Source organism: Hymenobacter montanus (genome assembly GCF_014699115.1).
Lineage (GTDB): Bacteria > Bacteroidota > Bacteroidia > Cytophagales > Hymenobacteraceae > Hymenobacter > Hymenobacter montanus.
Map to the genome: position 1 here is coordinate 228,488 of NZ_JACXAD010000003.1, position 56,705 is coordinate 285,192.

Genomic DNA, 56,705 nt, shown 5'->3' on the forward strand with positions numbered 1-56,705 from the left:
CCATGAGTCGAAAAAAAGGTATGCTAAACTATTGAATAAGAAGCCCGAGCTGGTTAAGGTTCGGAAAAAACGGACACAAAGGTACTGATAATCCGAGAGAATGCCAAACGTGAGTAGGTAGTTTTTCCACTGATAACCGGAGTTGCGGCACTTATCCAAGCCCAACCAGGTGCGTAAGGTGAGCACAAGCGTACTTTTGAGGCATATTGTTCGCTATGAATTCATCAGTTGCCCTTCCATACTCGGCTGCTTCCACTCGTCGGGCCCTTCTGTTATTAGCCATCCTACTGTTGCTATCAGTTGTGGTAGCGTTCATCACGACTAATACTTACGATTCGGGCGATAGCATCAAGCACTACCTGTTTGCGCGGTACGCATTCCAGTACCCCATGAATTACCTGGATTCGTGGGCTAAGCCGTTGTTCACCCTCGTGGCCTCGGTGCCGGCGCAGGCGGGGTTTATGGGCATGAAGCTTTTTCAGTGTGGGGTAGTGGCCGTGTCAGCCTGGTGCGCCTACGTGGTGGCTCGCAGCCTGCGGCTGCCGGTGCCGGAGCTGGCTATTCTGTTTGCCTACGCGACGCCGGACTATTTCATCATCCAGTTTTCGGGCCTTACGGAGCCGCTGTTCGGGTTGGTGCTGGTGAGCGCCGTCATGCTGGCAGTCACTAACCGCCCGGGGTGGTCGGCGGCGCTCATTTCCTGGCTGCCCTTTGTGCGGTCCGAAGGGTTTATTCTGCTTGGGCTATGGGTGGTGTACTTCGCCTGGCGCCGGCAGTGGCGCTATCTGCCACTGCTGGTGGTGGGCTACGTGGTATTCAGCGCCGTGGGAGCCATTGTAATGCATGAGCCCGGCTGGGTTTTTGGCCATAATCCGTACGCTACGATATCGGTATACGGGCACGGTGCATGGGGCCATTTCGTGTTCAACCTGCCCGGGTTGTTGGGGTGGGTGCTGCTACTACTGGCGGTAGTTGGGGGTGGGCGAATGGTACTCGACCTGCTGCACCCGGAGCATCGCCAGCGGCCCCTATTCAGCGCGGAGCTGCTACTGATTTATGGCAGCATTTGCGTTTTTATTGCGGCGCATACCATCTTTTGGGCATTGGGCTTGTTCAATTCGTTTGGCATGACCAGAGTGCTCACGGTGACGGCACCATTGTTTGCCATAGTAGCGCTCAGAGGCCTGACCTGGCTGGCGCAACTGGGCCGGACGCCGGAAGCCCAACGGCGCATTCGGATTGCGGCGGTAGTAGCGGTAGTAGCCTTCTTGTTTCTCGGAACGCGGCAGGGCTTTCGCTGGGAACGCGACTTCACTCGCCCGGCCGACCAGGAAGTGCTGGAAAATGCTGCCGCCTGGATTCGTAAGACGTACGGGCAAGGTACGCGGCCTTTGGCGTATGAGGCTGTTTATATAGCAATAGCTACGAAAAACAATTTTTTCGATCCAACCGAGCACCCGCCCATTGCGGTGAGCCAGGACGGCCGGGTGGAGTCGCTGCCAGTGGGTACGCTGCTGGTGTGGGACGACTGGTTCGCCCCTACCGAAGGCCATGTGCAATTGTCCAAGCTGCGTTCGGATGCGCGTTTCCGCGAGCTATACCAGGACGCGAAACCGCGCAACCGTCGGCATCCGGAACGTGATACCACTCGCGTAATCGTGTTTGAGCGCGTACAATAATCCGCTTTACTGATTTTGCCGCAGCGTGTCCACCAGTACCCGGAAATCCTTCGGATAGGGCGCTTCGACAGCTATTTCCTCATCGTTCAGCCCCGAAAACCGCAGCTGTACGGCGTGCAGGGCAAACCGCTTGATGAACGGCTGCTCTTCTTCACCCTCCTTCAGGTTAAATTTCTTTTTAAGGGTAGAAAGGTAGAAATCCTCCCCGCCATAGTCCTTGTCGCCAATAATGGGTGCTTGCAAGTACATGAGGTGCAGCCGGATCTGGTGCATGCGGCCGGTGATGGGCTCACACAGGACCAGAGAGTGCCGGGCGAAGTTTTCGAGCGTGGTAAAATAGGTTTCGGCGGGCTTGCCTTTGTAAGCGAGGCGTGCCCGGCCGCGGGTAGTGGTTTCGATATTGCGCTCGACCAACTGGTGGTCGAAGTGGGGCGTGCCCCACACCGCGGCGTGGTACTGCTTCTTTACCTCGCGGTTCTCAAACTGCATGGCGAGGTGGCGGTAGGCGGCCGGGTTTTTGGCGAAGGCCAGCGCGCCGCTGGTTTCCCGGTCGAGGCGGTGGGCGGCCTGAATATCGTCGTAGTGCTGGCGGGCGAGGCGCAGCATATTGGGCGCACCACCTACCCGCTCGTCGAGCGTAGCCAGAAACGGGGGCTTATTCACAACGAGGTAGTCGTCGTTTTCAAAAATAACGAGGTCAGAAAAAGTAGGAAGCTTCATACGCAGCCGCAAAGGTACGGCTAACACCCGGCGGAGCCGAAGCCGAAACGAGGGCTCGGTTCGACTACTTTCTTTCTTCGGTTCCTCCGTTTTTGGGTTTGCTTAGTTTGAATTCCAGCGTCGTGCCTTCGCCGATGGTGCTTTTAACCCGGATAGTGGATTTATGGGCTTCGACGATGTGCTTGCTGATGGCCAGGCCCAGGCCCGAACCCCCCGATTCGCGGGAGCGGCTCTTGTCAATTCGGTAGAACCGCTCGAAGATGCGGCCTTGGTGCTCGGGGGCAATGCCGGTGCCGTCGTCGCGCACGGCAACCCGCACGGAGCGGCCCGTTTCGACCAGTGATACCAGCACCCGGCCCTGGTCGCGGCCGTACTTGATGGCGTTGTCGATCAGGTTAACCAATACCTGGCGGATGCGGTTGCGGTCGGCTACCACGGCGATGCCGGTGGCGGGCAGCGAGGGCGGAAACAGTTCGAGGCTGGTGCCGCGCCGTGCCGCCTGCTGCTCCAGCAGCTCAAAGATTTCGCGGACCAGCGTTATTAAGTCGAAGCGCTGGCGCCGCATGCGCACCACGCCCTTTTCGAGCTGAGCAATGGTAACCAGGTCTTGCACCAGCGCGTTTAGCGTGTCTAGGCTGGTGGCGGCTTTGCTTAAAAATTTGCGGCGGGTAGCTAGGTCGATTTCGTCTTCTTCATCATCGAGGATGGTGTGTACGAAGCCTTGAGCGGCGAAGAGCGGGGTTTTCAACTCGTGCGACACATCGGCCAGGAACTCCCGGCGCAGAGCCTGCAAACGCACGAGTTCATCCAACTCTTGCTGGCGGCGCTCGGCCATAAGCAGGATTTCGTCGCGTACGCGCTTCACTGGCTCGGGCCGAAACAGGAACTTGTTGCTCAGCCGCTTGAATTCCTTGCGCTTGATGTGTTCCAAGCCCGCGTAGATGCCGTTGATCTCGCGAAAAATCAGCGCTTCAAAGGACAGATAAACCAACAAAAAGCACGCGGCCACGGTAACGCCAGCGGCCAAAAAGGCCTCCCGAAACGGCAGCGTGGGCCCGAAATGGGCGTAAGTCGTGAGCACGCCCGCTACCAGCAGCGAAATGAGGATGGCAATGGTGCGAGAGGAGAGATTCATGAACCGTCGTAATCGAAAATGTAATAAAGAAAAGAGCGCATCCGAGAGCTCAGCCCTATAGATTTCATTATCAAATAAAAAAAGTCCGTTAAAGTCGTGCTATTACATAAAGTTGTCTAACTTTGTGCAGGAAAACTATTTCCGGATTTAATATAATGCTTTGATGAAAAGACTACTCCTCACTTTAGGCATCATCAGCAGCGGTACCTTGATGGCTAATGCGCAAAGCAATGCGTTAAAATTAAACCTGTTTAGCTTACCCGTTAAAACCGCGTCGGTGTTCTTTGAGCACGCGGTGGGTGAACAGAGCTCGGTGCAGTTGGGCTTTGCCTACACCGGTTTCTCTGTGAGCGATACCAAATTTTCAGGCTTTAGCATTACGCCTGAATACCACTTCTTCTTAACTGGCGAGGCAATGAAGGGTTTCTACATTGGGCCATATGCCCGTTACCAGAACTACACTTTGTCGAGCGAAGAGTCTTTCGCTGGCAGCACTCAAAAAAATGAAGCTACGCTATCTACCTTTGGCGGGGGTATTAACCTGGGTTACCAGTGGGTATTCAAGCAGCGCGTCGTGTTGGAGCCTTTCCTGCGCACAGGCTATAGCTCGGGCTCACTGAAGGTAAAATCCGGGGACGATAACTTCAGCTTGGGTGTGTTTAATGGCTTTGGCATACTGCCGGGCCTGAATCTAGGTGTTGCCTTCTAAGCGTAGATAGCTGAGCCTATAAAAAGGGCTGACCTGCACCTCGCAGGTCAGCCCTTTTTATAAGCTCAGTTACTTAATCGGCGTTGAACTTGTAGCCCACACCCTTGATAGTCTGGATGTGGTGGTCGCCAACTTTTTCGCGCACCTTGCGCACGTGTACGTCGACGGTGCGGGCCAGCACGAATACGTCGTTGCCCCAGATATTCTGGAGTAGCTCTTCGCGGTTGAATACCTTGTGGGGGGAGGCGGCGAGGAAGGCCAGCAGCTCAAACTCCTTCTTGGGCAGGGTGATTTTGCGGCCCTCCTGGTACACGGCAAAGCCCGTGCGGTCGATGCGCAGGCCGTTGATGTCGATGGCGTCGATGGTGCCGTGGGGGTCTTGGTCGCGGCGTTTCACGGCCGCTAAGCGGCCGAGCAGGGCGCGGGGCTTAATGGGCTTGGCAATGAAGTCGTCGGCGCCGGCCTCAAAGGCGGCCACTTCGGAGAACTCCTCGGCGCGAGCCGTCAGAAACAGAATGTAGGTGTCTTTGAACTTGGCCTGCTCGCGCAGGAGGCGGCAGGTAGCGATACCATCGAGGTTGGGCATCATCACATCGAGCAGGATGATGTCGGGGCTGAACTCGGCGGCGAGGTCCAGCGCTTTGCGGCCGTCGCTGGCGGAGGCAGTCTGGTAGCCTTCTTTCCGCAAATTAAATTCGAGCAGCTCAACGATGTCCGGGTCGTCGTCAACCACAAGAATCTTGTACACGGGCGATTTAGAAGCAGTCACGTCGTTAGGGCTTAAGTGAAGCAGAGTGTTGCTCCCACAAAAGTACCGCCAACTACGTTGCGGCCGATGTTACGATTGTGTGATGCGCAGGGTAGCGCTTAGTCCTGCTGGGAAGGCAGGCTCTGGGGGTCGGTTTTGGGCCGGCGCGGCGATAATCGATAGGTTAGCGCAAGCACCAGGCTGTTTTTCGCGGAGGTAGCCGGCGGCGTGAATATGCCCTGCTGGAAAGCGGCCGTGCTGAAGTTGGCTTGCTTGACCCAGCCGGCTTGCCCAATCCAGTGCGCGTTGAGCTGATAGCCAACCCCCGCGTAAATCCGGTTGCGCTCGAACGTAGGACCTACTGGGTTCAGAAAGATCTCGTCGTAAACCGATAAGAAAACGGTGTGAGCGGCAATGCTTTTTTGATTGAGCGGCACGAAGGCATTCAGCCGGTAGCGAATCCGCTGGCGAAAAACGTCGGCCCCGTCGCGTTGGCTGAACCACCGCTGCTCGACGCGATAGCGGTGCTCTAGCTTGAGCCGGGTCAGGAACTGGCTGAGGACGAGTTGTTCCCACAGGCGTTTCTCTATGCTCAGGGGGCCATCGCCCAGCGCCGACGGCTGGTAGGTAGCGTAGCGTCCACCCCCGACCAGGACCGTAAAATTGGGGTCCAAATCGTAGCTGACGCCGCCCTTCAGCTCGTTGTAAAAATATTCTTGGAATAAGCTGTTGGTACGGGCCTGCACTTCGACAAAGCCACCCCACTTTCGGGTGCCACCGGGTAGCACCACCGTGCCGACAAACCAATTGCCCCAGGGCGTTCCGGCCGCGGCCGAGGTTTGCGCCCAGGCACCTTCATTCAGCCAGAGTAGGCCAAAAAGGGCGAAGAATACAGGTCTGGAAAGAAGCAAAAGCCCGGTGAGGTTGGAGGCCAGTAATTACGTTTTGTGGAGGTTGCTTAATTCACTTTATTCAGCGGAGCTTTCAGTCCCTGGTAACGCACCATATCTACCTTCACACTGCCCACAAACATCTCGGCCTTGAACAATACCGGAATCTTGTTGCGGTCGTCGGAGAGGTACACCGAGATGGCATTTTCGCCGCGAAACAGCTTGTTGCTCGGCATTTTAGGCACTAGCTTGAAGGTGCGGATGTCGCCAGCTTTGGTTTCCACAATCTCGCGGCCTTTGTAAGTCACTTCCAGCATAAAGTTGTCGCCGTCGAAGTAGCCGGGCATTTTAATAACTTCCCCCACCTTCATGCGGTCGAAGTTAAGGGTACGGAGGTAATAGAAGCCGCTCACCAGTTCCAGGGTGTTGTTGGCTATCTTCACGGTAGTGCGTTTGGGGTTCTCCTTATCGTGATCCTGTACTTCCGCGATGTCGTGCAGGTGGTCGAAGTCGACGGTTTCCTTTTTGCGGTAGTTCTTCTCGGCAATGTCGCGCTGGGCGCGGATCGGCAGGATGCTAGTGGTATCGATATAGGCGCGCCATTGGTCGCGGATGCGCAGAAAAAAATCGAACGACCCCGTGGTACGGCCACTCACAGTGGCTTTGTAGCAGGGGCGGTCGTTCACGCGCTCCAAGCTGCCGCCCGTTTCCACGGTGGCCTCGCCGCCGTTGATCAGGCCGTAGTGCACGGTATACTTAATAACCTCACCTCGGCCAAAACTCGACTGGGGTATGTTGCGCACGGCGTCGCCGGGGCCTAGCCCAGGCTGCGCGGCAGCTAATAACACCAGGATGAAGGGAGCCAAATAAAGTCGGCAGCGGTTCATAGCAATTAGGAGAAAAGGAACGGGTTGGGCGTAGACAAACGCAGTGCCAGCCTCCGCAACCGTAAAGATACAGACGTAAAAAAGCCCGATGCGTGTTACATCGGGCTTTTTAAGCGGTTAGCAGCCGAGAGAAGAAGACTACAGCTTTTACCGTTGAGCTTTATTTACAGCGTATCGTCGCCGTCTTCGGGGCCACTCATGTCCACGGGAATAACGTCTTCGTCGCCCTTGGCCATGGTGCGGATTTTACCTTCGATTTCAGCGGCGAGCTCGGGGTTGTCGAGCAGCAGCGTTTTCACGGCTTCGCGGCCCTGGCCAATTTTAGTATCGCCATAGTTAAACCACGAGCCCGACTTGCCGATGATGCCCATGTCGACACCCAAGTCAACGATTTCGCCCACTTTCGAAATGCCCTGACCGTAGATGATGTCGAACTCAACCACTTTGAAGGGGGGCGCAACTTTGTTCTTCACCACTTTCACCTTGGTGCGGTTGCCGGTTACGTTGTCCTTGTCTTCCTTGATTTGGCCGATGCGACGGATGTCGAGGCGAACCGACGCGTAGAACTTCAAGGCGTTACCGCCGGTGGTGGTTTCGGGCGAGCCGAACATAACGCCGATTTTCTCGCGCAGCTGGTTGATGAACACGCAGCAGCAGCCCGTTTTATTGATGGTGCCGGTGAGCTTGCGCAGGGCCTGGCTCATGAGGCGGGCGTGAAGGCCGACTTTCGAGTCGCCCATGTCGCCTTCGAGTTCACCTTTAGGCACGAGGGCGGCCACGGAGTCGATAATGATAATGTCGATGGCCCCGGACGAAATCAGCTGGTCGGCGATTTCGAGGGCCTGCTCGCCGTTGTCGGGCTGGGCGATGAGCAGGTTAGTGGTGTCGATGCCGAGTTTCTCGGCGTAAGATTTGTCGAAGGCATGCTCGGCATCGATGAAGGCAGCCATGCCGCCTTTCTTCTGCGCTTCGGCAATCATGTGCATGGTTAGGGTCGTCTTACCCGACGATTCCGGGCCATAGATTTCAACCACGCGACCGCGGGGCACGCCGCCAATGCCCAAGGCAATATCCAGGCTGAGCGAACCAGTACTGATGCTCGGAATGTCACCAACCTTGTCGTCACTGAGCTTCATCACGGTGCCTTTGCCGTAGGCTTTGTCCAGCTTATCGAGCGTGAGCTGGAGGGCTTTCATTTTTTCGGCTGCGACGTTGGTCTCAGCCTTGTCGGCTTTTGAGGCCTTTTCAGTAGCTACTGCCATGGGAGTTGGGAAAAAGAATTAGGTTTGGTAAAGTTAAGGGTTTTGCCGCCTTTGCAATCAAATAAATCTATTTCCTAAGTAAAACTTAGCATAGACCCTTTTACAGCGGCTTTTTCTAACATACCGTTCAGCAGTTTCGTGCCGTAGGAAGGGGAAATATATGAGGAATTATCTAAAAATTTTAGTTGGCCTTGGGGCTGTGCTAATTAGAGTGGGAGAGGCGCGCGCCCAGCTGGACAATCGGGCGTTTACTTCCCCCGAGCCCGGCAACGTCCGCTTCGGCATTGCGGGGCCGGACTTCGTTAGAACCCGCGAAAATGCTGACTCCTTAGCTGCCAGCAGAGCGAGCAGCCAAGGTCCACGCGCTATTGAGAAGGAGGGCGACTTGCGGCTGGCACTCAATTCCTTCGGCTTCTTCAAAGACAACGAGTACTTCAACCAGATAGTGGACGGCTACACCTTGTTTGGCTGGCAGCTAAACCCGCAGCTCGTCTATTATCCTACCAAAGACCTGCGCTTAGAAGGCGGCGTCTTTCTCTGGAAAGATTTTGGCAACCCGGTGCTGCAACAGGCGCGGCCTACCTACCGCGCTACCTGGACGACTGGCCGCCACCAATTCGTGTTGGGCAACACTCGCCCCAACCTCAACCACGGCTACATCGAGCCCCTTTTCAACTTCGAGCGGGTCATGCTAAATCCGCTGGAAGAAGGATTGCAGTACCGCTACCTCAGCCCCCGGCTGTGGATGGATGTGTGGGTAGACTGGCAGCGGCAGCAGTACCGCTACAGTACCTATCAGGAGGAAATAGCTGGTGGCCTGAGCAGCAGCTACCGCCTCAGTGGCGACGATAATGACTGGCAAGTGTCGGTCCCCTTCCAGTTTACGGCTACGCACAAAGGTGGACAGATTGATACGCTGGATAAGCCCTTGCAAACCCTCCTCAACGAAGCTGTTGGCCTGAGTTTGCGCCACTCGCTAAGCGGCTCGAACATACAAGGCATACGGTTCAATGGCTACGTGCTGGGCTTCCAGGATTATTCCTTCGCCTTCCAGACCCCATTTAAATACGGCCGGGCCCTGTACCTGAATACTACCCTCGAAACCCGCTACGCCAACGTGATGCTGAGCTACTGGCAGGGTTCACGGTTTATCGCGCCGTTGGGGGGCGACTTATACCAGAGCCTGTCGCGCACGGTCTCGAATCCGGATTTTATCGACCGCAACCGGCACATTTTACTGGTCCGACTGCTGCGCGACTTCCATATTTCCGACGCGGCTGCGCTCACCGTGCGCGTGGAGCCAGTTTATGACTTCAACGCCCAACTGCTGGACTTTTCGTTTGGCATATACCTGAACTTTCGGCAGGAATGGCTGCTGGGCAACATCGGCGAGCGGGTGCGGGCCGGGCAGTAAAGGGTGAGGCGTGAGTTGTCCGCCCGGTCGGCGAGTTTGGTGGGCTGCCTCATAAGAAGCCGGAAGCCCTCCTGCTTATGCTTATGACGCTTTCCCGTCCCGCGCAAGCCAGAAGTAGCGGATGTTACCCGTCGTAGCCGAGCTGCGGAGCCAGAATGGGGCCCGGGGTGGTGACTCGGGGCGGAAGCCGACGGCGTGCGCCACGGCCTGGCCCCGGTCGTTATCGGCAAAGCAGCGGATGAGTAGGCGCTGCCGGCCCACGGCCTCAAACCCGAACGCGGCCACCGCGGCCAGGGCCTCACGGGCGTAGCCGTGCCCTTCGGCGGGGGCGGCCAGGTAATAACCAATCTCGGCCTGGCCTTTGGCCTGGGGCATGAGGCAGATGTCGCCGAGGTAGGCCTTAGTGCTACGGTGCCAGATGCCGAATACGTAGAAGCGGCCCGATTGCCAGTCCTGCGCGAAAGCTTGCAGGGCCCTGGTAGCATCGGCCAGGGTGCGCACGGACTGAAGGCGGTCGGGGAATGAGGGTTGAAACCGAGCCCGGTCGGCGTCGAGCAAGGCGAAGAAAGGTTCAGCGTCGGTCAGCTCGTAGGGCCGCAAACAGAGGCGGGTGGTAAGCAGGGGGGCGCGAGGCAGCATAAGGCGATGATACGGGAAAGGCCCGGACCTTAGTAACCAGCCACTGGCTTTCGCGTGGGAAATCGCGCAATTAGCAAAAAGCATTTTTCTTGACTTTTATCATGCTCCTGGAGGGGCAATGGGCAGGCTTCTTGTCAACGGAAGCGAAACCATCACCTCATTTAACAAATTTCTATGAAATCACTCTCATTCGTCCGCCTCATTAATACCCTGTTGGTCGTGACCAGCTTGGCTTTCGGGCTCAGCAGCTGCCAAAAGGAAGACTCGGATAACGTAAACCAAGACCGTATTTACGCCGACTATTCGCTCGTGTACGACAAGGGCGAAAACAAAACCTTCGCTCGGGCCGCCTTTCGCTTTGGTAATGTCACGGGTACAGCACTGGAATTGAAGGCGCCTTCGGAGGTCCGCTTTGGGTCGGATGCGCCCACATTTGTTCCGGGCGTTAATTACTATGAAAGGTCATATCCCGGCTTGCAAAATCAAATCACGTTCACTTTCAAAGACATAAATGGTAAAACCTTCACCAACAGCATTAGCGCCCTGGAACCCATAGAGTTTCCGGCCAGCTTTACTACCCTCACCAAAGGTACTGCCTATCCCCTGAGCTGGGACGGGCCCGTAGTGCGCCCGGGCGAATTTGTAGACGTAACTCTCGACGGAGCCGGTCCGACCGATCCCATTCAATCGTTTCTGCAGTTACAAGCGGGGGCTACCAGCCTGACTCTGGATGCGGACCGCATTGGCAGGGTGGACAACGGCGCTGGCCGAGTCGCTATCAGCCGCACCCGCAACGGCGCCTTACAGCAAGGAACGAGTGCCGGCGGTACGCTCACTTCCCGCTACCAGGGCCAATCCAAAACTATCATCGTTCAGTAAGGCTGCCTGGCCCTTTGGTCCGGCTCCCTCTTCACCCCTGCCTGCTACATGTCTGACCCGACTCTCGATGCCATTCCCGACCCGCGCAGTTGCCGTTTGCATCCGCTCCGGCTGGCCCAGCTGAAGCACTACGTGGAGCAACTGGTACGGCCCAGCCCAGCCGACTATGACCTGCTGCTGGGGCGCGTGCAAGAGCAACACTACAGCCGCGGCACCTACATGTTCGAGGCGGGTGAGCTGTGCCGGCACGTGTTTTTTATTACCCGCGGCATCGCCCGGCATTTTTACCGCGACGGCACTACCGAAGGCACTACCTGGTTTTCGTTGCCGGGCGACGTGATGACTGAGCCCGTTACTTTCCTGGGGCTTGCTCCTACCCCGAGTGTGTGTAGCCTGATTGCCGCCACCGACGTGCACGCCTTTCAGATAAGCCGCCAGCACCTGACCGAACTTTACGAATACAGCCCCACATGGGAACGGTTTGGGCGGTTGGTAGGCGAGCAGTATCTGCTGGAGCTATCGAAACGGGCCCTGTCTTTTCAGTTCAAGTCGGCCCGCCAACGCTACGACGAGCTACTGCTGACCCAGCCCACGTTGTTTAAGCACGTGCCGTTGGTGCAGATTGCCTCGTACCTGGGCATGGCGCCCGAAACCCTGAGCCGGCTGCGGGCCGAACGGTAAGAGGTCAACTATCAGTAAGTATAATAAGAAGGTCCTGCTCAGCTGGCATCCACGCCAGCCAGAGCAGGATCTTCTACTTTAAGTAGCTATCTCAAGTTGCGGAGTAGCCGCGTGGCGGCGAGAGGTTGGTAGAGCATGGTACCCCAGGTCAAACGAGAGCTGCGTCGCGGTGGCAGGGTTAGCAGCCGAAGGTGTCACCGCTACGCGGCTCTAAAACACCTGACCGACCTCTTTAAGTACTATCAACCTCCCGCCGCTACGCAGCTACTAGCAGAAGCAAGCGTACAGTTCTGCTGATGCTGTGTCTCCTGTTGACCGACTACTTATAAAAACAAGTGCCACCAACTGAGCAGCAGGCACTCGGATGAGGTACCAAGCAGAATAAGCCGGAGATCGGGCTATTTGCTCATGCTCTCGTATTGGCTGGGGCTGCCCAGAGCTTGTTGGGTGCGCATGATGTTCACCTGCCGGGCCGCCTCGTTGAAAAACTCTAACCGGCGGATGAGCATTTCCTTGGTTAGGACGCGACCCTCGGGCGTGCGCATAGTGGCCCGCCGGTCGTTTAGGATGTGCCGCATGGCCGCCAGGGTTGGGCCCTCGTGCTGCATAAACTGCTGCTGAAACTCCGCCAGCCGGGCCACGCCGGAAGTCGTGAGGCGGAAGTCTTCGCCCGCGCCCTGGTTGAGCACCTCGCACAGCACGTACACCTCAATGGGCAAGCTGGTTTCGAGGGCCGTAGTACGCAGGTCGAGGCCCGCCGCCAAGGCATCAAGGATGATGCGCACGTTGCGCTCAAATTGCTGGTAATAGGCTTGTGCTTCCATTTTTTGGTGCTTGGTGGTGCTTGGTGCTTGATGCCTGGTGCTTGGAATTAAAGAAAACCATGCACCAAGCACTAAGCATCAGGCACCAATAACTATAAAAGTTCTTTCACGATTTGCTCTACGCTTACGCCTTCGGCTTCGGCTTTGAAGTTGCGCACGAGGCGGTGACGCAGGATGGGCACGGCCACGGCCCGGACGTCTTCGATGTCGGGCGAGTACTTACCGTTGAGCAAGGCGTTGCACTTGGCGCCCACGACGAGGTGCTGCGAGGCCCGGGGGCCGGCGCCCCATTCCAGTAGCTGGTTGGTGCGCGGGGCGGCCCGCTCGGTATTGGGGCGGGTTTTGTGCACGAGGCTCACGGCGTACTCTATCACATTGTCGGCCACCGGTACGCGGCGGACCAACTCCTGGAAGGCCTGGATGTCGGCCGCATGGAGCACTTTACTAACCAGCTGCTTGCGGTCGGAGGTGGTGTTCTTGACGATATTCAGCTCTTCGGCGTAGCTGGGATAACCCAGCTCGATGTTGAACATAAACCGGTCGAGCTGCGCTTCGGGCAGGGGGTAAGTGCCTTCCTGCTCGATGGGGTTTTGGGTGGCCAGCACGAAGAACGGACGCGCCAGGGCGTAGCGCTGGCCCGCCACCGTGACGGCATACTCCTGCATCGACTCGAGCAGGGCCGCCTGCGTTTTGGGCGGTGTGCGGTTGATTTCGTCGGCCAGGATGATGTTGGCGAAAATGGGGCCTTTGACGAAATGGAAATCGCGCTGCTGATTCATCGTTTCCGAGCCCACGATGTCGGAGGGCATCAAATCGGGCGTGAACTGGATGCGGTTGAACGACAGGTCGAGCGAGTCGGCAATGGTTTGAATCAGCAGGGTTTTGGCCAGGCCGGGCACGCCCACCAGCAGGCTGTGCCCTTGCGAAAACACGGCGGTAAGCACCAGCCGCACCACATCGTCCTGCCCCACGATGACTTTACCAATTTCCTGGCGCAGCTTCTGGTAGGAGGCGGCCAGGGCATCGGCGGCTTCTTTGTCGGAGGGGAATGAGACCATTCGGAAGGTTAAGCGAAAAAAAGTCGTCCTGACCCAGCCCCGGGCCTTGCCAGCGTGGAACGGCGAGTGTTCCACCTTGGCAAGGGCCCCGGGCCTACTCAGGATGACACGGGAACAGGCATGAAGTTTATCTTCCCTCGGCTACATCCAGCACCTTGCACTGGGCATACTCGGGGGCGATTTCCAGGTATACGGTACCGCGGTTCTTGAGAAACCACTCGTCGAGCGCCTTGTTTCTTTTTTCGTTGAGGGCCGCGGCGGCAATTTTCTGGTAATCCTGCTCAAGGTTAGCCTGGTGGGGCGGGGTGTTCGACTTCAGCCACAGGATGCGCATGGCCTCTTTGCCATCGTCGGTACGGTAGGGCATGGGGGGGGTAATGTGGCCCACCTTCATGGTGTCGATGGTGAAGAAGATGGCCGGGTCGAGCTTGTCCAGAGGCAGGCGGGTGCCGCCGTCGGCGCGATTCTGCAGCAGGCCACCGTTGACACTGCTGGTTTTATCGGTCGAATGGTCCTTAGCTGCTTTGGCGAAGGTGATGCTGTCGGACAGAATCTGGCGGCGCAGCTTGGTCAGGAGTTTCGCGGCCTCGCTGGCGTCGGCTTTGCCCGCTTCGGGCTTGAGCAGGATGTGGCGCGTGGAATACGTGTTGCCCTTACGCTCGATAAACTGGATGAGGTGGAAGCCGAACTGCGACTGCACCACTGGCGAGAGCTGGCCCGGCTCCAGCTTCATGGAAGCGGCTTCGTACTCCGGCACTAGCTCGCCCCGTTTGAAAAACCCGAGGTAGCCGCCCTCTTTGGCCGAGCCCGGATCCTGGGAGTACTGCTTGGCCAGCGTGGCGAAGTCGGCCCCGGCCAGCACCTGCCCCCGGATGTCGTTCAGCTTGGCAATAGCGGCCTGCTTGACCTGTTCGTTTACCTGAGCCGGGATGATAATCTGGCCCACCTCAACTTCGGTGCTGAAGTAGGGCAGGCTGTCCTTGGGCACTTTGCTAAAGTAGTGTGCCACTTCGCGCGGCGTCACCGCCACCTTGCCGGTGATGGTCTCCTGCATTTTCTGCTGAATGAGCTGGTCTTTGATCTGGGGCCGCAGGTCTTCTTTCAGCGACTTGATGGGCTTGTTGTACTGCTCTTCCAGCCGTTTCTCCGAGCCAATCTGCTGGATGAAGTAGGCCATGCGCCGGTCGACTTCGTTATTCACCTGGGCATCGGTCACGGTTACCGAGTCGACTTCGGCGCGGGCCAGCATCAGCTTGTTGAGCACCAGGCTCTGCAGAATTTTGCACTTCAAATTCGGGGGCAGGGCCTTGCCCTCGGCCCGGGCGGCTTCCTGGGCGTAGATGAGTTCCACGTCGGACTGCAGTACGATCTGGTTGTCTACTTTCACCACGATGCCGTCCAGCAGTTGCTGCCCTTTGGGCCGGCTAATGCCCAATTGGGCCCGGGAAGCCGGGGCAAATCCCAGCAGTAACAGCAGCGTAAGCAAGGCTGACGCCGCGGCACAATTCACTTTGAAAAGCATAGAGTAGGTATGTAAAGCCGGCCGGCAGCTGCCGGGGCTCGGGTCGTGGTTGCCTAACACGCAAACCAACCCACAAATTTCACGATAAATCCGTTGGCAGCCAAAAGCAAGGAGCAGGAGCGGCCCCGGAAGGTTGCAGGGAGCGGATAAAGAAAGAATGAGCCGGCAAACACGAAGAATTTCTCAACGGATAATCCTTCCTGTTTGCCGGCTCGTTACTTCTCGGCTAGCCTGGGTTTACTTGGTGACGAGCTTGTTGAGCTCGGCCTCGTTGATTTTTATTGGCCGCTGGGCCCGCATCTGGGAAATCCATTCTTTTTCCAGGTAGGTCTGGTAGTCAGAAGTGGCCTGACCCCGCGCCTCAGCCAGGGTCTTCGGACCAGCAGGCAGCACTTTATCGATGGTGATAGTGTAATAGCGACCATCTTTCTCCACTTTGTAGGTGCCGGGTCCCTTGCTGGTAAATTCATCAACCACCTTGTTGTCGCCTTTCTGGAACGTGCGCTGGGTGATTTGCACCGACAGTGGATTTTTAGCGTTAAAGTGCTGCTCAATAGCGGCAGGGTCGCGGGTGTAAGCGCGCAGGGAGAGGGCATCGGGCGAGCTGGCCCCGGCCGGGCGGGCGGCGGCCGTGCTGGCAACCACAACGTGGCTGGGCTTAACTCCTTTGCCGGTTAAGTACGTCCGAACGCGGGCGTTGCGCTGGTTGACCAGGGCCGCGGAGGCCCCCGCCTTTGCGCTACCGCTTAAAACAACCGTCAGGGCCGTGTCGGTCTGCATTTGGCTGGCGAGCTTGTCCAGCGCCGTGGTGCTGGCGGGAGTCAGGGTGGCCGTCCGGGGCCGGAAGCCGACGCTGGCCGGAATGCCTTTCGTTACCGGCAGCGACGCGTCCTTGCCGTAAAACTGCTGAACCTGGTCGCGCAAGGCCGCCGTGGCGGCGCTTACCACCGAACCCTGCACGCGCTGGTCCCACTGATACTTGGCCTGGTTTTCGGCGAAGTACTTCTTCAGCCCCACGGAGTCCTCAATGGCTTTGCTCCACACCTTTTCGTCCATCAACTGGAAGAGCAGGATGCCGTCGCGGTACTCTTTTACCAGCATGCGGTAGTCCTCGTACTTGTTTTCGAGGCTGTTCTTCTCGAAGTCGATTAGCGACTGCTCCACGTACTGGTCGTAGAGCTGCTGCATAATGAATAATGGCTGGGCCCCGGCCCGGGCGCGCTGGTTTTGCTGCACGAAGGCCAGAAAGTCCTTCACCAGGTACGGCTTGCTTTTGATGGTGAACAGCGCCGAATAGTCGGTGGGCGTTTTGCTGGGTTTGGCCGGGGCCGCCGGAGCAGTGTACTTAAACCGCCCGGCAACCAGGGCAGTGTCGGCCTTGCTGAGGACGTAGGCTTTCACGGTGGGTACTTCCACCAGTTGGTCTTCCTGCCAAATGCGCTTCAGGAATGCAGCCTTGTTCAGCTCCGAGCGGGAGTCTTTGGATACTTTGCTTTTCAGCGTAGCCTCCATATCGGCAAATTTGGCGAGGGGCTGGCGCTCCAGCAGCTTAATGACGTGCCAGCCGTAGGGGGTTTGCACGGGGGGGGCAATCTCGCCGGGCTTCTGCAGCTTGAAGGCGGCTTCTTCGAACGAGGGAATCATCCGGCCCGTGCCGAAGGGCGGTAGCTCGCCACCGTTGACGGCCGAGCCCGCGTCTTCCGAGAACTGGGCCACGAGCTTGTCCCAGTTCTCGCCCTTTTTCAAGCGGCTGTACAGCTCGTCGATTTTCTTCTTGGCCACGAGCGAATCGGCCTTAGCCGCTTTGGCATTCACGCGAACCATCAGGTGGGCCACCTTGATTTCACCCTGGGCCGGCCGCTTGTCGTTGACTTTGATGAGGTGGTAGCCGAATCGGGTCCGAATCGGGGCGGATACCTGCCCCACCGGGGTCTTGTACGCGGCCGACTCGAAGGGATACACCATCTGCATGGCCGTGAAATAGCCGAGCTTCCCGGCATTTTCCTTGGCGGAAGGGTCGTCGCTCTGGGTGCGGGCCAATTGCGCAAAATCAGCCCCGCTCAGTAGTTGCTGCCGGAGATCGGAAATCTTTTTATACGCGGCCAACGTGTCCTGCGGGGCGGCATCGGGGGCCACGCGAATGAGCAGGTGCGAGGCGTTGACTTCCTCGCTCATCCGGTCGTAGGCCTCACGCACCAGCTTGTCGGTCACGCTTTTCTCCGTCAGGTAGGGCTGCGAAAGCTGCTGGCGGTAGCCGTCCAGCTCGCGCCTGAAGGCCTGGGTGGTATCGAGGCCTTTTTGTTCCGCTTCGAGCACCTTGAGGCGGAAGTTGGTGTACAGGTCCAGGTAGTCGGTTACGCTTTGGCGGGTGCCATAGTCAGGGGCCGAGCTATTGTTCTTGCGGTACACGTAGGCAAACTCATTAGCTGGTACCGGGTAAGAACCCAGGGTTGCGACAGCGGGCGCGGGCGCAGTAGAAGCCGTAGCGGCTGGTTTAGAGGTCTGACAACCACCCAGCAGGGCAACGACGGCCACACCGGCGTACAGAATGCGTTTGTACATAAGTAAAACGTAGGAGACAAAAACGCTAAGCCGGAAGAAACCAGCCAAGCGGGCAGAAGATTACCGGTGCGAAATTAAGTAATTTCCGTAGGTAATTGCGCAAGTAAGTTTTTAGCACTGGCAAACAAACCCTAAGCGGCAGTTTCGGGCTTGAAATGCGCAGTACGCGGTAACAAAGCGAAGCCGGACTACCGCTGCTAAGAGGCACTATAGCCCGGTACGCCAGCCGTAGCAAATGGGCGGGCCATGAGGCTAAGAAAACCGGAAAGTGCGCGGCCGGATCTTAGGTGCCGCTAGTTGAGGTGCTTGCTCAAATGGCACACGGTGTGGTTGCCACGGGTAAAGAACACCACCCGGTCCATGAGCCGGTTTACCAGCGTCATGCCCATGCCCCCCTTCCGGCCCTGGCGGATGTAGTCGTGCAAGTTGGGGCTCTGGTGGGGTGGGGGTAAAAAAATGGTGTTGCCGTGGTCAGCAATTTCCACGTTTAAATCGTGGTTTTCGAAGGTTAGCTCAAGGTCGAGGAACTGGCTTTCATCCTCGCCGTTGGCGTGAATAATAAAGTTGGCCACCACCTCATCAACCGCCAGCACTACTTGGTTGATGGTAATTTCAGGCAGTTGCCGGCTGTTGAGGTAGGTCCGCACGAAGTCACGCACCTGCTGGAGGTGGCTGCGTGAACAAGCAATGCGAAGGGCCGACTTCATGGTGGTAACTTGCTGCTTACGTGGGGCAATGACGCGCTTTCCGGGAGCGAATATATTAAATATATTAACCGGCAGGACCAGAGCCGGGGGGCTTCCACCGGGTCTGGTGCTTCCGCGCGTCAAGTACATCAAGTAAGTAATTTCATGGCTTAAACTGCTTCGGCTTCAGTGGCACTGGGCACGATGGTCATTAAGGCATCCAGGCCCAGGATTTCGAACACGTTGAACACTTTTTCCTGCATGTTGAAGAACACCAGCTTCACGTGGGCATCCTGAAACCGCTGGAGGTGGGAGATGAAAACACCCAGGCCAGCCGAAGAAATATAGCTGAGCTTGGCGCAGTCGACCAGCACCTTGCGGTAATTCAAAATATCGGGTTTAGCCAGCTCGGTATCAAGCACGATAGCGGAGCTGGCATCTAACTCACCGTCCAGCAGGAGGGTGAGAATATCGGCGGAGGGTTGAGCAGTCACTTTCATAGTGAGGGCGATACGTCAGGCTAACGGCGGGGGTTGGGCCGATTTGAATTTAATGACCAGCAGGGTCTGGTCATCGTGGATGGGGTAGCCTTTGGTAAACGCGTTGAGGTCGTTCAGGATAAAAGATTTAATCTCATCAGCCGCAAGATAATAGCACTCTTCCAGGCGTTGCTTAAGCCGGTCCTCGCCGTATTCGGCGCCGCCGTCGCCCCGGGCTTCGACGATGCCGTCGGTATAAATCACCATCACGTCGCCGGGGCTGTAGTCGTAGAACTGGTTTTTGATGTGCTTTTCGTAGGTTTCGTTCCGAATAATGCCCAGGCCCAGGCCGGTTGATTCGAAATAAAAGACCTCCTCGCGCATGGCGTGGTAGTACAAGGTGTGGCAGTGGCCGGCGCGTGCAAACACAAAGCCTCCCTGCTCGTAGTCAATAATATAGAGTGAAGAGGTGATGAAGGAAGACTTTTCGAGGCAGTGAACCAGCGCCGCGTTGGCCTGGGCCATAAAGCGGCTGGGCACCGGAAACTTGTCGCGCTCGGTTTTGGCCAGCGGATTTTCCTGCATCAGCGAGTGGAAGATGCCTTTCATCTGGGCCATATGGAAGGCCGCCGTTACGCCCTTGCCGCTTACATCGCCGATGATTACGGCGAGGCGGCGGCCGGGCAAGTGCAGAAAGTCATAGAAGTCGCCGCCAACTTCCTTCGCCGCCAACGAGTGCGAGCTGATGTCGAACCAGTTATCGGTGGGCAGGTTCTTAGGAATGAGGCTGTTCTGGACCTGAGAGGCAATTTTCAGCTCCTCCTGGGTCCGCTGGTTTTCGAGGGAAGTCCGCACCAGCTCCAGGTTCTCGATGCTCAGCACCGCCTGGCTGGTAAAGGTTTGCAGAATGTTGAGGTCTTCGCGGTCGAAGGTATGCGGGTCAACTTTCAGCAGGTGCAGCATGCCGTAGGTGTAGTGCAGGCCGCGCAAGGGCAGCTGCAGCAAGGACCGAAACACGCGCGGCGTGCCGCCCTCCACCCCCAAGCGGATGTTGAGGCCATTGGTGATGAACTTGCCGGCGGGCAGCTCGTGGCCTTTCAGTTGCTCGCGCAGGGCATCGGCTTGGGTGGGCAGCAGGTTGTGGTAGAAGGTCGACGCCGCCGCGTCGAGCCGCGCCTGGCCCGGCTCCAGGTCGAGCCAGGCCGCCTCGGCCTGCACGGTTTGCACGGCCGACTCCAGCAGAATGTGGTAAACCTCAGCCGAGGTCTGCCCGCGCTGGATGATTTGGGTAAGGCGCTGCAAGCGCAGGATTTCGTTGCGCCGCTGCTCGATGATGTCAGCAATGGGCATGTTGAAGAAGGTTACCAACAAGCCCATCAAGGCGTAAAAAGCCGAGAAAAAAGCCGTGAGCAGCAGAAAGGCATATTGCGCCTCGGGCGCGATGAGCTGCGGGTCGTACTGGGTGAGGCGGAAGTACTGCACAAATACCAGTACGCCGAACAGCAAAACGGCCTGCAGCAGCGCGGCGCGCCACTTGTCGCGCTGGCTGAGATAGGCAACCCACTTCTGGTGGCCGCTAAGGTAAACGCCGTACAGGCCCAGGGTGACTACTATCGGAATGCCGAGGTAATTGGGCGGGTTGACGCCCACCAAGCGGAACAGCAGCGTGGCGCCCAGCAGAATCTCAAACAGCGTCCATTCGCGCTGCAGTCGGGTCGAGGAGCGAAACAGCACCAGGGCCCGCCAGGCATAGTTGGTGCGAGCCAGGAAGATGACGAACAAGCCCAGGTTAAGCGTGTAAATGCTGGTGAAAAAAAGACCGTTGCCGCTGAAAATGGGTTGGTCTTTCGCCAGTCGTTCGAACAGGTGCAGGCCTACGCACCCCAGGGCCAGCAGGCCCGGGCCCACTACCAGGCGCCGCAGCAGCCGCACAAATGCCTGGCCCTGCAAGGGCGAAGGCTGGTAGCGGTAGTGCAGGAAAATGGAGAGTACAAAAATACCTTGCGTTAGCTGGGTGGCCCATTCCGGCCAGCGGCCTAGCCACGGGTCGGCTCCGGAATGACTAAGCGCACTAAGCAATAACGCAACCCAACTAAGCAGGCTAAGCGGCAGCAGGAGAGAAAGGAAGCGTTGGGGCACAAACAAAACAAGGAAAAACACAAGTGTACCAGCCCGCCGCGTCTTTATCGACGCTCAACGGCATGCAAGATACAATCGGCCACTTATACAATGGCGCGGGCGGTGCAAGCTCACCCCCAGCCCCTCTCCTGAGGAGAGGGGCTGGGGGTGAGCTTGCACCGCCCGCGCCAAGGGCTAAACTTCCAGCTTAGCGGCTGGAGTAATTGGGGGCTTCGCGGGTGATTTGCACGTCGTGGGGGTGCGACTCGCGCAGGCCGGCGCCGGTGATGCGGACAAACTGGGCGGCTTGCAGGGCCTCCATGTTGGCTGCGCCCACGTAGCCCATTCCGGCGCGCAGGCCACCGGCTAGCTGGTAAATCACCTCCGATACATTGCCTTTGAACGGCACCCGACCCACGATGCCCTCCGGCACCAGCTTTTTCGCATCGTCTTCGGCATCCTGGAAGTACCGGTCCTTGCTGCCATCTTCCATGGCTTCCACCGAGCCCATGCCGCGGTAGGATTTATACTTGCGGCCTTCGTAGATGATTAGCTCGCCGGGGGCTTCCTCGGTGCCGGCCAGCAGCGAGCCCACCATTACGGCCGCCGCGCCACCGGCCAGAGCCTTCACGATATCCCCCGAAAACTTAATGCCGCCGTCAGCCACGAGCGACACGCCGGTGCCGGCCAGGCCGCGGGCTGCTTCGAGCACGGCAGAAAGCTGGGGCACCCCAATGCCGGCAATGATGCGGGTGGTGCAGATGGACCCGGGCCCGACGCCCACCTTCACGCAGTCGGCGCCGGCATCAGCCAGGGCCCTGGCTCCGACGGCGGTAGCCACGTTGCCCGCCATTACATCGAGGGTAGGGTAGGCGGCTTTGATGGCCCGCACGGCGTCTATCACGCCTTTGGAGTGGCCGTGGGCCGTGTCGAGGCTCACCAGGTCGACGCCAGCCTCCACCAGGGCGGCCACGCGCTGGAGCAGGTCGGGCGTAACGCCGACGGCCGCGCCCACCCGCAGCCGGCCCTGGCGGTCTTTGCTGGCGTGGGGCGCCCGGCGGCGCTTGCGAATGTCTTTGTAGGTCATGAGGCCAGCCAAGCGACCTGCGCTGTCGACCAGAGGCAGCTTGTCCACCTTGCTATCCTGGAGCAACTGCTCGGCTTCGGCCTGGTCGATGCCGGCGGGTGCCGTAACGAGGCGAGCCAACGGAACCATGACCGTGGTGACGGGCTGGCTGAGGTCTTTCTCGAAGCGCAAATCCCGGTTGGTCAGGATGCCCTCCAGGCGGCGGTCATCGGAGATGATGGGAATGCCGCCGATGCCGTGCTTGCGCATCAGCTGGCGGGCGTCGCCCAGCGTGGCCGTTGGCGGCAGGGTGAAGGGGTCCTGAATCAGCGCCGACTCGCTGCGTTTGACGCGGCGAACCTGGTCGGCCTGCGCCCGAACCGACATGTTCTTATGGATGATGCCAAGCCCCCCCTCTTGCGCCAGGGCAATGGCCATGTCAGACTCCGTAACCGTATCCATCGCGGCCGAAATGAGCGGGGTTTGCAGCCGAATGTTGGGGGTGAGGCGGGTGCCGGTGTCGCAGTCCCGGGGCAGAACCTCGGAGTACGCTGGGAGCAGCAATACGTCGTCGTAGGTCAGGGCCTCGAAGGCAATTTTGGTTGGTGCGGAATCCGCCATAGCAAAAGGGGTTGGGGGTTGGGGCCTTTTGCCAGGCAAAGGTACAGCGAGGAGTTGGTTAAGCTCCAATGCCCAGTTGAAGGAGCGAGCCGGCGGGCTGATTTTGGCGGCGCAACTCGGAGTGGCGTGGCTTCCAGGGCCCCGGGCAGCGGGTGAAAAAGCGGGTTGCTGATTTTTACAAACAATTCCGGGGTGCAAACCGTCTTAGCAGCTACCATTCGTTTCTCTGATCTACATTATGCCTGATTCCACTTTCCAAACCTGGTTCATTACCGGGGCCTCGTCCGGCTTTGGCGAAGCCCTGGCTACGCACATTCTCGAAAAAGGCGGCTGCGTGGCGGCCACGTTCCGCAAGCCCGAGCAAGCCGACGCGTTCACGGCTCAACAGCCGGGCCGCACCTTCGGCGTGGTGTGCGACGTAACCAATGAGCCGCAGGTGAAGACGGCGGTGGCCGCCGCCATTGCCCATTTTGGCCACCTCGACGTGGTGGTAAACAACGCGGGCTACGGCTCAATGGGCAGCATCGAAGAAGTACCGGCCGAGGAAGTCCAGCGGCAGTTCGACGTAAACGTATTCGGGGCGCTGCACGTGCTGCGGGCCGTGCTGCCGCACCTGCGCGAGCGGCGGGCGGGCCACATTCTCAATATCACCAGCATCGGCGGGTTGCGGGCCTTCCCCGGAGTGGGCATCTACAATGCCTCCAAGTTTGCCCTCGAAGGCATCGGCGAAAGCTTGGCGCTGCAGCTGGCACCGCTGGGCATTCACGTAACCAACGTCGAGCCGAGCGGCTTCCGCACGAAGTGGGCGGGCGAGTCGGCTACCATTGCCAACACTAAAATCGACGACTACCAATCCACGGTGGGCGAGAACATCCGCGCTATTCAGGGCTACAGCGGCCGCCAGCCCGGCGACCCCGTCCGGGCCGCCCACGCCATGTACGAGGTGGTGCAGCTGGCCAAGCCGCCCTTGCACCTGCCCCTGGGCAAAGCCGCCGTGAAGGGCGCCCGCGAGAAATTCGCCGCCCTGAGCAAAGAGCTGGAGCAGTACGCCGAGATGGGGGAAGCCGCTGATTTTCCGGCGGGCGAGTAAACCAAGCCTGGCGCCAGCGGGCGGCGCCCCCGGCCGCCCGCTGGCTGCTGGCCCGCTCTGGCTCCCAAGCTCGACCTAACCAGGGCTGCCGGCCTCGCGTATCTTCGCCCCATGCCCCTTTCTGCTAACGACTGCGAAGCCACCTCCTGGGAACACCTGCAAAAATTGCTGTTTCAAGATACGTGGGATGCCCGGATTGGCCGGTTTCGTTCCCCGTTCGTGTACCGCGGTGCCCGCTCGCGTCATTATCTGCTCGACACCAGCCTACAGCGCCTGGGGGGCGAGTACCACGAGCTAGAGCATCACTTGCTGCGTAATTTTCGGAAATACGCCCGCGATGCCACCCAGCCCGTGCAGGCCGGCAGCACCTGGGACTGGCTGGCCTTGGCTCAGCACCACGGCCTGCCCACGCGCCTGCTCGACTGGTCGTATTCGCCCTACGTAGCCCTGCACTTCGCCACCGACGACCTCGACGCCTACCACGAAGACGGAATTATTTGGGCGCTCAACTACGTGAAGGCGGCCGAGCACCTGCCCCAGCGCCTGCGCCACGCGCTGGAACAGGAGGGCTCCAACGTTTTCACCTCCGAGCTGCTGGAACCGCTGAGCAGCAGCCTGGGCGAACTCGAAGAGCTGCAGACCGACCCCTACGTGTTATTCCTGGAGCCGCCCAGCCTTGATGCCCGCATCGTGCACCAGTACGCCTTGTTTTCGCTGATGAGTACCTCCACCAGCGTGTTGCACGACTGGCTGGCGGACCGCCCCGAGCTGTATTTCCGCGTCATCATTCCGGCCGGGCTGAAGTGGGAGGTGCGCGACAAGCTCGACCAGGCCAACATCACCGAGCGCGTCCTGCTACCGGGCCTCAGCGGCCTGAGCCGCTGGCTGCATCGCCACTACTCGCCCGCCCGAGGCCGCGACGCTGGTGGGCCCGGCGGCGAATTACCGGGTTGACTTCGGTTGGGTGGGGGAGCTACAAACGGAAGCCACTTATGCGCTGATAACCCAGAGTGGTGCTCAAATCAGAGTATCGAGCCTAGCTGGTGCACCCTCCTGTGCTCGTTCCGGGGCCCTACTTGGTAGGGCTGGCCTTACTGGGTACGACTTGAATTTACTTGATGCGCGAAGCCCGCGGGGAGTCTGGCAGCGGAGACCAAAAACCGCGCTGACTCATTGGCCGAGGCGCTTCTTGGTCAGCTTGGTGGGAATGTGCTCCATGGGCTTATCGGGCCAGGGATGCTTGGGGTAGCGGCCTTTCAGCTCTTTGCGCACCTCAAAGTAGCCACGCTCCCAGAAGCTGCGCAAGTCGCGGGTGACCTGGGCCGGCCGGCCGCCGGGCGAGAGCAGATGCAACAGCAGCGGCACGCGTCCGCCGGCCACGGTTGGGGTTTCCGTCAGGCCGAACAGCTCTTGCAGCTTTACGGCTAGCACCGGGGCGGCAGGATCGCTATAGTCGAGGGTGATGTGCGAGCCGCTCGGCACTTCCAGCGTGGCCGGCGCCAGCCGGTCAAGGGTCTGGCGCTGGTTCCAGCCCCCGGGTAGGCGGGCGAGCAGTGGCTCAGTCAGGTCGAGGCGCTGCACGTCGGTCAGCGACTTTAAGCCGGTCAGGTGCGGACCAAGCCAGTCGGTTAATTCCTGGGTTAAGGTCTCGTCGTCGAACGCCGGCCAGGTCTCTATTAGGAGCTGTTCACCACCTGAACCGGTGGTCAGCTCCCGGGAGCCCGCCGGCTGCTGGTGGCGAAGGAACTCCAGCCGCTGCTGGAGCTGGCGGGCCGCGGGCGTCCAGTTCAGCTTGGCTAACCCGGCTTCCCGTAGATAAGCAAGCAGGGCCCGCGCTACCAGGGCCGAGTCGGGTTGGCCGATAACCGTTTCGGCGAGTAGCAAGGCGCCCAGGCGCCGCGCCCGGCGGCCGGTCACGCGTTGGGCCACCGGGTCGTAGCGAACTTCGTCGGTATTGGTAATCTGGTCGGCAAAGGCCAGCTCCAGCTCGTCCTGCCCCAGCGGCGCGACCAGCGTAGCGCGTGGCGCCGAGGCCGTGCCGGCCAGGTGAGCCACCGCGAAAAACTCCGCCTGCGGGTCCACCTCGGCCACATTCAAACTAACCCGCTGGCCCGTGACGAGCCGCAGGCGGTCTGAGGTTTCGCGCTGGGCCAGCCGGTCGGGGTAGGCCAGAGCGGTAAGCAGCCCCACCGGAGAATAAGCGAATGAGGAAACCGGGGAATGAGCAGGTAAGCCCAGGCGGCCGATTAGGTTGCGGGCTACGTCGCGCACGCGCTGCAGCGTGGCGTGGTGTAAGGCCAGGCCGGGCAGCGGCGGCCGGCCGCTGGCCAGGGCTTCGAGGCGTAGTCGTAAGTCGGGCGGCACCGGCCGCGTATCGGTCGGCGCAGACCAACGCAGCAGGTCGCGCTCGGCTAACAAGGCTGCTAAGCTGGTCGCGGCGGCGCCGTGGCCCAACTCCTGGCCCCGTACCACGAGGTGGCCTAACCGGGGCGGCAGTCCCAGAGCTGCCAACTGGCGGCCATGAGCAGTCGGCTTGGCAGCAGTAGAAAGTGAAAGGGGGATAGTAGAAATGGCTTGGTCCACCCCCACGTCATCCGTCAACGTCGTGGCGATTACTTGCTCATTTCTACTTACTGCTACGGCTCCTAATCGTAAGAGCAGCTCCTGAGCCTGGGCGAAGGCGGCCGTAGGCGGCAGGTCCAGCCAGCGCAGGCTGCTAGGGTCGGCGGTGCCCCACAGGGCAAGCTCTAGCACCAGGCCACTCAGGTCGGCAGTTTGAATTTCGGGTGGGCGATGGGCAGGGAGCTGGTGGTGTTCGGCCTCGGTCCAGAGGCGGTAGCAGGTGCCGGGGGCCAAGCGGCCGGCGCGTCCGCGACGCTGGTCGGCGGCGGCGCGGGCCACCGGCACCGTTTCGAGGGTCGTAAAGCCGGTACGCGGCACGAAGCGCGGCACCCGCGCGAAGCCCCCGTCAATCACCACCCGCACGCCTTCGATGGTGAGGCTGGTTTCGGCAATGCTGGTAGCGAGAATAACCTTGCGGCGCCCGGCGCGGGCGGGGCGCAGGGCGGCATCCTGCGCTTCGAGCGGCAGCTCCCCGTGGAGCAGGTGCAAGTCGACGTTGGTCGGCAGGGAGTCGGTGAGTTGGCGGGCGTTGCGCTGCAAGTCGCCCAACCCGGGCAGAAATACCAGGATGTCGCCTTCGGCCTGGGCCTGCAAGGCGGCGCGCACGTGGGTGGGTACCAGTTCAGCCAGCCGCTCGTTGGGCTTGTTGGGCAAGGCCGAGGCCCGGCGCGGGTCGAGGTAGTGCGTATCGATGGGAAATAAAAAACCGGCCGACGATACTACCGGCGCGGGCAGCCACTGGCCCAGGCGCTGGGCTTCGAGCGTGGCGCTCATAATCAGAATGCGCAGCTCGGGCCGCAACACGGCCTGGGCGTCCAGGGTCAGGGCCAGCCCCAGGTCGGCGTTCAGGCTGCGCTCGTGGAACTCGTCGAACACCACGGCCGCCACGCCTTCCAGCGCCGGGTCATCCTGAATCAGGCGGGTCAGAATGCCTTCGGTAATGACTTCGACGCGTGTCTCGCGCGAGACCTTGCTATCCAGCCGCACGCGGTAGCCGATGGTGCGGCCCACCGGCTCGCCCAGGAGCTGGGCCAAGCGGGCGGCGGCACCCCGCACGGCCAGTTGGCGCGGCTCCAGCACCAGGATTTTATCGGCTGGGCGGCGCCACGGCGCGGCCAGTAGCTCCAGGGGCACCACGGTGGTTTTACCCGCGCCGGGCGGGGCCTCCAGCACCACGCGGCTGTGCGCGGTCAGGGCTGCCCGCAGGTCGGGCAGGGCCGCGAGAATGGGCAGGTCGGGCAGGGGCGGCAGGGCGAAGGCAGGATTCACTACTCAAAATTACACCCGCCGCATGGGCCACAGCTCCACGCGCACGGGCCCCCCGGCGTGTAACACCGGGCTGCCCGCGGGCGTGGGCAGGCCCTGACTCTCGATCAGCGACGACTCGTAGTGCAGTACCTGAGCCGTGGCCAGGGGCCAGGGCTCGTGGGCCACGCGTCCCCGGTAGAGCTTGGTTTGAGCCCGGTTGCTGGTGTATAGGCAGTAGCGCTCGGTCAGGAAAAAGGCCAGCGAGTCGGGCTCGGCGGGCGGCAGGGGCGGGCCCACCTGCCAGGTGGCGCGGAAGCTGGCGGCGGGAGCCCCGGAGTGAGTGCGCCGCGCGCTGAACTGGTGCTGATGGCCAGTGGGGCTTTCCAGGTGCATGTCGGCGCGCAGGTAGGCCAGGTTGAAAATCGTGCGGCCTACCCATACCGCCAGGGCATTGGTGGCATCGAGCGAAAAAAACCATACGCCCGGTACGCCGTCGAGGTGCACGTAGGTGCGCACGTTCAACTCCAGGAATTCACTGGTACCCGGTACTGGCGGGCTAAAGCGGGTGCGCACCTTCGACATGCGAAACGGCACCACGCCCAGCCACGCTTGGCCATCATAGGTGTCGACCTGAAGCCGCGGGGGCAGATACGGTTGCAGCACGGCCGCCGGCACCGGCCAGTGCATAAACAGCAAGTCGCCCCACTCCTGGTGCAGCAGGGGCGTACCGGCCGGCCGCTCGCGTATGGCCAGGCGCTGGGCCAGGGTGGGAGCATTTAGGGCGGAGGCAGCAGAGAGAGAGTCAGGCATAAGCGAAGGAGTGCTCTTTCCTTAACAAAGTATGTCGCACTATGGCTAGAGGTCTTCGTTCGGGCTCAGTGCCGGCCTCGGCGTGGTGTCGTGGCGGCACGAAGGCACCACCATGATATTGATGTTATGGTGTTAGTAGCGCGGGAAGCTGGGGTCGACCCGGGCAGCCCAGGCCGCCAAGCCACCCTGCAGGTTTAACACGTTGGCCCGGCCCAGGCGGTGGCGCAGGTAGCCCAGGGCTTGAGCGGAGCGCACCCCGTGATGGCAGATAAGCACTACCGGGCCTTCAGCGCGAACCTCAGCGGCCCGGCGCGGCACTTCGTCCAGGGAGAGCAGCAGGCTGCCGGGCAGGTGGCAGTACTCGTACTCCTCCGGCTCGCGCACGTCGACCAGCTGGAGGTCGTCGCCGGCCTGGAGGCGGCGGTACAGGTCTTCGGGGCTGATTTCGAGAGGAGGGCTTTCCATTGCTTGGCGTAGACCAGCAAAAGTACGCTGTCGCGTTCTACCTTGCACTTTTCCCCTCCGCTCGTGCTTATTACGCTTGCTCTTCCCAATTTCCTGGCCGCTGGCTGGGCGGCTGCCCAGGCGGCCAACCCGCTGGAAGTGGCGGGGGTGGTCACGGGAGTAGCTTGCGTGTGGCTAGCGGCCCGCAACTCCATTTGGAATTTCCCGGTGGGCATCCTTAACGGGGGGCTTTATCTGGTGGTGTTCGGGCAAGCCCGCTTGTACTCGGATGCCGGCTTGCAGCTGGCCTTCATCGTCTTGCTGGTGTACGGGTGGCTGAAATGGTTGCGAGGGGCCGCCGCGCCCGATGCGCCCGCCCTGCCCATCACGCGCACGCCCCGGCGGGTGGCCGTGGGGCTGGCCGCGGCGGGAGTGCTGTATGCGGTGGGGGCGGGCTTCTTACTCCACCGCTATACCAACGCGGCGCTGCCGTATTGGGATAGCACCACCACGGCCATCAGTTTGGTGGCTCAGGCGTTGCTATCGCGCCGCAACCTCGAAAACTGGCTGCTGTGGATGGGGGTCGACGTGGCCTACGTGGGCATGTACTGGCACCGCGACCTGCACCTGACCAGCGCCCTTTACGCCGTGTTTCTGGGGCTGGCGGCTTACGGCTACTGGCAGTGGCGACGTGAGTTGAAAACGCAACTGCCCTGAATTACTCCCGTCTTGCTAATCCAGTCTTGGCGGGGCCAGTTGAGACGGGCCAGGAAGACGTTTAAGTGCGCCTTTTCACCCCGCAACTTACCCAAGTTGGCCACGCCCGGCCCGCTCAGGCCCTCAGTGCTCAAGCGCGTGGGTGCTGCCGGTTAACTCCCCGACTCGCCCCGGCTTCGCTCCTGAATCCCGTACACATGGTGCATGACGTGTGGCCTCATAACTGGCTCGGTTGTGCTCTATCCCTCGCTCTATTCCAAGCAGCCTCATGGCCCGTCGTAGTCCGTTTAGAGCTGGCCTAGGGTCTGGGATTGAACTTTGGCCGACAAGCGACCATTGGCCCTACATCTATTTCTGTCGCGTGCTCTCGCTCAGCGGATGAGCCCGCAACCATTCCAATACCTCGTCGGCGTGGGTTGTTGTAGGGAAAACCGGGTAAAAAACATGGCGGATGCGAGGTCCTTCTAACACCAGTGTGAAGCGACGTAGTAATAGTAGTCCGTCAACGGTAAAGGTGGGCAAACGCAGAGCTCGGGTGAGCTGCAAGCCTTCATCGCTCAAGATGGCAAACGGTACATGTAGCCGCTCAGTCATCTCTTTTTGATAAGCAGTCGATTGCAGGCTTAACCCGTAAACAGTGGCGCCTTCCTGCTCCAACTCGGCGTGTATGTCGCGAAACCGACATACTTCAGGGGTGCATCCACGGGCGCCAGGAATAGCGTTCCAGAAATCATCACCCCCCGGCGAGGACTCGCCTGGGCGGCCGGTGCGTGGATAGGCAAACACGACGGTGCGCGGTGTCGAGGACTGGCTAATGTCAATCAGTTGACCGTTTGTCGCCGGTAGGAGGCACTCACCTACATCTGTTCCAGCCAGATGGCTACATAGGCCATCGTCCAATGGAACAGGCAAATCATCAGGCAGGGTCAATAAATCTTTGGCCATTAACTTATTCGCTTAGCAGTTGGGCTACTATTCCTATGCAATTAAAGAATACTAATGGGCTAATTAAAATGGGTGCGCTCGTTGTAGGCACGAGCTGCGGAGGTTTAATCTTTGCGGAAGTTTCCGGCAGTGCGGAGCAGCGCTTTGCACAAGCCTGCTTCTTGGTAGATGAACTGTTGAGCTCCACCACGCGCTGTCCCGCCCCTTAACAAACCTCCATGCCTGCTTCCTCCGCTCTCTACACGCTGCACACCCCCAGCTGCCGCGCCACTTTTGCCGCCCACGGCGCCGAGCTTACCAGCCTGGTGGCCTCGGCCAGCGGCCTCGAGTACCTCTGGTCGGCCGACCCCAGCGTGTGGGCCCGCCATGCCCCCGTTTTGTTCCCGGTGGTGGGGCGCCTGCCCAACGACTCTTATTACTACGAAGGCCAGGAGTACAAACTGCCCCAGCACGGCTTCGCCCGCGACCAGGTATTTACCGTGCTTCGACACACCGGTACGGAGCTCGTGTTTCGCCTGCAAAACGACGCGGCCACCTGCGCCGTCTTCCCCTTTGCCTTTGAGTTAACCATTACCTACACGTTGCGCGATGCCGTGCTCACTGTGCGCTGGGACGTGCGCAACCCGGCCCCTGACCAGGCGCTGCTGTTTAGCATTGGGGCGCACCCAGCCGTACGTTGCCCCCTGCTGCCGGGGGAAATGTTCGAAGATTATTTCCTGGAGTTCGACCATCCCGTCACGCTGGAGCGCCACCTGCTGCAAGGCGGCCTGCTCACGGGCCAAACCGCCCCGGTACTGAGCCAGGCCCGTGAGTTGCCGCTCCGCTACGACTTGTTCGCCGACGATGCCCTGGTTTTTAAGCACTACGATTTCACTCGGCTTACGCTTCGCTCGCGCAAGTCGGCGCGCTTCGCCCGGTTTCAGTTCGATGGGTTTCCCTACCTCGGTCTCTGGACCAAAGGGCCCGGCGCGGGCTTCGTGTGCGTGGAGCCCTGGCACGGCATCGCCAGTTCAGTTGGCGGGCCTACCGAGCTGCGCGAAAAAGAAGGCATTCTGACGCTTGAGCCCGGACAGGTATTCTCGACTGCCTACACGATCGAAATTGGGTAGGGCTGACCGCCCACGTGGCGCTGCCATGCTTGGTTGTGGCCGCTGCTTACACTGCCAGGCAGCCGTGAGTTTTGCACTTCACACCCCAACCCGACGCCTGTTGTACTCCGGTTCCCAGTCGTTGATGGGCCGCGAAATGCCGGGGGGCAAGTCCAGGTCGGGCAGGCCGGGGTCGTGCGGCTCGCCGCCGTCGTCGTCGCTATCAGGCGGCGGGGGAGGGGGGAGGGCCCGCCGCCGGCGCGGGATTACCAGCATGAACAAGAAAAAGGCACAGAAAATAACGGCGTAGACAAGGCTAAACATAGCAAAAGCGGCTAAAGCGGGGCGAATCATACAACGCAGGCCCCTGGCCTGACGTTGCGCTGACTGACGTCCCTAAATTACTTGACTTTCAGCAGAACGCCAAGCATCGTGTTGCGCAAGACAGGAGCAGAGCTACGATTTTTTAAGCAGTGCCTCGCTCTACTTCATCTCATGTGGTAGCGCCACGACTAGCCAAACGGGGTTGATGGGGTAGCCCAGTAACTAGCAGCACCATGAAACCCCTCACGCAGTTGGATATACTACACGCCAGCCCACGGTTTATCTGAGCGGAATTCCCTATCACAGCCCAGGCATGTAGTATCATCCTATGGGGTGCTTGGTGTTGCGGATGGCTTGCGGGAAGTAGTCCAGCCAAGCGGAAACCTCCGCCCTAAACTCAACCTTTGATATAGCGGCGGCTAAACTGCACCCTCGCTCAGGCTGTTACCTTTGCATTCATATTCCACTTATCTCACCTCATTACCCCACCCATGTCCTCCCAAGCCGACGTTCTTTCCCCCGAATCTAAAGCGCATCCGGCCCGAAAGGGCAGCACCAACGCCAATGGCTTCACCGACTACTTCGACCTCGACGGCCTGCTGACGGAAGAGCACCTGCTCATTCGCCAAAGCATCCGCGACTTCGTGAAAAAGGAAATCTCGCCCAACATTGAAAAGTGGGCCCAGGATGCGCATTTCCCCAGCGAAATTGTGCGGAAGTTTGGCGACGTGGGCGCGTTCGGCCCCACCATACCGCAGGAGTATGGGGGCGGGGGACTCGACTACATCAGCTACGGCCTCATCATGCAGGAAATCGAGCGTGGCGATTCCGGTATGCGCTCCACGGCTTCGGTGCAGGGCTCGCTGGTGATGTTCCCCATCTACCAGTACGGATCCGAGGAGCAGCGCCGCAAGTATCTGCCTAAGCTGGCCTCGGGCGAGTGGCTGGGCTGCTTCGGCCTCACCGAGCCCGACCACGGCTCGAACCCCGGCGGCATGACCACTAACATCAAGGATATGGGCGACCATTACCTGCTAAACGGCGCCAAGCTCTGGATTTCGAACTCGCCCGAGTGCCAGGTAGCCGTGGTGTGGGCCAAAAATGAGCAAGGCCGCATCAAAGGCGTTATCGTGGAGCGCGGCATGGAAGGCTTCAGCGCCCCCGAAATTCACAACAAGTGGAGCCTGCGTGCCAGCACTACCGGCGAGCTGGTGTTCGAGGACGTGAAGATTCCTAAGGAGAACATCCTGCCCAATATTGAAGGCCTGCGCGGCCCGCTGTCCTGCCTCGATTCGGCTCGTTTCGGCATTGCCTGGGGCGCTATTGGCGCGGCCATCGACTGCTACGAGTCGGCCCTGAAGTATTCGCTGCAGCGCGAGCAGTTCGGCAAGCCCATTGCCAGCTACCAGCTCCAGCAGAAGAAACTGGCCGAGATGATTACCGAAATCACCAAGGCCCAGCTCATGGCCTGGCGCCTGGGCGTGCTCAAGAACGAAGGCAAGGCCACCAGCGCTCAAATCAGCATGGCCAAGCGCAACTCCGTCGACATGGCCTTGCAGGTGGCCCGCGAAGCCCGGCAAATCCACGGCGGCATGGGCATCACGGGCGAGTACCCCATCATGCGCCACATGATGAACCTGGAATCGGTGATTACCTACGAAGGCACCCACGACATTCACCTGCTGATTACTGGGGCGGATATTACGGGTATTCAGGCGTTCAAGTAGTTTCTGCTTCAGCCTATGCAAAAGCAATAAAAAGACCGTCTTACGAAGGTAAGACGGTCTTTTTGTTGCCCTGCCAGGTTCGCCCCCAAGGCTATTGTTGCTCCAGCACGTAGGTAGTGGTGAGCATCGCTGGCGGTGAAATAGTCTGGGAGGTTGTCTGCACGATTTTCCAGCCTTGCTGCTTCAGTTCATTGAGTTTTTTTAACTCTGCCTGATGCAGGATGGTAAGGGACTCAGTAACTTTCTTAGCGGAGCCATTGCGGGCGTCTACATCTTGCACGCTAACCTTGCCGGTGGGGTCCACTACCGTCACTTCGGCTTTGCTGGTAAATCCGGCAAAAGTGGCGCTGCCAATAACCATCATGTAGCCTGTCGGCTCTGTTGCCTTCGGGTAAAAGGCCCACGAGGTGGCTACGGCCAGTAGCAACGCAGTGGGAAGGAAAATCTTCTTCATAAGGAAGTTGGAAAACAGTTGTTCAAATAGTAAAGAGGTAGCTTGCATTAGTGCCGCCGAAAGGCCTGCCCCACATGGGTAGCTAGGCCTAACCGGGCTAATTTCACATTTACTAGAAAATATTGCAAGATACGTCAAATCAACTCTAAGTAGGCCACTAGGCTGCTGCAAAACCTGAGAGGTGCGTAAGTGTGTCAATAAAGCCGATTCCGGCTACCTACCGTAGCGAGCGTAAGGCCAGGATCTGAGCTTGAACAAAGGCTGACAGAATCTACATAACCCGTCTTAAACTTAGCCTCGCAGAGAGTTCGTTATCCTTTCTTACCTAGCATTATGGGCCTGGACACGGTAGAATTAGTTGTCAGCTTTGAGAAATATTTCAGCCTTGAAATACCGGATGCTGTAGCTGAGCAACTAAGTACGGTAGGTGACGTAGCCGAGTGGTTGGGGCAACAGCTTGGAACACTGGGCCGCCGGGAATCCACGGCGCGGGAAGCCGTGGCAGCGCAGTTGCAGCAGCTCTTTGCAGCTGCTCTCCCAGCTCTACGTCCCGCCCATGAAGTGCCGCTGGCTGAGCTGCTGCCTAACCGGCGAGCGCAGGCCCAGTACGCCGCTCAGCTGCTGGCGAGCAGCAGGCTGCAGCTGCCCGAACTTCGCTACCCCGGAGCGGCCCCCGCAGTTCAATGGCTGGCTAAGCTCTTCGGTGGCGACCAACTACCACCCAAGCCCACCCTGGCCACCGGAACACTGGCGGATTTGACGGACTGGACTGTGGCACTGAATTACCAAGTCCTCCTTCGCCCACCCTTGCACAGCCAGTACGACGTTGAGCAGGCCGTGATTGGCCTGACCAGCGACCAGTCGGGAGTAGACATCCCGGAAATCAGCCTGCGCAGCAGCTTTACCAACGATTTGGGGATGGATTAACTGGCTTCAACGGTAGGTCGAGATAACCTTTGGCTGAACAGAAAAATACGTCGTAAGGTGAAAGGATACGGTCCGGTCTATAGCATTAGCCCCGACAACTCTGGGTTCCGCCAGGAAAAGCTGGTTGATAAATTTTCAACGGGTTTTTCGCTCTGAAAATCGGGGAATCCCGGATATCAAACTAAACTTCCTCGTAACTAAGCCAAATCAAACCCACACTTGCGCCGTAATTTGGCTCCATGATGAAAATCGTCACCGATTCCGACCCCCTCGTGCTGCTCGAGTGCCTCGTAGCCGGCACTTCGCACCGCCCCAACCTGGAGAAGTACGAGCCCAAGCTCAAGGTGGGCCAGGCTTTGCTGCTCACCCGCGAGGCCGATAACCACTACGACGACTGGGCCGTGCAGGTCCACACCGCCCCCGCCACCGACCCCGCGAACGTCTGGCTGGGCTACCTCCCCGAGGGCCGTAACGAAACCGTCGCGCGCCTGCTCGATGCCGGCAAAAACCTCTCCGCGCGCCTTAACCACAAATCCTGGGAGACCGACTGGCTGCATCTGGATATTGAGGTGCTGCTGCACGAATAAAAAGCGTAATTTCTGGTTCGTGAAGGAGCTTTTTTGCCAGTACCGTGGTTTCTCATCCGGTTAGCAATTAGCGACCAATAATTTTAGCAAAAACCCTCATGCGCGAAGCCTATCTCACGGGTGGTACCGACCATTTCGACGCCACCGACAAGGACATCGACAAGGCGCTGCGGCCGCTGTCGTTCGGGGACTTTACAGGCCAGGAAAAGATTCTGGAAAACCTGAAGGTCTTCGTAGCTGCCGCCAAGCAGCGCGGCGACGCCCTCGACCACGTGCTGCTGCACGGACCTCCCGGCCTGGGCAAAACCACCCTCTCGCACATCATCGCCAACGAACTGGGAGCGGGTATCAAGATGACCTCCGGGCCGGTGCTCGACAAGCCGAGCGACCTGGCCGGGCTGCTTACCAACCTGGAGCCGCACGATGTGCTCTTCATTGACGAAATCCACCGCCTTAATCCCGTGGTGGAAGAGTACTTGTACTCGGCGATGGAAGATTACCGCATCGACATTATGCTCGATTCGGGCCCGAACGCCCGCTCGGTGCAGATTTCGCTGTCGCCCTTCACGCTGGTGGGGGCCACTACCCGTTCCGGGATGCTTACCGCCCCGTTGCGGGCCCGATTCGGCATCTCCGCCCGTTTGGAGTACTACGATTCCAAGCTGCTGACTACCATCGTACTGCGCTCGGCTGAGATTCTGGGTACGCCCATTCACGAGGACGCCGCTTATGAGATTGCCCGCCGCTCGCGCGGCACTCCCCGCATTGCCAATAACCTGCTGCGCCGCACCCGCGACTTTGCCCAGATCAAAGGCGACGGCACTATCACGGTCGAAATTGCCCAGTTTGCGCTTAATGCGCTCGACGTGGACGCCCGCGGCCTCGATGATATGGACAAGCGCATCCTGACCACCATCATCGACAAGTTCAAGGGCGGCCCCGTGGGCATCAGCACCATCGCCACGGCCTGTGGCGAGGAAGGCGAAACCATCGAAGAGGTGTATGAGCCCTTCCTCATTCAGGAAGGCTACATTAAGCGCACTTCGCGCGGCCGCGAGGCTACCGAAGCCGCCTACCAGCACCTGGGCCGCCTGTTACCTCAGCACCTGCGGGGCAACTCCGGCGACTTATTCGCTGAGATTACCCAGTAAGTTCGTAGCGCGGACTCTGCGAGTCCGCGCCGGGGCCGCGCCGCAGTCTTCTATGTGGTTTCGCAATCCTTTGGTTTGCGAGTCCGAGCCGGAGCCGCCCAAACGCGGACTCGCAGAGTCCGCGCTACGAATGCTACATCGAAGGAACGCGCCGCCTTTAGCGGCGCGTTTCTCGTTTCTTCGCAGCTTTATTTTCCTTTGCCGATGCTTCCCCAATCTGAGTGGGCTCCTTTCATTAAGCGCCGGGCGGCCGCGCTGGGCTTTATGGCCTGCGGCATTTCCAAAGCGGAGTTTCTGGAGGAGGAGGCCCCCCGCCTCGAAACCTGGCTCACCCGCCGGATGAACGGCCGCATGGGCTACATGGAAAACCACTTCGACAAGCGGCTGGACCCGCGCCGGCTGGTAGACGGTGCTAAGTCGGTGATTTCGCTGCTGCTGAATTACTATCCCGCCCTGGCCGACCAGCAGCCCGACGACACCCTCAAAATCAGTAAGTACGCCTACGGCCGCGATTACCACTTTGTCATCAAAGACAAGCTCAGGACCCTGCTGGCCGACATGGAGGCCGAGATTGGCCAGATTAGCGGCCGCTGTTTTGTCGACTCGGCCCCGGTGCTGGACAAGGCCTGGGCCAAAAAGAGCGGCCTGGGCTGGGTAGGCAAGAATTCCAACCTGATAACGCCCGGCACCGGCTCGTTCTATTTCATTGCCGAGCTGATCGTCGACGTGGAACTGCCCGCCGACGGCCCCATTCGGGACTACTGCGGTACCTGCACCAAATGCCTCGACGCTTGCCCCACCCAAGCCATTACCGAGCCGTATGTGGTGGATGGCAGCAAGTGCATCAGCTACTTCACCATCGAGCTCAAGGATCAGATTCCCGTTGAGGTGGCCGGGCAGTTCGGCAATTGGGTATTTGGCTGCGACATCTGCCAGGACGTGTGCCCTTGGAACCGCTTCGCGAAGCCCCACGATGAACCCCAGTTTCAGGCGCACCCCGGCTTAAAAGACCTGACGCCCGGCGACTGGCGCGAAATCACCCACGAATTATTCACGGAGCTGTTTCGCCAGTCGGCCGTGAAGCGCACGGGCTACGAGGGGCTGAAACGAAACATTAAATTTGTCACCGAAGGGTAGTCATTGGCGGCAGTGCGGGTAGGACCAGTAGCCTTGGCGCGTACCTGTATACCTTTTCGCTTGGCCTAGCGTCAGGCCCGCCGAGCCTCAGGTGAGGCCGGCGTGACCGACGCGAAACCAGTTAGCCGCGCATCGTCGAGGGGTGCTAGCTCCACAGTGAGCTGCCCTAACGGGCTTTCCCGACACGCGCTGACCGCCGTCAACTAATTGCCAGCTAGTTCAAGGCTGCCGAATACGCGTTTCAACACCCTGCGGTAAATGCGCGCAAACTGCTGGTAGCACCAGTCGCGGAAATCGGGCACTTCCGTTGGCGTCAATACTTTGAGCGCCTTGCGGAGCTCTTTCTCGAACAGCGTTTTGCTGAAGCTGACTTTCAGCAGGATAATTTTCACATAGTCCAGCATGGCGTTAGGCACTAAGGAAAGTGATAAAATAGGTGGGAACGGTGAGCAGTACTTGCCGGAGAGCTTGCCCCTCACTGTCGGATAAATATACAACTTTAAAGCAGCGCTGCGCAAGTAATTATTCTACTGCCAACCAGCTTTTAGGCCCAATACGCAAAAGTTACGAATTGGGTCACTCTTTTTATATTAATAATAACAAAAAAATTATGGGGTCAGCCGAAGATCTCAAGCAGGGCCGTTGCTTGCCGGGTAGGTAAGGGCTCGTCGAACGCCTCCGATAAGGCCGAGTACTGCACGGCCGTGGGGCCCGTAAGAACGCCCAGGAAGGGCACTTCGTTGGTGCCACTCACAACCTGGGTTTCTTTGGCTTCGAAAGAGTAGATGGACACCGGGGCCGCGGTACCGCCGGCCGGGCTGGGTACTACGATCGCCGGGCTCGGAGCCGGATCGACCTTGCTGGGCCAGCTTTTCACCGCACTGGCAACGGCCGCCGTAGTGCGGCGCAATGTACGCACGTGGGAGGCGTGGCGGGCTTTCACGATTTGCAGACGGAGCGTGGCCTCCAGCAGCTGCTTGTCGTTGGTGAAAGCCGAGATCTGGCCCAGGTAAATGCTGGCACTGGCGTCTTCGAGCTGTTGGGCTAGCTGCAGGAAGGCGTCGTAGTTGGTCATCACGCCGGGGAAAAGCTCCGGGTTGGCCAGATTACTCCTACGGCCGCTGAAATCATAGCCGCTGGCCGGGCGTACGGGGGGCGGAGTAATGCCCGCGGCGCTCAGAACTGAGCGCCAGAAGCCGGCGTGGTTTTGTTGCTGGATGAGCAGGCGCTCAAAGTCGGGTCGCTGGGCAGTCGGAATCGAAGCGGTGAGCGCCGGGGCGGCCAGGGCCTGGGTATAAAAGGCCACCAGCAAGTCTTCGAGCTGAAGCAAGATCCGAATACCGTCGAGTGAGGTATCGGTGGGAGTAGCGTGAGCCGGCAAAGCCAGGGCCATAGGTAGGGCGGCTACGGCTGCCCGAGCACCGGCTCGCCCCAATTGGCGTAGCAACTGGCGGCGCGGGGCCGCATCCGGGGAAGCATCGACGGCGCTAAGCTGGTCGAGGAGCGAGAATAAATTCATGCGAGGACTAGCGAAGAGAATTTACGCCGTAGGCAGCAAATCGGTGGATACCACGATGGGCAGAAAAAAAGCTTTGGCTTCGGCAATCACTTGCGCCGGCGTTTTGGCCAAGCTTACGCTTTGCAGCACGCCGGCGTTCACCACCACGTCGTCGCCGGCAAACGAGCCGGGAGTGCGAAGGTCGCGGAGGAGGGCCGCGTGGCGGGCTTCGACCGACGACATCTTGGCCACTAAGGCTACGAGGTCGGGCGTGCGCACCAGGCGAAGCGCCCCGGCGTACGCGGCCACGCCCAGATCTTCGAGCTGCTGAGCCGCGGCCAGGACCCCGGCGCGCGTAGTCAGCGTCAGGCTAGAGAAGTCGAAAGGCAGGGGTTGCGCTGCGGCGGCGTCATACGCTCTGTTGCCCAGGGCGTAGCGTAGCGTTTCGCGGTGTACCAGCTCGTGGTCGCGCAGGTCGGAGAAAAAAGCCCTTTCGGCTGGTGGTAAGTCCGTCGGCAGCGCATCAACTACTCTCTGATAGAAGGCCGCTTCGAGCTGCTTGAGCAAGAAGAAATAGTTGAGTAGGCCCGCGTCCACATCCGCTGCGCTCGTGCTGGTCGAGCCCAGGTAAAGGATGTTCGAATTAACAACGGGCGGGGTGTCGGTTTTGCCGCAGCCGGCTAGCACCAGCCCCGCCGTAGCGGCCGAGGCCCCCGCCACGCGTAGAAACGCGCGCCGCGGCAACCCGGCGGGCACTTGCGAAAAGGGAGAAGTCAAATCAGTCATTAAAAGGAAATCGGCAGGGCCGCCCAAACGCGACCGGTAAACAAAGATACTCGGCCTGCGCCGAAGGTTGCCCGCCCGAACCCAAGCACAAAAAAGGGCAACCCTGATGGGTTGCCCTTTTCGGAGGCCATTACGTGCAGCTGCTACCAGTAGCTACGCAAACAAACCTAGTCTCTCGCCCAGGGGGGAGCGGAAATTGCGCGCAATCGACTTCACGGTCCCGTCATCCAGGGGCTCGTCAAATGCCTCGGAGGCAGCGGCGGCCTTCATGGCATCGGTGAGGGTGACGCCCGGTATGGTCGGGTAGGTGGCGGTAGTCTGCACGTTCTTGCCGCCTTGCTGCACGTTGTCCTCGCCGGGGAAGTCGGTCGTATTGCCGGGGCCGTACACGGGGGCTGTCACGCTGGGCCGGGGGCCGTCGCGTTCCGTCAGCGAAATCCAGCTTTTGGGGTTGGCGTTGCCCGGGCCGCCGGCAATGTCGCCGCCGTTAGTAGAACCGGCCAGAACCCGGCGCATCAGGCGAACGTGCGCGGAGTGGCGGGCTTCTACCGAGTGAATGTTGAGCGCGGCGGTTAGGATGTCCTTGTTGGGCATCAGCTTGGTCGCGCCGCCCTTGTAAGCTCGCATGCCCGTGTCGACGAAGCCTTGCGCCGTGCCGTAGAATTCAGCCGACGAGCTGAAAGGAGCCAGCCGGCCCCCGGCGGTGTAATCAAAAGCCAACCTGGTGGGGTCGGGGATGGCATCGGTGCTGAGCAGCCCTTTTATAGCGTTGATGTGCCCCAGCTCGTCGTCGCGGATAATGGTGACGGCCGGTCTGTCGGAAGCCGGAATCAGGTCTGGCGTGTTCAGCGCGGTGTCGTAGAAGTGGAACTCCAGGTACTCCAGCTGCAAGGCCAGGTTCAGCGTATTCTTGATTTCGGGACTCAGGCCGGACGTCTGGCCGTAGGCTTTGTTGAACATCGTGCTCAACAAAGCGGGCATGGTGGCGGCGGTGATGGTTTTGCCCAAGCCCGTCAGGTGCTTGAACACGCGGCGCCGGGTATCGAAACGCTCGTACACCTCGCCATCAATCTTTTCGATTTCGGAGAAAATTTTAAATAAGTCCATCTGGAAAGCAGGATAAGTCGAAGGTTAGAAAAGGAAAGGCGGGCACCAGTTACGACACCAGGCTGTTGGCGCTTACTTTCGAGTCGGCCGCCAGGAAGGTATTGGCAATGGCCAGGACCTGAGCGGGGAGTTTCGACTTTTCCTGCCGGGCCGTTCGCGAGGTTACACTACGGTCAATAACATCTTCTCCTAAGGTATCAGGGGTGAAGCCGGCCGAGATGTCGCCCATAAAGGAGTTGGGCCTAATCAGGTCGCGAATGAGGCTGGCGTGCCGGGCTTCAACCGACACAATTTTGCCGGCCAGCACCAGGTTTCGGGGGTCGGTGATGAAACGGCCCGCCCCATTGTAGGCTTGCACCCCCAGGTCTTCGAATGCCCGGGCCGCATCCAACACCCCCAGCTTGCCACCCATGCTCAGGCGTTGACTGAAGTCAATGCCTGAAAAATCCGGCGTGAGCTGCCGAATGGCATTGCCTGCCAATACCGATTTAAAGAAGTCGGCGTGAATCTGTTCGTGGAGCGCGATGTCGGCAAGAATCTGCCGCTCGGCCGAAGCAGGGTCGAGGCTGGTAAAGTAGGCGCTCCGTAGCACTTGGGCGTAAAAGGCCGCTTCGAGCTGCTCCAGCGCGTACGCATAGTTGAGCACGCCGGTGTCGCCGGAGCCGACGTCTACCGTCGTGTTGGTGGCGGGGGGATTATCATTGTCTTTGCTGCAACCAGCCAGCATCAGGGTCGTCGCGCCGGCATACAGAAAGAATGAGCGCCGTTTGATGGGCGCGTGAAGTGGCGACATAAGTTGTACGTCGTCGGGGCCAGTAGACTGGAGAGTATCAGACATAAGCGATGGACATTAAGTGAGCGGAAAGGAATGAAAATGACAAAGAAAATAGCGCTAAACCGTGGTGGAGATCTGATAAGAGTCCAGCTGGCAAAGTGGATACGGCGAACCTTGGCACGATGGTTAACTACTTTGAGCAGGTAAAATTGGACTTAACAATTGATTTATGCATTAGCCAAATCAGAAATTGGTAATGAGCCGCTCGGTTTGGGATAATGATTCCGCCCAGGCGTAGGTGAAAAGTCTAATTCAGCTGAGAACTGTAGGTAAAGGCCAAACTTTTGTTGAGGCTGAGTATTATAATGATGAAGCAGTTTGCTGATTCGTGCGCCTAACACAGCTGGGGGAACTCACATAACCCTTACCGGGTACTACTCCGGCTTGCTTCATGCCCGAGACCCCCGCAGCGGGGGCCCCGGGTAACAAACCGCGAAGTCATTGCAAGCAGTCTCGGCTTTGACTCCTAACTAATAGGAGAGGGGCCGGATGAGGGCCTCGGGTCGGAAGACAGCACTGAAGTTTGTGGTAGTACCAGCCGAAACGCCGAAAAGCCAGCCCTGCGTACGCAGGGCTGGCTTTTCGGCGTTTAACGGCAACCAATCGAAGCCGGGTAGCAGCGGGCTGGTTAGCCGACCAAGCCACCCGCCCGGCTCATGTCGAGCACTTCGGCAGGCGTGAGGGGCTCGTCGAAGGCGGCGGCGACGTCGGCTGCCGAGTACATCGTGCCCAGGTCCCTGGTGAGGTCGTAGCCGGCCTGCATTACGTTGCTCTCGGGAGTGGCTCCGGTATACGCGGGATTGGTGCGCACGTCGTCGTCGTTGCTCACCCAGGGTTTCTGGTTGCGCATGTAGCGGATGTGGGCCGCGTGCCGGGCCTCCACCGAGTGGATTTGCAGGGCTGCGGTGAGCAGATTGACGATCCCAATACCCGGGATGTTCATGTCGGGGGTACCCGTGAGTTCGGCGGCCCGGCCTTTGTAAGCCCGTACCCCAGTATCTTCCAGAATTTGAGCTACTTGAAGCTGCGCCTCGTAAGTGTCCAGCGAATTGAAGAACGACCGCTTAAACGTAACGCCCGTTACGGGAGTGCCGTTGAGCGCTCTGATGACGTTGGTAAGTAAGGCCACGTGCGAGTCTTCGTGCTTTCTGATTTGGGCGATGGCCATCGTCGGTGCGCCGGCCGGAATTCTGCCCGCCTCGACAAACTTCCGGTAGAAGTCTGCCTCGAGCAGCTCCAGCGTGAGCGCGTAGTTCAGAATATCAATGGGCGAGTCGGCGTTAGTGCCGGCGTAGGCTTTCTGAAACATGCTTCCCAGCAACACGGGCGTCGTAGCCAGAGCCGCGCGCTTGGCCAGGGTGCCCAGCGATTGGAAAACGGCCCGGCGGGAGTCGAAGCGGCCCAAAACGTCGGGATCCACTTCAGCGAGTTGTTCGATAATCTTGAAAAAATTCATAACTAATAGGATATTTACAGAAGTGGAGGAATTTATTTGCCGACGTTGTCTGCGTTCAGCTTCTCTTTGATGAACTGGCCCGCCACGGTCAGCACTTCGGCCGGAGCCATGGCTTTGTCAAGGCCCGACATAGGGTTAACCTGCATGTCGTCGGCGAAAGAGCCGGGTAGAATAAGGTCGCGGATATAAGCGGCGTGCCGGGCTTCAACCGACACAATTTTGCCGGCCAGCACCAGGAAAGCGGACGTTTTAAGCAACTTGCCCGCGCCATTGTAGGCAGCTACCCCAAGGTCCTCGAAATCCTGCGCAGCCCGCAGTACGCTGGCCCGCGAGGTGAAGGTGATAGAGCTGAAATCGGGCGTCAGGCCCGGGATGGGCGTTACCCTGGCCACGTTGATTAATGCGGCTTTCAGAAAGTCGCGGTGGATAGCCTCGTGGGCGGCTACTTGCTGAAAATACGCCAATTCGCCGGCTCTAAAGTCGGTAGCCGGCGTTCTTACCACGGCTGCGTAAAAGGCGGCTTCTAGTTGTTCCAGGGCGTAAGCGTAGTTAAGCACGCCCACATCGCCGGCCCCCAGGCTGATGGCGGCAGCAGCGGTCGTACTGGCCGTAGTAGGCGTGTTGTCGTCGTTCTTTGAGCAGCCCGCCAGCGCGAGGGCCGTGGCGCCGGCTGTCGCACCAGCGTACAGGAAGAAGGAGCGCCGTTTGATGGGCGTATACAACGGCTGGGCGAACGCGGTGTCGTCGGAGCCACGGGACTGAATAGTATCGGACATGGATTGGAGCTAAATAGGGTGAAAGAATTGGAGCTTACTAAGTAAGAGTGCCCCGAAAGCAATTGCATGAGGAAGCTGCTCGGTGGCGATATAACCAGAACAGTAGTTCTGTTTTGTGGGCAGATACGTCGATAGCAGCGGACCTGGATTTAGGAGAGTTAGTTTTTTCCTTAGGGTTACTTTTTTGAGAACCGTCAAAACAAATTGCAATCCTCGGAGAAAGGCGGATTTGAGCGTTTACCGCTACTTTTAGGGGCGGCAAACAAGTCAGAGATTATGGGAAGATTTTTTGGGTGGATGGCGTTATTACTGGGCTTGTCCGGGGCGCCGATGACTAGGGCGCAGCCGGCGACCCCACCCCAGTCCGACCGTCCGGGGCCGGCCGATGTGGTGCTGGTGCCGGGCCCACCCACGCTGCCGGTCACGGGCGTTTTTACGCTTGGTTTTCGGCTGCGCGGCGGCACGCTTGGGCAGTACTCGGAGTTTCCGGAGCTCGAAGGATTTAAAAAAAGCGGCAAGACCAGCACCACCACCACACGCATCGTGCAAGGCCGCCGCTTTACCGACCTCACCATTACCCAGCGCTACATTCCCTACGGCGAGGGCGAGTACGTCATCAAACCTTTCCAGATGACCGTGAACGGCGTGGTGTTGCGCAGCGTGGCGGCCACGGTCCGAGTGGGGCCGGCTTTGGTGGGCAACCCGGCGTCTACCCCGCCCGCTAACTCCCCGGCCCTGACCAAGCCCGCTAACCCAGCGGCCCCGTTGCAAGCCGTGGGCGACCTCGACAAGCTATTTGGCAAGCCTAAGCCCGCCCTGTACCAGGAATTGCCCGACCACGCCTTCCTAGCCGTGATGGCTGACCGGCCGAGCGTTTTTGTTGGGGAAGGCGTGCGGGTAGGGCTGTATTTCTTCCTCACGCCGGCCGACCAGGCGCAGCTGGCATTTCACGATTTCGACGACCAACTGCCGCCCTTGCTCCGCGAGCTGCACCAAGCCACGGCCTGGCAAGAACCCGGCCCCGAACCGAGCGTGACTCCTGATACTGTGCTTAGCCGGGGACAGCGGTACCTGCGCTTTCGGCTGGCTGAAAATATTTATTATCCCCTTACGGCTCAGCCTCTGCACTTTCCGCCACTGGCCCTAACCATGGTGAAGTTCAAGTTTCTGAAGCGGCCCGAGCCGGGCCAGGATAATCGGCTGGCTGGCTACAAGACCTACATATCAACCGGCACCACGGTACAAGTGCGGCCTTTGCCCCCCGGGCCCGGGGCCGTGCCAGTGGGGACTTACCGATTGTACGAGGCCATCAGCCGGACCACGTTTCAGGTGGGCCAGTCTTTTACCTACACGTTTGGGGTGGAAGGCCGCGGCAACTTATCGGCCGTGCTGGCGCCGGTCATGGCGGCGTGGCCGGGTCTGGAAGTGTACGGCCCCGAGGTGCGCGAGGAGCCCGGGCCGGGTGGGGGGCGCAAGCTGTTCCGCTACCGCCTGGTAGCCCGGCAACCCGGTCCGGTGCCCCTCGATAGCCTACTGAATCTGGTGGTCTTCAATCCCACTACGGCCCGTTACGATACGTTGCGCCCCGGTCTGCGGCCGGCAGTGCGGGGCAGAACAGCTACGCCCGCGCCGCTCCCAAAGCCTGAAGACGACCCTTTCTACGGGCCCGCCCTGGCCGCGGCCGATACCACCGTGCAGTCGCTGGATGTGTACCGCGACGTACACCGCTACGCTAATTGGGTGTTGATTGCGCTATTAGGAGTGGCCGGCTTTGGCTGGTGGCGAGCCGGGCGGCCGGACTAGCGTGCAACGCGCCGGCCAAGTCTGCTTGATGTACTTATGGGTTCAATAGCTGAACAGTCCTTTCCTGGACTACGGTCCTCTCAGCCTCGGGCCCATTAGGGTTCGTTCGCGGCCAGCAGGGCCGGGCCCGCCAGCTTAACGAAGTGCGCCTTTGAAATTAATAGGCGAATAAGCCAAGCCCCATGCCGACCTTTGCGGCTTGTTCTGGTTCCGGCTCGCGGCCCTGCTTTCTATCTCCATGTCTAATACTTTTGGCGTTCTCTTTCGCATCACCACGTTTGGCGAGTCGCACGGGGCGGGCATCGGCGTTATTATCGACGGCTGTCCGGCGGGAATAGCGGTGGAGGCCGCCCACATCCAAGCCGCTCTCGACCGGCGGCGGCCCGGTCAGTCGGACCTGACTACCCCGCGCAAGGAATCGGATACCGTGCAGATCCAGTCGGGGCTTTTTGAAGGACTGACCACCGGAACGCCCATCAGCTTGTTTATTCCCAACGCCGACCAGCGTTCCGACGACTATTCGCACATTGCGCACGCCTACCGCCCCAGCCACGCCGACTACACCTACGACGTTAAGTATGGTCGGCGCGACTACCGGGGCGGTGGCCGTAGCTCGGCCCGCGAAACGGCGGCCCGCGTAGCCGCCGGGGCCGTGGCCGCCCGCCTGCTAGCGCACTTCGGGATTGAAATTGCCGCCTACGTATCGGCCGTGGGCGAGGTGGAAGTGCCCCTGGAGTACGGGGAGTTGGATTTGGGGCTCATCGATGCCAACCCCGTTCGTTGCCCGCACCCCGAAACTGCCGTCCGCATGGAAGCACGCATCCGCGCGGCGCAGGCGGCGCACGATACCGTAGGTGGCGTAATTACCGGGGTGGCCCGGCACGTGCCCGCCGGCCTGGGCGAGCCGGTGTTCGACAAGCTGCCGGCCGTGCTCGGCCACGCCTTGCTCAGCATCAATGCCGTGAAAGGCGTTGAGTTTGGCTCCGGCTTCGCGGGTACGCGGCTGCCCGGCTCGGTGCACAACGACGAATTTTATACCGACGAAACGGGGGCCGTGCGCACCCGCACCAACCACAGCGGCGGCAGCCAGGGCGGCATCAGCAACGGCCAGGACGTTTATTTTCGGGTGGCCTTCAAGCCGGTAGCGACGTTGCTGCAGCCCCAGCAAACCATCAACGACCAGGGCGAAGCCATTACGCTGGTCGGCCGGGGCCGCCACGACCCCTGCGTGCTTCCCCGCGCCGTGCCCATCGTCGAGGCCATGACCCAGATGGTGCTAGCCGACTTATTGCTTCGGACGCGGGCTAACCGGCTGTAGAGCGGTAGAATAACCTGCTTGCTCAACCTGAAGCCTTTCCGCTCCGGGTAAGGAGCAGCGGCGACCCGGAAGTCAGGGAGAACCATACGCCGGTCCGTACCTTTGCAACCTCCGCAGCCTTGCTGCGGTTGTAGCACAGAATTGCCAGAGCTTTACGGTCAGCTAGCCGCCGTATGTTTCACTGGCCGCTACCAACCGATAATTAACCACCACCGATATGTCCGCCGTTTCGATTTATGCCGAAGCCTCTCCCAACCCGGAGAGCATGAAGTTTGTCTTGAACTCGAACCTGTTAGCCGATGGCGTGAGCGTGGACTATCCCACCCTCGACGCGGCTGCTAACTCGCCCCTGGCGCAGGAGCTGTTTGCGTTTGATTACGTGGGCCGTGTGTTCATTGCCTCCAACTTCGTAACCATCACCAAAACCCAGCCCGACCTGGCCTGGACCCAGCTCATCCCGGAGTTGCGTCAGTTTCTGAAGAGCTACATCGAAGCCGGTGGGCCCATTTTCCTGGTCGACCCCGCCACTGAGCAAAAGGCCGCCCAGGCCGCTACCGCCGGCGACCCCAGCCAGCAGGACGGGCAGATAGCCCAGAAGGTTATCGACTTGCTCGACAACTACGTGCGGCCCGCCGTGGAGCAGGATGGTGGCAACATCACCTTCAAAAGCTACCACGAAGGCATCGTGACCGTGAACCTGCAAGGCTCGTGCTCCGGCTGCCCCTCGGCTACGGTTACCCTCAAATCCGGCATCGAAAACCTGCTCAAACGCATGGTGCCCGAAGTGCAGAGCGTCGTGGCCGAAGGCATCACGGTGTAAGGCGGCTGAGCTTGCCGGGCGCCCGGCCCATTCTCACAACAAAAAGCCCCCCTTCTGCTTAGAAGGGGGGCTTTTTGTAAGTAGTCACTCATAGCTCGGCAAAACCGGTTTTGTGTATTTAAGATGATTTGACCTCTTAACTGTGCGGCGGGGCTTGTCGGACCCGAAGGCTGGTCGCCCGCCCCGCCACTGACTTCGGCCTAGGCCCCCAGTGAGCCGAAACCTTAGAGCTGCGATTTGATGGTGAAGCTACGCGCCACCGTGAAGCCAAAGTAAATGTCGCCCTTGAAGAAGTTACCATCTGTTTGGGGCACGAAAAACTTTTCCGTCATGCCCTTGGAGTTGGTAAGATGAAGCTGGAACACGTGGCCACCGGTTTCGATATCAACGCCCACCCCAAGGGCGTTTTGATAGGTTTTGGCCGTGTTGCCGGGCAGTAAGTAGAAGTAGTCGGCCGTGAGGGCCAGGCGCTTGGTAAGCTTTTGGCGCAGGCCCGCGCCGACGGCGTATACGTCGTTTTGCATGCCCTCCTTGGCCACGTAGTTGCGATGAATGAGCGTAGGCATCAGCTGCACCGAGAGCGCGGGGCTGAATTTGCGCGCCACGAGCACCTGGTAGGTGTAGTCGAGGCGGGAGGCGGTAGTGCGTTCCACCGGCTCGTTGAATTTGAGCGTGTTAATGGCTGAGGACGCAAACAGCGTGACCGACACGGGCATGGCCCGCGTGCCCGTAGTTTGTTGCAGGGCTTTGTATTTCAGGAACCCATCAAACGTTTTTTCCTGCGAGCTCCGGCCTACGCCCACTGCCAGCCGGTCGGTCAGCCCATACTCGAAGCTGAGGCGCAGCACCGCTTGGTCGAGGCCAAAAAATTCGTAAGCTCCGCTATTCAGCGTACCGAAGCGGTGCTGAATAAGGAAAGCCAGGGTGCCATTGCCCGGCGTTTCAATCGACTGGGAGTTAATGATGTGCGTGGCCTTGAAGGTCGCCGTTACCACTTCCCGTTTGAGGGGGTCGGTAGTTTGCTTTTCGAGGTCGTTCAGCAGGTCGGTTTGGGCCTGGGCCGAACTAGTCAGGCCCAGGAGCACGGCTACTACCAGGCCGCTAAACCGAGCAATAGCGTAAGAGTGACGAGTCATATAAAATTTCTAAGAGAATGCAGCTAGGAAATAGAAACGCTAGTTGGTCGGTTTGGCCACTGCCCCAACGGCGCTTGCCACAGCCTGGCAGGTGAGGGCCACGCGCACGTTTACCACCTTGGCGATGCGGTCGCGCACGAGCAGGGGTATTTCGATCTTGTAATCGGCGGGGGACACCGGAAAGGTGGCGGTCGCCAGCAACTGGCCACCTTTCAGCTCAACGCTGGCGGGGACCTGAACGCGTTGCGTTACGCCGTGCATGGTCAGGTCGCCGGCGACCTGCACGCTGTGGGGGCCAGCCGTGGCCAACGTGGCCGGGTCAAGATTAGTGAAGCGCCCCGTGAAGGTCGCCTTAGGGAATTTGTCGGACTCCAGGTAGTTTTCGTTGAAGTGCTCCTGCATCAGCGTGCGCTTAAAAACGAAGCCTTTGACGGGCAAAGAGAACGCCAGTTGGCTGGTAGCAAGGTCGAGCACGGCCGCCACCTGTTGGTTTTTGGCTTCAATATCCTCAATAGGACTGGTCGAAAAAAACGACACTAGGCCAGTTTTGGTCATGTACTTGCCCTGAGCGTGGGCCTGGGCCGTAAGCAGGAAAAGCGTCGGCAATAGCAGAAAAAAGGGACGGTTCATAGGAGCTCAAATTAGTTGTTGGGTTTTCCGGCTGCTATCCACATCCTGATGCGCTCAATGTCGCAGTCCGAAAGTTTAGCCCCGTTTTTGGGCATAGGAGAGTAGTTCGGAGCGTGCTCAATGGTGCCGAGTATAGCTTCGGATGAAGAGCGGTTGATGGCATCATAGTCGCTCAAATTAGTACTGGAACTGCTACCGTGACACCGTCGGCAATTAGCATCAAAGATGGGCTTAACTACCCCCGAAAAAGTCACCGTTTGCGGGTCGATACCGCAGGGGTTAGGCGTCGCGTCCGGGTTGCCGTGCGAATAGGTGCAGCTGGCTGCCAGGCTTAGCACAGTGGCCGACAGCCCCGCTAACAGGTAATGAAAAGTGGAAGAGAAAAGTCGTTTAAGTAGCATGTTGGGTGTGGTATAAGTTTCTGAACAGATCGGTAGAATAAATTAGAAGAGCTCACTGAATAACTGTTCTGGCAGCAAGCTCAAGAATCAGTCTAATCTTATCCAAGCTTCCAGGCAAGAGCCTAGAGGCCGTATTTTGCGCCGAAGAAGACGCCTCCACTGACCAATTGCACTTTACCCAAGCCGACCCCGCCCAAGGGGACCTTCACGTAGGGCTCGGCCTGGATGCTCCAGTGAGAGTTCAGGCTACGCTCGTAGCCAAACGAAACGTTGACAATACCAAGCAAGTGGCGGTTTTCGTTGACCACGCTCCGCTCCCACAGGACATCCTGGTTATTTACCTTATAAGAGTAGCTGTACTGCTCGCGCTGCATGAAGAACGAGGAAAGCCCGACGCTGCCGAAAATCCGGTATTGAGGTTGTATCAGGGCATCATAGCGCAAGTTGAGCGGTACGTCCAGCACGGTACAGGTGCCGTACACTTCGTCGAAATCTTTTTGGTACGCCCTAGCACGGTACGCGCCCCAGTCGTAGTCGTCGCGTTTGGCCGCGTAGTGCTTGGTGGCGCGGAGCAGCCCGGTGGTCAGACGCAATCGGTTAGTAAAGCGATAATCAACCGTTACGCCAAGGTTGGGCAGGGGGCTCATCAGCTCGGCGAATTTCACCGTGGTCAGGTCGGGCCCGGCTACTACGCCCACGTAAAAGCGGGGCGTCCGAGCTAGCGCGGGCGCTACCGGCGGATTGGAAACCTCAGCCACCGCTACGGTCGGCAGCGAAGCCATTGGTGCCGGTAGGGCCGTCAGTGCCAATGCCACTGGTCGATAAGCCAGTGGTAGTGCGGCTGCCAACGCGTCCGGGTTATCCATTGGGCCCCCGACAGTTGCGGGCACCAAGGCAAGAGGCGCAGCGTCAGCAGCCGTCGCCGCTCCGCCAGGCTCGGGTCGGTGCCGCACCGAACGGCCATTGGCCCCGGTCTCGCGCCGAGCATCAGCCAGCAGTCTGGCCACTGGTTCATAGGCCGTCGGCTTAATTAGGGCAGCCTCGGCTGCTTTCTGAAAGGGATGAGCACGGCTCTGGCCTACTGTCCGGGGTGCTGGGTCTGTGCCAAGCGTTGAATCCAGGGCCGTCGGCGGCTCCCCGCGGGAGGGCGTAGCTACTACTCCGCTCACTTGGGCGGCCGCTGCCTGTCGGTTGGCTCGGCCAGCTTTGTATCGCCCCGCCGAAGGGGCTACTCGGAGGGTCTGGCCCCGGCTGGCTGGCCGCCCCGTCGGGAGCGGAGTAGCAGGAGTTGAGGCCCGAAGGCGAGTAGCGGCAGCTCGAGGGGCAGGAGCCGGGGCGGTGTTTTTGGTTGTACCAATTTCACTCGCCGCTTCTGCGAAGCTGGCCGTGATGTGTTGGGCCAGTGATTCACGCGGCTTGGCAGCGGCAGTGTCCGCGGGAGTAAGAGCCGGCCTACTCGACAATAGCAGCCATGCCACCACTGCCAGGGCCAGTGCGGCTACTTCGGCCGCAAAGAACTGCCACAGCTTACGGCGCACAGCGTGTTCGATCAGCTGCTTGTCCAACTGCGCTTCCAGGCGTAGCCAGCCATCCAGCGGGAAAGGCGCTGGGTGCGGTTCCGGCGGATCGAGCCGCCGGAAGGCGTTATCAATATCATTGTCCGACCACATAGCGAGCTTTTTCAGAATTGGTAGATTGAGCCAGCATTGTCCGTAGGTGGGCTCGGGCCTTGAATAGGTTGGATTTGGAAGCGCCCACTGAGATGCGCAGTTGCTCGGCGATTTCCTCGTGGCCGAAGCCATCAATGACCGCCAGGTTAAACACCGCCCGGTAGGCGGGGGGCAGGCGCTGGACCAGGTCCAGCAGCTCGTCGTAGCTCAAGGTGTCCAGCGGGGTAGCGCTGCCGTCGGCTTGGTTCAGGGTTACATCATCAAGTTCTTGTTGGTGTCGGTGCCGCTCGTTGGCGCGGTAGTGGTCGATGGCGGTGTGAATCATGATGCGCTTGAGCCAGCCCCGGAAGGACCCCAGCACATCGCCGGGATATTTGGAGGCATCGAAGCGGCTTAAATCGCGGAATGCTTTCAGAAATCCATCGTTCGCTGCTTCCATGGCTTGGTCGCGGTCGCGGGCGTAGCGCAGGCAGATGCCCATTGCGAAACTGTGAAACTGCCCATACAGCCGGCGCTGGGCTACCCGCTCCTGCCGCTGGCAGGCCGCCAGCAGCTCGGGCAGCGTAAGGGGCGCATTATTAGAAGATATGTGCAGCATAGGGCAGCGTCGGCGGACTACTTACTTGATCACTCGTAATGTAAGAAAGAAAGGTTGCCTAACCGCCCCGGCATTCTCCGTCCTGTATGCCTCGCCCTACCCAGATGTAGCTCGCCCCGCCTGAATTCCACGAGCAGACCAGAGGCAGCGCTAAAAAAATAAAAGGCTCATCCGCCCCCTCACCGTGTATGTCATCTACCTCAACACGCTAACTGCGCCACCAAGCTACAGGTCAACAAAGCAAGCCAAATGCTACCCCCACGCCGCACAGCAACCTATAAGAAAACTGACCAGCAACAAAAAAGACCGCCCATTTGAGCGGTCTTTTTTTGTTGCTGGTCGTCCACAACATCCGTGGAATCCGAAAAATCCGAGCGAATCCGTGGTTAAACGTTAGCCCGGCTCAGCTTGGGTGCTTCGCCCGGCAGGGTGCTTACGTCCTCCCCGGCGGCGAGGCGCTCGCGCTCCTCTTTCTTGCCGTAGGTATCGAGGATGATGGGGGTGGCGATGAACAGCGACGAGTAGGTGCCGAAAATCACGCCGATAATCATAGCGAAGGAGAATGAACGCAGGGTTTCTCCGCCGAAGATGTACAGTACCAGCACCACCAGGAACACCGTGGTGAACGTAATCATGGTCCGTGAGAAGGTTGAGTTCAAGGCCGGATTTACCACTTGGGCAAAGGTCAGCTTGGGGTTTTCGCGCAGGTACTCGCGGATCCGGTCGTAGATAACCACGGTGTCGTTCATCGAGAAGCCGATAACCGTAAGCACGGCGGCCACGAAAATCTGGTCCATCTCATAGTTCAGGCCCACCGCGCGGGCGATGGGGAAGGCTGCAATCACGAGCAGGGCGTCGTGGAACAAGGCCACCACGGCGGCCATGGAGTACTGCCACTTCTCGAAGCGGAACAGCACGTAGACGAAGATGCCGAGCAGGGTCAGGCCCAGCGAGAGCACCGAAGTCCGCTTGATGTCGTCGGCGATGGTGGCGCCCACCTTCGAGGTCGACTTGATTTGCGGCGCGTCGGCACTGTACTGCTGCAAGCCCTGATTGAGGGCCGCCAGCACTTTGGCGTCGGCGGTGGTGCTTTCATCCTCGGCCAGGTAGCCGGTGGTGATGCGCAAGCGGCCCGGCGCGCCAAACTGTTTCACCTCCAGGCCGGCGCCCTGGAATACGGGGCGTAGCTTGTCGCCTACGCTGGACGCCTCCATGGTCTTGTTGAAGTCGACCACGTAAGCGCGGCCCCCTTTGAAGTCCACCCCCAGGTTAGGACCGCCCTGGGAAGCCATCAGGCCAAAGCCGACCAGGATAAACATGGCCGAGAAGGCATACGCCTTTTTGCGCATCCCCACGATGTCGAAGCTAAGGTTCTTGAACAGGTTGCGCGAAATCGACGTGCTGAAGGTCATGGGGTGGTTTTCGTTGCCTTTCACCAGCCACTCGATGATGAGACGCGACACGAACACGGCCGACAGGAATGAGGTGAGTACCCCAATCCCAAGGGTGATGGCGAAGTTCTGTACCGGGCCCGTGCCGAAGAAGCCGAGAATCACGGCAATCAGCATGGTCGTGACGTTGGAGTCGAAGATGGCCGAAAAAGCCCGTGAGTAGCCTTTATTGATGGCATCGGGCAGACTCAGCCCGTGACTGAGCTCTTCGCGGACCCGCTCAAAAATCAGGACGTTGGCATCAACCGACGAGCCAATCACCAGAATCAGGCCGGCGATGCCGGGCAGCGTAAGCGCCGTGCCGAACTGCGCCAGCACGCCCAAGATCAGGAACATGTTGAAGAGCAGCGCCACGTCGGCCACTAAACCGGCCCGGCCGTAGTAGAGGGCCATAAAAATCATGATAATCAGCAGGCCGGCCAGCGACGAGTACAGGCCCTGGTTGATGGCTTCCTTGCCCAGCGAAGGACCAACCACGGCCTCTTCCACGATGCGCGTGGGCGCGGGCAGCTTACCGGCCTTCAGCTGGTTGGCCAGGTCCTGGGTGTCTTCGATGGCGAAGCTGCCGGTGATGCTGGTGCCCCCGCCCGAAATCTCGCTCTGCACCACCGGCGCCGAGCACACGTAGTCGTCGAGCACCATAGCCACCTGCTTGCCGATGTTGGCGGCCGTCATCTTCTGCCACTTCCGCGAGCCCGAGGGCGTCATGCTCATCAGTACTTCGGGCTGGCCATTCTGGCCAATGTCGGAGCGGGCGTCGCTCACTACTTCGCCGCCCAGCGGGGGTACGCCGTCGCGGGTTTTGCGCACCGGAATCAGCTCCAGGTATTCCTGCTTGTCGATGGTGGTCGGCTTCAGGCTCCAGAGCAGGGCCAGGGTGGGGGGCAGTACGGCCTTGGCTTCGGGCGAGCGCAGGATGGTGTTCATGCGGGCGGTGTCGCGCAAGTTCACGCCCAGGCGGCCGGGCATCGTGAAGAGTTTGGCCAGCACCCCACCCTTCGTGGAGGTAGCGGCCGAGTCGGCGGCGCTTTTGCCGGTCTGGCCTTGCTTCGCCAGCTGAGCGGCCAGCGACGAGGAGTCGCCCTTCGCGGCGGCCCCGGCCAGCGCTTTAGATGTGTCGGCGGCAGCCCCGGCGGCGGGCTTAGCCCCGGCTTTCGCGGCGGCTTCTTTGGCCGCCAGCTGTTGGTCGAGCTGCACGAGGTAGGGGCTTACCTCATTCTGGCCCCATACCTCCCAGAACTCCAGCTTGGCCTGGCCTTGCAGCAGCTTGCGCACGCGGTCGGGGTTGTCGACGCCGGGCAGCTCAATCTGGAGGCGGCCGGTGCCCTTCACCCGCTGAATGCTCGGCTGGTTCACGCCGAACTTGTCGACGCGGGTGCGCAGGATGTTGAAGGAGCGGTCGATGGCTTCTTCCACTTCCTTGTCGATGGCGGCAATCACCTTCTCATTCGAAGAATTGATGTCGATGTTGCGGCTCTTGTTAGTTGTGTTGGCGAAGATGCTGGCCAGCGGTTTGCCGGCGCCCAAAGACTGGTACGCTTGCGCGAACAGCTGCGTAAAGGGCGTGCCCGAGTTGGTTTTTTGCGCTTCCTGGGCTTGCTCCAAAGCACGGTTGAAAGCGGGGTCCTTGCTGTTGCCGCTCATGGCCCGCACGATTTCTACCGGCGAAACCTCCAGCGTCACGTGCATGCCGCCTTTCAGGTCGAGGCCCAGGCCGAGCTCGCTCTGCCGCACTTCGCGGTAGGTGAAGGGGCCGAAAACGGGCGCCCGCCACACCGAATCGAGGTAGTGCTGGCGGGCCGTCTCGTTGAGCTTGCCGTTGCGGGTGGCGTACGCTACGGCTTTCTGCTGCACCCCGCGCGAGACGAAGGTGAAGAACAGGAAGTACGCGCACAGCGCCGAAACGACGACGGTAAGCGCGATGATTAATCCTTTATTACGCATTAGTTGAATTACTGATTATGAACAAGATGAGTATGCTGATGGAAGGCCCGCCCCGGCGTGTACACTGACTGGCGGTAGCGAGGCTGGAAGGTCGACTGAATAGTTGAGGTGAGAAGCCAATAGGCTTGTGCCCGATGCTACTGCCTACGCAGCGCATCAGCCCACCCAAAAGTCAGCCCGGTTAATCTAGGGAGCTTGCGGCGACAAGGCCACGGCCAGCAGCCGGGCCCGGAAAACCTCGCCCGCCCGTACGCCAGCCCGAAGGCGGGGCACCGCCAGTGCCCGACGCAAAGCGGGCCCCCATATGGCCGGCACGGCGGCGGGCAGCCAGGCCACCAGGGCCGGCGCCACGAAGTGGTCCAGAGCGGTGGTGGCTTCCAGCAATACTTTTTGTTTGACCACTGTGGCCTTGAGCGGCGCGGCGAAAGGAGCCTCCCCCTTGCCCGCGGTCAGGCGCAACACGCTTACCGCCCGCTGGTTCAGCCCCAGCACCAGCAGCACCGAAGCGGCGAGCAGGGCAAAGCGCAGCGAAAACCAAAAACGGGAGAGCGGAATCAGCATGGGTAGGAACGGGGACTGCAAAGATACCATTCCGGCGGGGATGCAGGCAAGCGCTGCTATCGAGC

General features: G+C 59.8%; 53 protein-coding genes (1 of these 53 cut by a window edge). 17 read left to right on the plus strand and 36 right to left on the minus strand.

From position 1 onward, the window contains the following. On the minus strand, positions 1–4 hold the beginning of the coding sequence (gene rplM / locus IC235_RS03985) for a 50S ribosomal protein L13 (protein WP_191003879.1). It extends 449 nt beyond the left edge of the window; 4 of the gene's 453 nt are visible here — the first part of the coding sequence; the start codon lies at positions 2–4; the stop codon falls past the left edge of the window. A 211-nt stretch (positions 5–215) separates the two neighbouring features. Between rplM and IC235_RS03990 the strand changes: the two genes are divergently transcribed. After that, complete coding sequence (locus IC235_RS03990) at positions 216–1,679, plus strand: DUF2029 domain-containing protein (protein WP_191003880.1); 1,464 nt, start codon at positions 216–218, stop codon at positions 1,677–1,679. A 6-nt stretch (positions 1,680–1,685) separates the two neighbouring features. Here the strand turns inward: IC235_RS03990 and IC235_RS03995 are convergent, their stop codons facing one another. Together IC235_RS03995 and IC235_RS04000 are read right to left on the minus strand one after the other, a co-directional pair. Further along, positions 1,686–2,399, minus strand: coding sequence for an RluA family pseudouridine synthase (locus IC235_RS03995; protein WP_191003881.1), 714 nt, complete (start codon positions 2,397–2,399; stop codon positions 1,686–1,688). A gap of 64 nt (positions 2,400–2,463) precedes the next feature. Further along, positions 2,464–3,534, minus strand: coding sequence for a sensor histidine kinase (locus IC235_RS04000; RefSeq protein WP_191003882.1), 1,071 nt, complete (start codon positions 3,532–3,534; stop codon positions 2,464–2,466). 163 nt (positions 3,535–3,697) lie between these two features. Between IC235_RS04000 and IC235_RS04005 the strand changes: the two genes are divergently transcribed. Then, on the plus strand, positions 3,698–4,243 hold the full coding sequence (locus IC235_RS04005) for a DUF3575 domain-containing protein (RefSeq protein WP_191003883.1): 546 nt from the start codon (positions 3,698–3,700) through the stop codon (positions 4,241–4,243). 73 nt (positions 4,244–4,316) lie between these two features. Here the strand turns inward: IC235_RS04005 and IC235_RS04010 are convergent, their stop codons facing one another. The 4 genes from IC235_RS04010 to recA form a co-directional block, all read right to left on the minus strand. Then, positions 4,317–5,012 carry a response regulator transcription factor gene (locus IC235_RS04010; RefSeq protein ID WP_191003884.1) on the minus strand — a complete coding sequence of 232 codons (696 nt, stop codon included), beginning with the start codon at positions 5,010–5,012 and terminating at the stop codon, positions 4,317–4,319. A 98-nt stretch (positions 5,013–5,110) separates the two neighbouring features. Further along, positions 5,111–5,902 carry a DUF2490 domain-containing protein gene (locus IC235_RS04015; RefSeq protein WP_191003885.1) on the minus strand — a complete coding sequence of 264 codons (792 nt, stop codon included), beginning with the start codon at positions 5,900–5,902 and terminating at the stop codon, positions 5,111–5,113. A 47-nt stretch (positions 5,903–5,949) separates the two neighbouring features. Further along, positions 5,950–6,768, minus strand: coding sequence for a DUF3108 domain-containing protein (locus IC235_RS04020; RefSeq protein WP_191003886.1), 819 nt, complete (start codon positions 6,766–6,768; stop codon positions 5,950–5,952). 164 nt (positions 6,769–6,932) lie between these two features. Beyond that, entirely contained in the window at positions 6,933–8,030 is a 1,098-nt protein-coding gene (gene recA / locus IC235_RS04025) for a recombinase RecA (protein ID WP_191003887.1), read from the minus strand. A gap of 199 nt (positions 8,031–8,229) precedes the next feature. Here recA and IC235_RS04030 point away from each other — a divergent pair, with 199 nt between their 5' ends. Then, positions 8,230–9,444, plus strand: a complete 1,215-nt coding sequence (locus IC235_RS04030; RefSeq protein WP_191003888.1) for a hypothetical protein — start codon at positions 8,230–8,232, stop codon at positions 9,442–9,444. A gap of 81 nt (positions 9,445–9,525) precedes the next feature. Here the strand turns inward: IC235_RS04030 and IC235_RS04035 are convergent, their stop codons facing one another. Continuing rightward, entirely contained in the window at positions 9,526–10,083 is a 558-nt protein-coding gene (locus tag IC235_RS04035; RefSeq protein ID WP_191003889.1) for a GNAT family N-acetyltransferase, read from the minus strand. Positions 10,084–10,257: 174 nt separating this feature from the next. Here IC235_RS04035 and IC235_RS04040 point away from each other — a divergent pair, with 174 nt between their 5' ends. Then, positions 10,258–10,962 carry a hypothetical protein gene (locus IC235_RS04040; protein WP_191003890.1) on the plus strand — a complete coding sequence of 235 codons (705 nt, stop codon included), beginning with the start codon at positions 10,258–10,260 and terminating at the stop codon, positions 10,960–10,962. Positions 10,963–11,010: 48 nt separating this feature from the next. Further along, positions 11,011–11,643: a Crp/Fnr family transcriptional regulator gene (locus tag IC235_RS04045; RefSeq protein ID WP_191003891.1), complete on the plus strand. Its 633-nt coding sequence runs from the start codon at positions 11,011–11,013 to the stop codon at positions 11,641–11,643. 398 nt (positions 11,644–12,041) lie between these two features. Here IC235_RS04045 and IC235_RS04050 read toward each other — a convergent pair whose 3' ends face one another. From IC235_RS04050 to guaB, 8 genes are all read right to left on the minus strand, one after another. Next, positions 12,042–12,467: a hypothetical protein gene (locus IC235_RS04050; protein WP_191003892.1), complete on the minus strand. Its 426-nt coding sequence runs from the start codon at positions 12,465–12,467 to the stop codon at positions 12,042–12,044. 92 nt (positions 12,468–12,559) lie between these two features. Continuing rightward, positions 12,560–13,525 carry an AAA family ATPase gene (locus IC235_RS04055; RefSeq protein WP_191003893.1) on the minus strand — a complete coding sequence of 322 codons (966 nt, stop codon included), beginning with the start codon at positions 13,523–13,525 and terminating at the stop codon, positions 12,560–12,562. A gap of 127 nt (positions 13,526–13,652) precedes the next feature. Further along, a complete protein-coding gene (locus tag IC235_RS04060; RefSeq protein ID WP_191003894.1) occupies positions 13,653–15,047 on the minus strand; it encodes a peptidylprolyl isomerase in 1,395 nt (464 codons plus the stop codon). Positions 15,048–15,284: 237 nt separating this feature from the next. Continuing rightward, a complete protein-coding gene (locus IC235_RS04065) occupies positions 15,285–17,609 on the minus strand; it encodes a peptidylprolyl isomerase (protein WP_191003895.1) in 2,325 nt (774 codons plus the stop codon). Positions 17,610–17,902: 293 nt separating this feature from the next. Beyond that, positions 17,903–18,316, minus strand: a complete 414-nt coding sequence (locus IC235_RS04070; RefSeq protein WP_191003896.1) for an ATP-binding protein — start codon at positions 18,314–18,316, stop codon at positions 17,903–17,905. A 149-nt stretch (positions 18,317–18,465) separates the two neighbouring features. Next, positions 18,466–18,795 carry an STAS domain-containing protein gene (locus IC235_RS04075; RefSeq protein ID WP_191003897.1) on the minus strand — a complete coding sequence of 110 codons (330 nt, stop codon included), beginning with the start codon at positions 18,793–18,795 and terminating at the stop codon, positions 18,466–18,468. Positions 18,796–18,810: 15 nt separating this feature from the next. Next, positions 18,811–20,913, minus strand: coding sequence for a PP2C family protein-serine/threonine phosphatase (locus IC235_RS22555; protein WP_191003898.1), 2,103 nt, complete (start codon positions 20,911–20,913; stop codon positions 18,811–18,813). Positions 20,914–21,100: 187 nt separating this feature from the next. Then, on the minus strand, positions 21,101–22,579 hold the full coding sequence (gene guaB, locus IC235_RS04085) for an IMP dehydrogenase (RefSeq protein ID WP_191003899.1): 1,479 nt from the start codon (positions 22,577–22,579) through the stop codon (positions 21,101–21,103). A 238-nt stretch (positions 22,580–22,817) separates the two neighbouring features. Here guaB and IC235_RS04090 point away from each other — a divergent pair, with 238 nt between their 5' ends. Continuing rightward, complete coding sequence (locus tag IC235_RS04090) at positions 22,818–23,669, plus strand: oxidoreductase (protein WP_191003900.1); 852 nt, start codon at positions 22,818–22,820, stop codon at positions 23,667–23,669. Between the two features lie 111 nt (positions 23,670–23,780). After that, the gene (locus IC235_RS04095) at positions 23,781–24,623 is read left to right on the plus strand and encodes an FRG domain-containing protein (RefSeq protein WP_191003901.1); all 843 of its coding nucleotides are present in this window, start codon (positions 23,781–23,783) and stop codon (positions 24,621–24,623) included. Between the two features lie 216 nt (positions 24,624–24,839). Here the strand turns inward: IC235_RS04095 and hrpB are convergent, their stop codons facing one another. From hrpB to IC235_RS04110, 3 genes are all read right to left on the minus strand, one after another. After that, the gene (hrpB, locus tag IC235_RS04100; RefSeq protein WP_317173530.1) at positions 24,840–27,560 is read right to left on the minus strand and encodes an ATP-dependent helicase HrpB; all 2,721 of its coding nucleotides are present in this window, start codon (positions 27,558–27,560) and stop codon (positions 24,840–24,842) included. A 9-nt stretch (positions 27,561–27,569) separates the two neighbouring features. Then, positions 27,570–28,349, minus strand: coding sequence for a YqjF family protein (locus IC235_RS04105; protein WP_191003902.1), 780 nt, complete (start codon positions 28,347–28,349; stop codon positions 27,570–27,572). A gap of 132 nt (positions 28,350–28,481) precedes the next feature. Then, entirely contained in the window at positions 28,482–28,814 is a 333-nt protein-coding gene (locus IC235_RS04110; RefSeq protein WP_191003903.1) for a rhodanese-like domain-containing protein, read from the minus strand. A 63-nt stretch (positions 28,815–28,877) separates the two neighbouring features. Between IC235_RS04110 and pnuC the strand changes: the two genes are divergently transcribed. Beyond that, positions 28,878–29,510, plus strand: coding sequence for a nicotinamide riboside transporter PnuC (gene pnuC / locus IC235_RS04115; protein WP_191003904.1), 633 nt, complete (start codon positions 28,878–28,880; stop codon positions 29,508–29,510). A 348-nt stretch (positions 29,511–29,858) separates the two neighbouring features. Here the strand turns inward: pnuC and IC235_RS04120 are convergent, their stop codons facing one another. Continuing rightward, entirely contained in the window at positions 29,859–30,455 is a 597-nt protein-coding gene (locus tag IC235_RS04120) for a peroxiredoxin (RefSeq protein ID WP_191003905.1), read from the minus strand. A gap of 218 nt (positions 30,456–30,673) precedes the next feature. Here IC235_RS04120 and IC235_RS04125 point away from each other — a divergent pair, with 218 nt between their 5' ends. Further along, on the plus strand, positions 30,674–31,564 hold the full coding sequence (locus IC235_RS04125) for an aldose 1-epimerase family protein (protein ID WP_191003906.1): 891 nt from the start codon (positions 30,674–30,676) through the stop codon (positions 31,562–31,564). 78 nt (positions 31,565–31,642) lie between these two features. On the opposite strand, the gene IC235_RS04130 is transcribed toward IC235_RS04125, so the two are convergent. Continuing rightward, positions 31,643–31,867 (minus strand): hypothetical protein, encoded by a 225-nt coding sequence (locus IC235_RS04130; RefSeq protein WP_191003962.1) that lies wholly within the window; start codon positions 31,865–31,867, stop codon positions 31,643–31,645. A 491-nt stretch (positions 31,868–32,358) separates the two neighbouring features. Between IC235_RS04130 and IC235_RS04135 the strand changes: the two genes are divergently transcribed. Further along, entirely contained in the window at positions 32,359–33,594 is a 1,236-nt protein-coding gene (locus tag IC235_RS04135; RefSeq protein ID WP_223847069.1) for an acyl-CoA dehydrogenase family protein, read from the plus strand. Between the two features lie 91 nt (positions 33,595–33,685). Here IC235_RS04135 and IC235_RS04140 read toward each other — a convergent pair whose 3' ends face one another. Beyond that, positions 33,686–34,048, minus strand: a complete 363-nt coding sequence (locus tag IC235_RS04140; protein ID WP_191003907.1) for a hypothetical protein — start codon at positions 34,046–34,048, stop codon at positions 33,686–33,688. Between the two features lie 333 nt (positions 34,049–34,381). Here IC235_RS04140 and IC235_RS04145 point away from each other — a divergent pair, with 333 nt between their 5' ends. The 4 genes from IC235_RS04145 to queG all read left to right on the plus strand — a co-directional run bounded on the left by IC235_RS04145 (position 34,382) and on the right by queG (position 37,850). Then, a complete protein-coding gene (locus IC235_RS04145; protein WP_191003908.1) occupies positions 34,382–34,975 on the plus strand; it encodes an acyl carrier protein in 594 nt (197 codons plus the stop codon). Between the two features lie 239 nt (positions 34,976–35,214). After that, complete coding sequence (locus tag IC235_RS04150; protein WP_191003909.1) at positions 35,215–35,562, plus strand: HIRAN domain-containing protein; 348 nt, start codon at positions 35,215–35,217, stop codon at positions 35,560–35,562. A 98-nt stretch (positions 35,563–35,660) separates the two neighbouring features. Beyond that, complete coding sequence (gene ruvB, locus IC235_RS04155) at positions 35,661–36,713, plus strand: Holliday junction branch migration DNA helicase RuvB (RefSeq protein ID WP_191003910.1); 1,053 nt, start codon at positions 35,661–35,663, stop codon at positions 36,711–36,713. Positions 36,714–36,917: 204 nt separating this feature from the next. Continuing rightward, entirely contained in the window at positions 36,918–37,850 is a 933-nt protein-coding gene (gene queG / locus IC235_RS04160) for a tRNA epoxyqueuosine(34) reductase QueG (protein ID WP_191003911.1), read from the plus strand. A 203-nt stretch (positions 37,851–38,053) separates the two neighbouring features. Here queG and IC235_RS04165 read toward each other — a convergent pair whose 3' ends face one another. From IC235_RS04165 to IC235_RS04195, 7 genes are all read right to left on the minus strand, one after another. Next, complete coding sequence (locus IC235_RS04165) at positions 38,054–38,266, minus strand: hypothetical protein (RefSeq protein ID WP_394355240.1); 213 nt, start codon at positions 38,264–38,266, stop codon at positions 38,054–38,056. 200 nt (positions 38,267–38,466) lie between these two features. After that, complete coding sequence (locus IC235_RS04170; RefSeq protein ID WP_191003912.1) at positions 38,467–39,369, minus strand: ferritin-like domain-containing protein; 903 nt, start codon at positions 39,367–39,369, stop codon at positions 38,467–38,469. Positions 39,370–39,390: 21 nt separating this feature from the next. Continuing rightward, a complete protein-coding gene (locus IC235_RS04175) occupies positions 39,391–40,125 on the minus strand; it encodes a ferritin-like domain-containing protein (RefSeq protein WP_191003913.1) in 735 nt (244 codons plus the stop codon). A 162-nt stretch (positions 40,126–40,287) separates the two neighbouring features. Next, a complete protein-coding gene (locus IC235_RS04180; RefSeq protein WP_191003914.1) occupies positions 40,288–41,241 on the minus strand; it encodes a ferritin-like domain-containing protein in 954 nt (317 codons plus the stop codon). A 49-nt stretch (positions 41,242–41,290) separates the two neighbouring features. Beyond that, positions 41,291–42,079, minus strand: coding sequence for a ferritin-like domain-containing protein (locus IC235_RS04185; protein ID WP_191003915.1), 789 nt, complete (start codon positions 42,077–42,079; stop codon positions 41,291–41,293). Positions 42,080–42,704: 625 nt separating this feature from the next. Further along, entirely contained in the window at positions 42,705–43,532 is an 828-nt protein-coding gene (locus tag IC235_RS04190) for a ferritin-like domain-containing protein (RefSeq protein ID WP_191003916.1), read from the minus strand. Positions 43,533–43,564: 32 nt separating this feature from the next. Then, entirely contained in the window at positions 43,565–44,308 is a 744-nt protein-coding gene (locus tag IC235_RS04195) for a ferritin-like domain-containing protein (RefSeq protein WP_191003917.1), read from the minus strand. 297 nt (positions 44,309–44,605) lie between these two features. On the opposite strand from IC235_RS04195, the gene IC235_RS04200 reads away from it, so the two are divergent. The 3 genes from IC235_RS04200 (at position 44,606) to IC235_RS04210 (ending at position 48,249) form a co-directional block, all read left to right on the plus strand. Continuing rightward, entirely contained in the window at positions 44,606–46,111 is a 1,506-nt protein-coding gene (locus IC235_RS04200; RefSeq protein ID WP_191003918.1) for a BatD family protein, read from the plus strand. 238 nt (positions 46,112–46,349) lie between these two features. Next, positions 46,350–47,429 carry a chorismate synthase gene (aroC, locus tag IC235_RS04205; RefSeq protein WP_191003919.1) on the plus strand — a complete coding sequence of 360 codons (1,080 nt, stop codon included), beginning with the start codon at positions 46,350–46,352 and terminating at the stop codon, positions 47,427–47,429. 217 nt (positions 47,430–47,646) lie between these two features. Beyond that, on the plus strand, positions 47,647–48,249 hold the full coding sequence (locus IC235_RS04210; RefSeq protein ID WP_191003920.1) for a NifU family protein: 603 nt from the start codon (positions 47,647–47,649) through the stop codon (positions 48,247–48,249). Between the two features lie 224 nt (positions 48,250–48,473). Here IC235_RS04210 and IC235_RS04215 read toward each other — a convergent pair whose 3' ends face one another. The 7 genes from IC235_RS04215 to IC235_RS04245 all read right to left on the minus strand — a co-directional run bounded on the left by IC235_RS04215 (position 48,474) and on the right by IC235_RS04245 (position 56,640). Then, positions 48,474–49,385: a DUF5777 family beta-barrel protein gene (locus tag IC235_RS04215; RefSeq protein WP_191003921.1), complete on the minus strand. Its 912-nt coding sequence runs from the start codon at positions 49,383–49,385 to the stop codon at positions 48,474–48,476. A 39-nt stretch (positions 49,386–49,424) separates the two neighbouring features. Further along, entirely contained in the window at positions 49,425–50,015 is a 591-nt protein-coding gene (locus IC235_RS04220; protein ID WP_191003922.1) for a YceI family protein, read from the minus strand. 11 nt (positions 50,016–50,026) lie between these two features. Next, positions 50,027–50,416, minus strand: coding sequence for a c-type cytochrome (locus tag IC235_RS04225; protein WP_191003923.1), 390 nt, complete (start codon positions 50,414–50,416; stop codon positions 50,027–50,029). A gap of 122 nt (positions 50,417–50,538) precedes the next feature. Beyond that, entirely contained in the window at positions 50,539–52,086 is a 1,548-nt protein-coding gene (locus IC235_RS04230; RefSeq protein ID WP_191003924.1) for a porin family protein, read from the minus strand. Next, positions 52,070–52,684, minus strand: coding sequence for an RNA polymerase sigma factor (locus IC235_RS04235; RefSeq protein WP_191003925.1), 615 nt, complete (start codon positions 52,682–52,684; stop codon positions 52,070–52,072). Before IC235_RS04235 ends, IC235_RS04230 begins: the two co-directional genes overlap by 17 nt. 386 nt (positions 52,685–53,070) lie before the next feature. Beyond that, positions 53,071–56,079 (minus strand): protein translocase subunit SecDF, encoded by a 3,009-nt coding sequence (secDF, locus tag IC235_RS04240; protein ID WP_191003926.1) that lies wholly within the window; start codon positions 56,077–56,079, stop codon positions 53,071–53,073. Positions 56,080–56,265: 186 nt separating this feature from the next. Continuing rightward, on the minus strand, positions 56,266–56,640 hold the full coding sequence (locus IC235_RS04245; protein WP_191003927.1) for a hypothetical protein: 375 nt from the start codon (positions 56,638–56,640) through the stop codon (positions 56,266–56,268). Between the last annotated feature and the right edge of the window lie 65 nt (positions 56,641–56,705).

Bases quoted from the DNA above. Each gene is read 5' to 3' on its own strand.
- IC235_RS04005 (WP_191003883.1), top strand. From the start codon at position 3,698: ATGAAAAGACTACTCCTCACTTTAGGCATCATCAGCAGCGGTACCTTG.
- IC235_RS04215 (WP_191003921.1), bottom strand. From the start codon at position 49,385: ATGACTCGTCACTCTTACGCTATTGCTCGGTTTAGCGGCCTGGTAGTA.
- IC235_RS04040 (WP_191003890.1), top strand. From the start codon at position 10,258: ATGAAATCACTCTCATTCGTCCGCCTCATTAATACCCTGTTGGTCGTG.
- IC235_RS04055 (WP_191003893.1), bottom strand. From the start codon at position 13,525: ATGGTCTCATTCCCCTCCGACAAAGAAGCCGCCGATGCCCTGGCCGCC.
- IC235_RS04170 (WP_191003912.1), bottom strand. From the start codon at position 39,369: ATGAATTTATTCTCGCTCCTCGACCAGCTTAGCGCCGTCGATGCTTCC.
- IC235_RS04145 (WP_191003908.1), top strand. From the start codon at position 34,382: ATGGGCCTGGACACGGTAGAATTAGTTGTCAGCTTTGAGAAATATTTC.
- IC235_RS04120 (WP_191003905.1), bottom strand. From the start codon at position 30,455: ATGGCCAAAGATTTATTGACCCTGCCTGATGATTTGCCTGTTCCATTG.
- IC235_RS04060 (WP_191003894.1), bottom strand. From the start codon at position 15,047: ATGCTTTTCAAAGTGAATTGTGCCGCGGCGTCAGCCTTGCTTACGCTG.
- IC235_RS04180 (WP_191003914.1), bottom strand. From the start codon at position 41,241: ATGGACTTATTTAAAATTTTCTCCGAAATCGAAAAGATTGATGGCGAG.
- IC235_RS04135 (WP_223847069.1), top strand. From the start codon at position 32,359: ATGTCCTCCCAAGCCGACGTTCTTTCCCCCGAATCTAAAGCGCATCCG.
- IC235_RS04130 (WP_191003962.1), bottom strand. From the start codon at position 31,867: ATGTTTAGCCTTGTCTACGCCGTTATTTTCTGTGCCTTTTTCTTGTTC.
- IC235_RS04220 (WP_191003922.1), bottom strand. From the start codon at position 50,015: ATGAACCGTCCCTTTTTTCTGCTATTGCCGACGCTTTTCCTGCTTACG.
- IC235_RS04105 (WP_191003902.1), bottom strand. From the start codon at position 28,349: ATGCCTGACTCTCTCTCTGCTGCCTCCGCCCTAAATGCTCCCACCCTG.
- IC235_RS03995 (WP_191003881.1), bottom strand. From the start codon at position 2,399: ATGAAGCTTCCTACTTTTTCTGACCTCGTTATTTTTGAAAACGACGAC.
- IC235_RS04035 (WP_191003889.1), bottom strand. From the start codon at position 10,083: ATGCTGCCTCGCGCCCCCCTGCTTACCACCCGCCTCTGTTTGCGGCCC.
- IC235_RS04235 (WP_191003925.1), bottom strand. From the start codon at position 52,684: ATGCTGCACATATCTTCTAATAATGCGCCCCTTACGCTGCCCGAGCTG.
- IC235_RS04230 (WP_191003924.1), bottom strand. From the start codon at position 52,086: ATGTGGTCGGACAATGATATTGATAACGCCTTCCGGCGGCTCGATCCG.
- IC235_RS04070 (WP_191003896.1), bottom strand. From the start codon at position 18,316: ATGAAGTCGGCCCTTCGCATTGCTTGTTCACGCAGCCACCTCCAGCAG.
- IC235_RS04195 (WP_191003917.1), bottom strand. From the start codon at position 44,308: ATGTCCGATACTATTCAGTCCCGTGGCTCCGACGACACCGCGTTCGCC.
- IC235_RS04185 (WP_191003915.1), bottom strand. From the start codon at position 42,079: ATGTCTGATACTCTCCAGTCTACTGGCCCCGACGACGTACAACTTATG.
- IC235_RS04150 (WP_191003909.1), top strand. From the start codon at position 35,215: ATGATGAAAATCGTCACCGATTCCGACCCCCTCGTGCTGCTCGAGTGC.
- IC235_RS03990 (WP_191003880.1), top strand. From the start codon at position 216: ATGAATTCATCAGTTGCCCTTCCATACTCGGCTGCTTCCACTCGTCGG.
- IC235_RS04190 (WP_191003916.1), bottom strand. From the start codon at position 43,532: ATGAATTTTTTCAAGATTATCGAACAACTCGCTGAAGTGGATCCCGAC.
- IC235_RS04045 (WP_191003891.1), top strand. From the start codon at position 11,011: ATGTCTGACCCGACTCTCGATGCCATTCCCGACCCGCGCAGTTGCCGT.
- queG (WP_191003911.1), top strand. From the start codon at position 36,918: ATGCTTCCCCAATCTGAGTGGGCTCCTTTCATTAAGCGCCGGGCGGCC.
- IC235_RS04140 (WP_191003907.1), bottom strand. From the start codon at position 34,048: ATGAAGAAGATTTTCCTTCCCACTGCGTTGCTACTGGCCGTAGCCACC.
- aroC (WP_191003919.1), top strand. From the start codon at position 46,350: ATGTCTAATACTTTTGGCGTTCTCTTTCGCATCACCACGTTTGGCGAG.
- guaB (WP_191003899.1), bottom strand. From the start codon at position 22,579: ATGGCGGATTCCGCACCAACCAAAATTGCCTTCGAGGCCCTGACCTAC.
- secDF (WP_191003926.1), bottom strand. From the start codon at position 56,079: ATGCGTAATAAAGGATTAATCATCGCGCTTACCGTCGTCGTTTCGGCG.
- IC235_RS04245 (WP_191003927.1), bottom strand. From the start codon at position 56,640: ATGCTGATTCCGCTCTCCCGTTTTTGGTTTTCGCTGCGCTTTGCCCTG.
- IC235_RS04095 (WP_191003901.1), top strand. From the start codon at position 23,781: ATGCCCCTTTCTGCTAACGACTGCGAAGCCACCTCCTGGGAACACCTG.
- IC235_RS04050 (WP_191003892.1), bottom strand. From the start codon at position 12,467: ATGGAAGCACAAGCCTATTACCAGCAATTTGAGCGCAACGTGCGCATC.
- IC235_RS04000 (WP_191003882.1), bottom strand. From the start codon at position 3,534: ATGAATCTCTCCTCTCGCACCATTGCCATCCTCATTTCGCTGCTGGTA.
- IC235_RS04225 (WP_191003923.1), bottom strand. From the start codon at position 50,416: ATGCTACTTAAACGACTTTTCTCTTCCACTTTTCATTACCTGTTAGCG.
- IC235_RS04110 (WP_191003903.1), bottom strand. From the start codon at position 28,814: ATGGAAAGCCCTCCTCTCGAAATCAGCCCCGAAGACCTGTACCGCCGC.
- ruvB (WP_191003910.1), top strand. From the start codon at position 35,661: ATGCGCGAAGCCTATCTCACGGGTGGTACCGACCATTTCGACGCCACC.
- IC235_RS04200 (WP_191003918.1), top strand. From the start codon at position 44,606: ATGGCGTTATTACTGGGCTTGTCCGGGGCGCCGATGACTAGGGCGCAG.
- IC235_RS04075 (WP_191003897.1), bottom strand. From the start codon at position 18,795: ATGAAAGTGACTGCTCAACCCTCCGCCGATATTCTCACCCTCCTGCTG.
- IC235_RS04065 (WP_191003895.1), bottom strand. From the start codon at position 17,609: ATGTACAAACGCATTCTGTACGCCGGTGTGGCCGTCGTTGCCCTGCTG.
- IC235_RS04090 (WP_191003900.1), top strand. From the start codon at position 22,818: ATGCCTGATTCCACTTTCCAAACCTGGTTCATTACCGGGGCCTCGTCC.
- IC235_RS04210 (WP_191003920.1), top strand. From the start codon at position 47,647: ATGTCCGCCGTTTCGATTTATGCCGAAGCCTCTCCCAACCCGGAGAGC.
- IC235_RS04125 (WP_191003906.1), top strand. From the start codon at position 30,674: ATGCCTGCTTCCTCCGCTCTCTACACGCTGCACACCCCCAGCTGCCGC.
- IC235_RS04020 (WP_191003886.1), bottom strand. From the start codon at position 6,768: ATGAACCGCTGCCGACTTTATTTGGCTCCCTTCATCCTGGTGTTATTA.
- recA (WP_191003887.1), bottom strand. From the start codon at position 8,030: ATGGCAGTAGCTACTGAAAAGGCCTCAAAAGCCGACAAGGCTGAGACC.